Raw genomic sequence first — 55,880 nt, 5'->3', positions numbered from 1 at the left:
AAATGTCCTCGCTTCCTTGATGTCCGGCGTTGCGAAGCCCTCTGTGAACCAGTCGCAAACCGGTGCGAGAAGGTCGTGAGCCCTTTGCCGCTCGTTTCCCTGGGCCCAGAGTCGGGCAAGAGATGTGGCGGCTCGCAGCTCCCAAAGCTTGGCGCGTTGATGTTGGGCCACGGTAAGCGCGTGCAGGAAGGAAGCCTCGGCCTTCTCGTGGGCATTCAAGTCCAGGAGCAGTTCGCCCTTGCGGAGGTGCAACTCAGTTTCGTTCCACCGCTCGTTGGTCTCGGTGATCAATGCGAGCCCTTCCTCGATCCTGTCGAGTGCCGCGCGTGGGTTGCCAAGCCTGCTGAGGGCGCCGGCGAGCATGAGCAGCCAGCGTGGCACAAAAAGCTTCGCGTCGTGCCCACGCCATTCGACTATGCCGTCACGCATTTGAGCAAGACCGCTATCCGACTCACCCGCCTGGATCAGAACCCAACCCTTGAGAATGACCCCTGCTGTACGCCAAAGTGAGAAACCGTGCTCCGTACTGATTGAGATCAGTTCGTCGACTATGGCCTCATCCGCGCCAAAGTTGCTGTCACGCTTATAGGCGCCGAGATCTCTCGAATAAGTGCAAAACAGGGCCGATTGGAACAGGCCGAACGCCGCGGATGGACTATGCCGGTGGTGTCTTATAGCCTGCAACAACTCGACGTATTTCTCGAATGCTTGATCGGGATAACCGAGGTGCAGCAGCGCGTGGGCGATATAGCAAAGGTTTGCGATACGGGGATCATAGGCGAATCGATAGGCAAGCGCGGCGTGCTCGTTCGGATCGTACAGCGCCAACGACGCCTCCATATGCTTGCGTCCGGCATCAAAATCTCCCCGGTGCACCGACGTGATGCCGACGCACCGGTGTGCGATCATGATTGTGGCCCGATCGCAGTCGCATTCCGCCCTGCGCAGCATCGATGTCGTCGTTGCCAGTGCAGCATCGAGTTGACCACGCAGAAGATAGACGAGATACCGACCGTAATCGGCCACGCTGCGCAGAGTGATGTCGTCCACTCGCTCGCACAACTCCTCGGCTCGGGCGAACGCCGCTGCGGTGGCCGGCGACGACCAACCTTTGGCCGCCATAAAGGCGGTTCCCAACGCCACCTGCATATCCAGCTCCAGGCGGACGCGCTCCTGAGTGTCAGGTAGCGTGCGGACAAGTCTTAGCCCATTTTCCAGGTGTGCGATCGACTCCAAAATTGCAGAGCGCTGGATTGCCGATTGCGCGGCTTGCCACCAGTAGCTGACTGCCCGTTCGCTGAGGCCTGCCTCGGTGCAGTGATGGGCAATGATCTCCGGCAAAGCCTCGGAACCCGCTGCCACACGCTCTTCAAGAGCCGCGGCGATGCGCGCGTGCATCTGCTGCCGCCGAGTTTTAAGAAGGCTGGAATACGCCGCATCCTGCACGAGCGCATGCTTGAAGCTGTAGGTCGCTTCCGGCTGCGCACCGCGGCAATAGATCAGCTCGGACCTGCAGAGCTGGGCCAAAGCGTCCTGCAGTTTGTCTTCGTCGTGCGGCGCCACGGCGGCCAGCAGATCGTGCGAGAATTCGCGGCCGATTACAGCCCCGATCTGCGCCACCTCCTTGACCGGCGCCAGGTGATCGAGGCGTGCCATTAGCGAGTCGTGCAGCGTAGCCGGGATTGCCAGCGGCGGGAGAGTTCCGGTCAACTCGAAATGATTGCCGACCTCCCGCAAAAGGCCTGATTCCAGGACTGTCTTGGTCAGCTCCTCAACGAATAGCGGAACCCCGTCAGTTCGCGCCATGATCTGGTCCAGAACCTCGCGCGGTAGCGCCTTGCCGCCGGTAACGCGGAGAGCCACGGCTGCGCCGTGCCGTCGCGTGAGACGAGAAAGCGAGAGCTGGGTCACATGGGCATGGCTGGTCCAGGGTGGGCTGAATTCCGGCCGGAAGGTGATCAGAACCAGTGCCGGCAGACGCTGGACCCGCTCAATTACCAAGCCCAGCAGCTCTAGTGTCGAAGGATCGATCCAATGCACATCCTCGTATACGGCCAACACAGGCTTCTGCTTGGCGAGGCCGGCGAGCTGCTCGACCAAGATTTCCAGTGTGCGCTGCTTGATGCGCTGTGGCGGCAGATCGATTGGCGGGTAGCGTGTTTCAGTTGGGATCGCAAGCAGAACGGTCAGCACTTGCGCCGCCTCCCGGTCCTGCTCTCCGCCCCGAGCGAGCAGAGTTTCAAGTTTATCGAGCTTCATCTCTGCGCTGTCATCACGGTCGAAATGCGCCGCCCGCTCCAAAAGTCCGACCACCGGATAAAGCGCACTGTTGGTGTGGTACGGCGAGCAGTAATTGCTGAGCGGGATGTACGATTCGTTGGCCAACTGCTCGCGCAGGGCGCGCACAATGCGCGACTTGCCAATCCCCGGCTCCCCGGAGAGGAGGATCACCTGTCCTTCACCGTCCTCCGCCCGCGACCAGCGTTCCAGAAGCAGAGCCAGCTCCTGCTCGCGGCCAATGAGCTTCGTCAGCGCGCCGGTGTGGAATGCCTCGAAGCGGCTTTCGGCCCGGCCCTCGCCTCTGACGGAAAAGGCTTTCAAGGCCGTTTCGAAGCCCTTCAGAACCTGTGGTCCCAGATCCTCCAACTCGAACAAATCGCCCAGCAGATGTCGTGTGCTCTCGGCGACAATTACGCTGCCAGGTCGGGCCAAGTCCTGCAGTCGCGAGGCCAAGGTCGGCGTCTCGCCGACCACCGCCCGCTCGCGCGCTTCCTTGTCGCCGATAAGCTCACCGACCACCACGAGACCCGTCGCGATCCCCACCCGGCCCGCAAGCGGCTTGCCATCCGGCGCCCGCAGTTGCGCCACTGAACTGGCAACCGCCAAGCCTGCGCGCACCGCCCGCTCGGCATCATCTTCATGCGCCCGTGGCCAGCCGAAATATGCCAGCACACCATCGCCCATGAATTTCGCAATGTGTCCCTCGAAGCGAGTAATCTCGCCTGCGCAACAATTCTGGTGGCCTCGGATGATCTCACTCATCTCCTCGGGATCGACCCGAGCCGAAATCGCGGTGGAGCCGACCAGATCAGCGAACATCACGGTCAGCTGCCGCCGCTCGGCACCGGTTGGGGGTGCCGACGCAAGTTCAGCGACTTGAGTCAACGCTTTGACACCTTCAGCTGAGATTGCCGAGGAACTTTCCCGCAGCTCGGCGATAGCCTCTAGAAGCTTCCGGCGGTGCCCTACCGAACTGACGCCGATGTCCTTGAGATCCTCGGCCGTCAGCCGCAGGAGGACTTCGGCCTCGACGTTGTTCTCACGAAAGGCCGTGCCGTATTGCTGCAGCCCTAAGCTGCGCAGCCACTCCTCAATGTCCATGTCCCACTTCCGCGGTGGAGACGCCGGAGGGCTCCTTCGCCAACAGTCCGGCAGACTTCCACAAACGGGGGTCCCATGCAACGTCATGGAAGTTGTGGCCGGCGGGCTTCTGGCGGCTGGCGTGTTAGCGAGGTAGGCGATCAACCGTCCGGTCTTTTGAACCCTGCCGAATTTCAGATCGCTGGAACGAACGGCAGATCCCCACAGCTGTCCTTAAACCACGCCCGCGCCAAGGTCGCAAAGGGTCACGACGTTCCCTTGACCTGCCATCAGGGATGGCCCGCAAGGGGTCGGTTCTTGCCGTCCACCGGTACCAAGTGTCAGACTTTCACCACTAGATGGTGACAAGCATCTTGCCGGCATTGGCCAGCGGCGTCGTCACACCCGACAGCATCGTGCGGATATGGGCAACGCTTTGATAGCGACCGTTGACCGAAATACGCGGCAGCGCTTGCAGGAAGCCGGCGTGTTCGGCGCGCAGCACGCCGTGGCGCGTCGTCACCGCCGAGGCATAGCCGGCATCGCGGGCAAAGCCGACTTCGCGGTCGCTAACGGCGCTGGCATAGCCATAGGGATAGGCGAAATGGCGCGGCTCCTCGCCGAGTTCGGCCTGCAATATGCGCCTGACGTCGTCGACCTCGTGCCGCGCATCGGTTTCCGGAAGCCGCTTCAGATTGCGATGATTGACGGTGTGCGCGCCGATCGTCACCAGCGGATGCCCTGCCATGATGCGGATCTCGTCCCAGTTCATCAAAGTGCTCTGGCGCGCGTCCAATTCGATTCCGTTCGACCGCGCCAATTCGCGCAGCACCGCGCGCTGATCCTCCTCGCGGACCTCCAGCGTCAGATAGTCGTGCAGGTGCGCAAAGGCCTGGAGTTTCTTGCCCGGGGTCGAGCAGTCGATCGTCATCGGACCGTTCGGTGTTGCCAGACTCAACCGGTCCCGCGCGCTGACGATGTCCTCGGCCACCTCCCACCATAGATCGGCGGCGCCGTTTATCAGCCCCGGCGCGACATAGATGGTAACCGGCGCGCCGTGCTTTTCCAGTACCGGCAGGGCCTCGGTCATGTTGTCGCGGTAGGCGTCGTCGGCGGTGATCGCCGCGAACTGGCCGCCCTTGCCGCCGGCCTTGATGCGTTCGATCGCCTCGTCCAGCGTGACGAATGTATAGCCGTGCGCCTTCATGTCGACGATCACGGCGTCGAGGAACTCAGGCGCGATGTTGAGATGCCGGTTGACGCTATCAGGTTTTTCCGGCGTAGCGGTGACCCGATGCAGCATCAGGATGGCGCCGATGCCGCCGACAAACGGCTTGGCCAGCGGGGCAAGACCGGTATAGCGGACGACGTTGAGCGCCAATTTCCGGATTGCCTCGCCCCCGTCGATCATTCATTCACCTTTTGCGCCTAGGCTCATCCAAGCACGGATTGCGCCTACGCGCGCCCCAATCGCGGTGAATACGCCCTAAAGGATTGAGGTATGGTTGACGCCACCGCGTCATTTGACGGCAGTCGGCTCGAAGCAATGGAAGCGGCGCCGCGTGCGTTGCCTGCGGATCATGCTGGCCTGTCGGTCTCGGTCTCCGACGATGCGGCACTTGCGGCCTATGCCAAGTTCTGCCGTTCGGCGCTGTTCGCGCCGGCGCAAAGCCCGGCCTGGATCCTGAACTGGGCCAGATATGCCGAAGCGGACACCATTTTGGCGACGCTGAGCGCTGAAGGCCGCCCGGCTTTTTCGTTGGCGCTGGAAGTCACCAGCCGCGGTCCGTTCCGCGTCGCCCGTCTCATGGGCGGCCGCCATGCCAACGGCAATTTCGCCGCCGCCGACCCATCTTGGCTGACCAGGGCGGATGGCGCGGCAATCGGCTCGATGCTGGCGGCGATCGCCAGGGCGCGGCCGGACATCGACCTCGTCGCACTGGAACGGCTGCTGCCCGATCTCGACGGCATTGCCAATCCGCTTCTATCCCTCCCGAATTATCCAAGCCCCAACCTGTCGCTGGCCGTCGACTTGGCGGGAGGTTTTGATGCATTGCTCTCCCGCGCGAGCGGCAAGCGCAGGCGCAAGAGGCACCGCTCGCAGGCGCGAAAGTTCGAAGCCGTCGGCAGCCGCCGCCGCATCGAGGCCCAGACAGCGGACGAGGTGAACAGACTGCTCGATGCGTTTTTCGAGATGAAGGAGTTCCGCTTCCGTAAGATGGGCATCGCCAACGTCTTCGGTGAGCCGGAGGTTCGTGCTTTCTTCCGCGCGTTGTTCGTCGAAGCGCTTTCCGACGACAAGCCGTCCTTCGTGCTGCACGGGCTCGAAGTCGCCGGCAAGCTTCGCGCCGTCACCGGATCGAGCCGCTCGGGAAAACGCCTGATCTGCGAGTTCGGAGCGATCGCCGACGACGACGTCGCCCATGCCAGCCCCGGCGACTTCCTGTTTTTCGACAACATCGAGGAAGCCTGCGAGAGGGGATTCGATGTCTATGATTTCTCGGTCGGCGACGAACCCTACAAGCGGCTGTGGTGCGATATCGAGACCCAGCATTTCGATGTCCTGCTTCCGCTGACGATCAAGGGCCGCGCGCTGGTGTTTGTCCTGCGGCAAGGCGCGCGCCTGAAAACCTTCGTCAAGAACAGCCCGACGATCTGGAAGCTGACCAAGATGCTGCGCCGCAAGACGGCCGGTCAGGCAGCACCTGCGGCGGGCGAAGACGACGGCTGACCGCTGCCGAGACCTCCGGGACGTCTCAGGCGGCGGAGCGCCGTCCGGGTACCGGCGTTCCTGGCGTCTCATAGCCGACCGGCGTCACCAGCGTCAGGTCGGGATAGCCGCTCTCGATCAGTTCAACTGCGGCCTGCGCCACCTCGTCGTCCGGCTCCAGCAGCGACAGGAAGACCTCGGTGCCTTCGCCGACAAGGCGGCTGATGCCTTGCGCATCGGCGGGTCCGCATTCGACCACGACCAGATCGTAGGCGGTGGTCAGCGACTGCATGATGATCGGCAGCCGGTCGGCGGCGCGCATGGCGCGGACCGGATCGGCAGTGCCGACGGGAATGACGTGGCAGTCCGAATAGAGATCGGGGTGGATCACGTCGCTGAACTGCGCTTCGGAGGCGAGCAGATTGGTAATGCCCGGGAACAGCCCGCCGTCCAGCATCGGCCGTGAGGCGGCGCCCGAGGCGGTGAGATCGAGCAGGAGCACACGCAGGCCGGCGTCGGAGACGTCACGCGCCACCAGCACCGACGAGGCGGCCGCTTCGTCGCCTTCCGGCGACACGAATATGGCGCGCGCCGCCCCGGTTGTGATCAGTTTTTCCACCGCCTTGTCGATTTCGACCTCGCCAAGGGTGGGGCGCGCCGACTTGACGTCCTCGCCAGTTGCTGGGGCAGTTTCTGGCGCCGCGGCAGCCGCTTCCGGCTCTGCCTGCGCTTCCGGCGCCCGATGCTCGACGTCCTCGATATCGGCCGGTTCGTGATTGGGTTCGTGGGCAACCGGCATCGCGACCTGTTCGATCCGCTCGAAGCGGGCGCCGGCGGCAGGCCGCATGGCGCGACCCGAAAACAGCTCTTGCAGAAGCGTCACGATCGCCATGAGCAGCAACGAGCCGACGAAGGCCGCACCGGCGATCGGCAGGATCTTCGGGAAATAGGGCTCGGACGGCGCCACCGCGCGGGAAAAGACGCGGGCGTCGACCGGCAGATAGTTGCTGTCCTTGCGCGAGGACGCCTCACGGTAACGGGTCAGGTAGGATTCGAGCAGCTGCCGCTGGGCGGTCGCTTCGCGCTGCAGCGCATCCAGTTCGACCTGCTGGTCGCCGGCGCGCGCAGATGCGGCCTTCAGCGTGTTGACGTCGGCGACAAGCTGGTTTTCGCGGGCCTGAGCGGTCTGCGCCTGCGTCATCAGCCCTTTCATGATCTTTTCCGCCTCGTTGCGGATCTGGCGGTCGAGATCGGCAAGCTGCGACCTCAGCGCCCGGATGCGCGGATGATTGTCGAGCAAGGAGGTGGAAAGATCGGCGATGTTGGTCTTGAGCTCGACCTGTCGCTCGCGCAGCCGCTGGATGAGTTCGGAAGACAGCACCTCCGGTACCGCATCCAGCGAGCCGCCGTTCTGCAGCGCCCTGCGTACGCTGTCGGCAGTCGCTTCCGCCGAGGCGCGATTGGCGCGCACCCGCGACAGTTCGCTGGACAGTTCGGAAAGCTGCTGCGTGGCCAGCACCGAATTGTTGCCGCCCATCAAAAGATCGGACTGGGCGCGGTAGCTTGCTACCTTGGCCTCGGCATCCTTCACCCGCTTCGACAGGTCGGCGATCTCCGGCGCCAGCCAGTCGGTTGCGGCGGAATTCGATTCGATGTTGGCATTGCCCTGGACGGAGATGTAGGCGTCGGCGATGGCGTTCGGAATTTCTGCGGCGAGCCTGGGATTTTCCGAGGAGAATTCGATGACGATAACGCGAGATTTTTCAACGCGATAGACGTTGAGCTTCTCGCGCATCTTCGTCAGCACGCGTTCTTCCGGCGGAATCTCGTTGGGGTCGCTTTTCAGCCCGGCGATGACGAGCAGACGACTCGACACCGGCATGTCCGCCGTCTCGTCGAATTCGGGAAGCCGCGACAAATTGAGCTTCTGCGCCACCTGCTTGAGGATGTCGGTCGAGGAAATAACCTCGACCTGACTGGTCACGCCTTCCTCGTCGAGGATCGGCTTATCGTTGTCATTGGTGCCGTCGGGGCGCGTGTAAACCGACTCGCGTGTCTCGATCAAAAGCCGTGTTTCGGCCCGGTAATGCGGCGTGGCGAGCCAGGTGAGCGCGAACGCCAGGCCGGTTATGAAAAGCGCGACGACAAGAATGCGCAGCCAATTCCTCGCAAGGCTTGCGAAGAGCTGCCTGAGATCGACGTCGACATCTGCGGCCGCGGATTGTACGGACATGCATCCTGCTCCGGTATTTAGTCAGGACGCACCGTAAACAACTATGGTAACTCAGCCGTTAATATCGCGGTAAGCATCTGTTAGGTTTTACTCGCAAGCGGCAATAAAACCCATCAAAACCGGCCGTCTTTTGTTCGGTCGCCGTCGCTTCGGCCGCCCGCCTTTACCGGCCATTAACCCTAACGGGACGATAACGGACCTCGACCCCCAGAGTTTGCCGCAGTGTAACAGCGGCCAGTCGAAGGTACGTGTCCGGCCATGAAAAGCACTGCTCCCCTCTTCCGCGCGCTGCTCACCGTGTCGTTGCTTGCCGGCTGCTCCAGCTACCGGCCGGCGCCGGCCGCCTTTCATAAGATGCTCGATCAGCCCTATCGCCTCGGCGCCGGCGACCGGGTCCGCGTCACCGTGTTCGAGCAGGAAGGATTGACCAACGTCTACAGCGTCGACCAATCCGGTTACCTGTCCATCCCGCTCGTCGGCGCCGTACCGGCGCGCGGCCACACCGCACAGCAACTTGAAGGCGAGATCGCCGACAAATTACGCCAGGGTTATCTGCGCGATCCGGACGTTTCGGTCGAGATCGACCGCTACCGGCCGATCTTCATCATGGGTGAAGTCGGTGCCGCGGGCCAATACTCCTATGTTCCAGGCCTGACCGTGCAAAAGGCGATTGCCATCGCCGGCGGTTTCAGCCCGCGCGCCAACCAGGAAAGCGTCGACATCACCCGCGACATCAACGGAAAGGTCATGACCGGTCGCGTGGCCACCTCCGACCCACTCCTGCCCGGCGATACGGTCTACGTTCGCGAACGCCTGTTCTAGACGACGTGGCGGACACACTCAGGATCGTCCACTGCTTTCGCTCACCTGTCGGAGGGATTTTTCGGCACGTGCGCGACCTGACCGAGGCGCAGGTCGCCGCCGGGCATGCCGTCGGCATCGTCTGCGATTCGACGACGGGCGGCGATTTCGAGGAACATTTGTTCGAACAGATGAAGGGCACAATGGCGCTCGGCATCCATCGTACGCCGATGCAGCGGCATGTCGGGCCGGGCGACCTCGCCTCGGCTCGGCGCACCTTCGGGATCATCAAGGAATTGCGGCCGGACGTGCTCCACGGGCACGGCGCCAAGGGTGGCGCCTATGCCCGGCTGTTCGGCTCATTGTTGCGGGTATCAAGGTCTCGCGTAGCCCGCCTTTATTCGCCTCACGGCGGCTCTCTTCATTATGACGAGACCACCGCCACGGGGAAGCTGTTCTTCGCGCTCGAACGGTTCATGGCGCGCTTCACCGACTACCTTCTGTTTGTCTCCGATTATGAAAGGCAGACATATCGCAGGAAGGTCGGCGAACCGCCCATCCCGAACAATCTTGTCTACAACGGCCTGAGCGCCGCCGAGTTCGAGCCGGTGCGAACCGAGCTGAATGCGGCCGATGTCCTCTATATCGGCATGATGCGCGACCTCAAGGGACCGGACATCTTCATCGATGCGCTGGTCCTTGCGGGAGCGCAGCTTGGCCGTCCGGTGAAAGCGGTGATGGTCGGCGACGGCGACGACCTGCCACGCTACCATGCGCAAGTGAAGCGGCTCGGGCTCGAAGACCATATGCGTTTCCTGCCGCCGATGCCGGCGCGCAAAGCCTTCGCACTAGCCGAACTGGTTATCGTGCCCTCGCGTGCGGAAGCCATGCCTTACATCGTTCTGGAAACGCTCGCCGCCGGCAAATCGATGATCGCCACCGCCGTCGGCGGCATCCCGGAAATCTTCGGCGCCGGTTCCCCTGCCCTGATCCGGCCTGACCCGCGCGAACTCGGCGACAAGATGAGCGCGGCGCTGGCCGACCTCAAAGCCTACAGCAGCCTGATGCCCGACACCGCCGACCTCGAGACGCGATTCGGCGCCGACGTGATGGCCGCCGCGATCGAGACGGCCTATTTCGCCGCGCTCAAGCGTTAGCTCCAAAAGCTTCTCCAAAGCCACCTGTTGTTTCAAGGGTTTCTTAGCTCTCTTTTGCTATTCACCTGAAGGAAGCTTTGCGGATGCACCCATGAACGAGATCGATCCCGCACGCCGCTTTTCGATAGACGCGGTGCGCAAATTCGACGGCCCCGCCAGCGGCGATAACCTTGGCGGGATGAACGACGTCGCCCGTCAGGTCGCGTCGCAATACAGGCGCGATACCATGTCACCGATCATGGTCAGCGGCGTCCTGCGCATGGTCGAATTCGCGCTGCTGTTCCTGTCGGGCCTCTGCGTCTATTTCTACTATGTCGGCTTCTTCAGCCATCTCGCCTGGCAATACCCGCTGACGATCGCCGCCGCCTCGTTCCTCGCAGTGGTGCTGTTCGACGTCACCGACTGCTACCAGGTCGTCTCGTTGATGCGGCCGCTCGCCAATTTCGGCCGTCTCCTGCTGGTCTGGGCCGGCACCTTCGCGTTGATGGCGCTGACGGCATTCGCCATGAAGATGTCGGAAGACTATTCGCGCCTGTTTTTCGGCACCTGGTTCGTCGTCGGCTTCATGCTGATCTTCGGCCTCAGGCTGCTGATGTCGAAGCTGATCCGGCGCTGGGCGCGCGACGGGCGCATGGAGCGCCGCGCCGTCATCGTCGGCGGCGGCACGGCGGCGGAAGTCCTGATCCGCTCCGTCGAAAAGCAGCCCTACAACGACATCCGCATCTGCGGCATCTTTGACGACCGCGGCGACAAGCGCTCGCCGCCCATCGTCGCCGGCTATCCGAAGCTCGGCACCGTTTCCGAGCTCATCGAGTTCGCCCGCATCGCCCGTATCGACATGCTGATCGTGTCGCTGCCGCTGACCGCCGAATCGCGCGTCCTGCAGCTTTTAAAGAAGCTGTGGGTGCTGCCGGTCGATATCCGGCTCTCGGCGCATTCGAACGCGCTGCAGTTCCGGCCGCGCGCCTATTCCTACATCGGCTCGGTGCCGATGCTCGATATCTTCGACAAGCCGATCAACGACTGGGATTCGGTCGCCAAGCGCGCCTTCGACATCGTCTTCTCGATCATCGGCATCATCGTATTCTCGCCGGTCATGCTGGTGACCGCGATCGCCATCAAGTTCGACAGCAAGGGACCGGTGCTGTTCCACCAGAAGCGGCATGGCTTCAACAACGAGATCATCGAGGTCTACAAGTTCCGTTCGATGTACACGGACAAGGCGGACCCGACGGCCAAGCAGACGGTGACCAAGAACGACCCGCGCGTCACCCGAGTCGGCCGCTTCATCCGCAAGACTTCGATCGACGAGTTGCCGCAGTTCTTCAATTCGCTTTTCGGTTCGCTGTCGCTGGTGGGGCCACGCCCGCATGCCATTGCCGCCCAGTCGCACAACCTTCTGTACAATGAGGTGGTCGACGGCTATTTCGCGCGCCACAAGGTCAAGCCCGGCGTTACCGGCTGGGCGCAGATCAATGGCTGGCGCGGCGAGATGGACACCAACGAGAAGATCCGCATGCGGACGGAATACGACCTCTATTATATCGAAAACTGGTCGCTGCTGTTCGATCTGAGGATTCTGTTCCTGACGCCGATCCGGCTGCTCAATACGGAAAATGCCTATTGAGCGCAGTCACGCATGAACTGCCGCCGGCTGCAGTCAACGCCAAACTGATCGCGCTGATTGCGTCGGGCGCGGTTTTCCTCGGCGTCTTCCTGTCCGGCTTCGTCATCGCCGAGCCGGCGCCATACGACCTCTACATGGTCGGGCTTATGGCAGTGTGGGCCTTGTTCGGCCTGCGCATATCGCGCGCGGCGGCGCCGCTCCTGGTGCTGCTGGTGGTCATGAACATCGGCGGCATGATCTCGATGACCCAGATATCGGATATTGCCGGCACCCCGCTCTATCTCGCCGTGTCGCTGTTCCTTGCCTTCACCGCGGTGTTCTTTGCCTCGGTGACATCAGTCCAACCCAGTCTCTACCGGGTGATCTTCCTGGCCTATGTGATGTCGGCGGTGCTGACCTCGCTGCTTGGGATAGCGGGCTATTTCCATGCCTTCCCGGGGGCGGAGATCTTCACCAAATACGACCGTGCCACCGGCGCCTTCCAGGATCCGAACGTGTTCGGGCCGTTCCTGGTGCTGCCCGGCATCTACCTGCTCTATCTCCTGCTGACAGGCCCTATCTCACGCATGCCCTTGCTGGCGCTGCCGCTGCTGATCATCACGGCCGGCATTTTCTTCTCCTTCTCGCGCGGCGCCTGGGGCATGTTCGGCATTTCGGCGATCCTGCTTACCGGCGCTCTGTTCCTGCAGAGCAACAGCGGCATGTTCCGGCTGCGTGTCGTCGTCATGACCATGGCCGCCATTTCGCTGCTGGTCATCGCGATGCTCGTCATTCTGCAGTTGCCGGGCGTTTCGGAGATGTTTTCCAGCCGTGCCCAGCTGGAACAGAGCTACGATACCGCCCGCCTCGGCCGTTTCGCCCGCTACACGATCGGTTTCCAGATGGCGCTGGAGCATCCACTCGGCATCGGCCCGCTCGTCTTCGGCACGATTTTCGGCGAGGACACACACGACATCTGGCTAAAAATGCTGATGGACTATGGCTGGCTCGGCTTCGTCTCGTTCCTGACGCTGACCTGCTGGACGATATCAGCCGGCTTCCGCATTCTCCTGCGCGACAGGCCGTGGCAACCCTATCTTCTGTGCGCCTATGTCGCCTTCATTGGCAACATCGGGCTGGGCACCTTCATCGACATCGATCACTGGCGCCATGTCTATCTGCTGCTCGGATTGATCTGGGGCGCCATCGCGCTCGAATACCGCCACCAGCGGCAGTTGCGGCCGCTGGCGCTGCCTGCGCCGGCGGCTGGGGCATGATGGTTTTCAGGGGGCAAGTCTAAGTTTGGAAATGGTCGGAGTGGCCGGATTCGAACCGACGACCCCTTGACCCCCAGTCAAGTGCGCTACCGGGCTGCGCTACACTCCGGACCGGTCGCGATGTATCGTGATAACCCGGTTCGGGTCAACCGAATTCGGCGGCCGTCGCGCCAATGCCCAGCATGGTGGATTTGAAGTTCCTGCTCTGTTGGGGCGTCGTCAGCATTCAGGAACTTCAAATCCAGAATCACACTCGTTTGTCTGGCTGGATGGTCTTGTGGCGCTGCTATCAGACGGGTCGTCGATTTTCCACGGATTGCGTCAGCACGGCTGTATTGATCAGGGCGTTTTCCGGAAGCCGAAGCGCGGAAGCTATTCGCCGAAGCTTCGACGGGTCGGCATTCTTGCCGTTCTCGATGTCCGCGATTTCATCGATCGCCAGGCCGCACGTCAGAGACAGCTCTTCCATGCTGTACCCCCTGGTTTCTCGGATGGCCTTCAGGGCGCTGTGGTCGGGCGCAGCTTCAGTCGCCGACAGTTCGGAAAAAGCTTCGCTTGTTGCTATTTGGGGCATTTTGGCAACTCCGTGGATTTAAAGAGTTTGATCAAATCAAGATGTTGCCTGAGACGGCGCAGAGAATGCCCTCTCGATGGTGATTTGCCAAGCGCCAAAGATGCCGTCACGGCATCGTGATTCCGACGCCGGAGTGGATCATACGAACACGCCATCCGATCAAGTTGTTTTGAATGATCGGATGCCAAAAAGTTCGATGGCTCCGAGCCGTCCGCTCGTTAGCCGGCTGCCGCTGGCGTGCCAGGGTTCTTGACCAAAGGCGGTCTTCTTGTTGGTTTTTGCTGCCAACAGGTCCAACTAGATTCGGGAGCGACCAGCCACGTGCATCGACGGGTGGCGAAGCCTGAATCCTGAGCCACGAACCGCGCGATGCCCCGCCGCAAGAATTTTTTGAACCGACACGTGAACCTTTCCTCTCCGTGCCGCACCAAGACGGTATGGGACGCCATAAGGCGATCCCCAACCGAGAAGGACGCCCTTACGGCGATCCTCGATGCAGAGAAGGAAATGCTCAAATGACCAATATTTCGAACTTCAAGCGCCTTTCGCTCGCCGCCGCCATTGTTGTCTCGGCCTTCGGCTCGATCTCAGTTCCGAGTTCGGCCTTCGCCAACGGCACGCATCCGAGCGGCGGCGGCGCGGTTTGTAAGGGCGCGGGTCACTGCCTGGTGCTGCAGCTCGACTGCAAAGGCACATACACGGATGCCACCGACTCCAACGGCACCGTCTACGGTAAATGCAGCCAGACCGCGCAGGTCAGCCCGAAGAACAAGCTCAAGCTCGCACGCTGATCGACCTGTTATCGACGAAAATGGCGGCCGCGGAACGGCCGCCATTTTCTTGTCTCAACGTGCCGATCTCGATCTTGTTCGCGACGTTTTCTGCTGGCGGCTGAGGAACAGGCTTGCGACGAGCCCGACCACAACCAGCCCGACAGCAGCCGCTGTCGCCGGGTGATCGCGGGCTGTCTTTTCTATCACCCTGCTATGCCTCCTGATCGCAGGCAGAGCCTCACTGAAGCGCTCGGCAAGATCCGAATAGTAGTCCGAGGCGGTGTCGCGCCCGTCCTCGTAATAGGCGCTGCCGCGCCTGGACACGGCTTTCCTTAGCGCCGCCAGTTCCCTGGAGAGGGCTGCGACCTGCTTTTCAAGATCGATGTCGGAGAGGGTCGAAAATGATACCATGACATGCTTCCTTCCTTTGCGAAAAGGAACGCATGATTTCGGAAGCAGTTCCGGTTTCTGACGGCGATCGGTCGGCCCTTAAAGCGCGTCGCGTCTGAAGGGGTTCATGCGACCCGCTTTAAGTTCTTTTATCCATGTCGTTATCCCAAACCGATCCCAAACCGCTGCGCACCCTCGGGCCAGGCCTGAGGGCATTGCTTTTGGGCGACTTGGACTACAGCGCCGCGCGTCCAAAGGACGCTGTAGCACTTTAACCTTGCGCATGATCCTTTCCGAAAATCGATTCCGATTTTCGGGGTCATGCGCTAGCGCACCTGATCGAGCAGACGCTTGCATTCCAGAAGATCGAACAGCGCCTCCTGCAGCAAGGCGCGATTGTCGCGCGAGAGTTTCGACGTGCCCGGCTGCACCGGGCCTTCGTCGTCGGTCTTGCCGAGGCCGAAAAAGCGCCGGCTGGGTTTCACCTTGGGCTCGCCAACCAGCATCTCGTCATCGGCACCGCGCGGCTGGGCCGCCGGCGTCAGCGGCACCGCATCGGCCTGCCGACGTTGCGAGATCGCCTCGACGGCCGCCATGTCGCCACTGCCGATGGCGACCAGGAAATGGTTGCCGTTCTCGCGCAGCAGCTTCTGCACGCCTTTGATCGTATAGCCTTGGTCGTAGAGCATGTGGCGGATGCCCTTGATCAATTCGACATCCTGCGGCCGGTAGTAGCGGCGGCCGCCGCCGCGCTTCATCGGCTTGATCTGGTTGAAACGGGTTTCCCAGAAACGCAGCACATGCTGCGGCAGGTCGAGATCTTCTGCGACCTCACTGATGGTGCGGAAAGCATCGGGGCTCTTGTCCATGGCCGAAATCCTCACGCTGGAGCATGATCCCGAAATTGGGAAGCGGTTTTCGGGCAAGGTCATGCTCAACAAAGAGTCATTCCGATCGGCTTGTTCTGCCGAATCGGGCCTTATTTCAGCGGTTTATGAAACAATATTCAAGCCCGGCGTCAAAAGGGGCGGCCGTTTTCAACCGGGCTTTGAAGCGCAGCCGCTATTTGCTGCCCTTGGCCTTGCTGTTCTGGTGGGCGCGCAGAATGCGGTTCTTCAGCACATTCGACGATTTGAAGGTCATCACGCGGCGTGGCAGGATCGGCACTTCCTCGCCGGTTTTCGGATTGCGCCCGATGCGCTCGTTCTTGGAGCGGACATGGAACGTCGCGAACGACGACAATTTCACCGTCTCACCGCGAACGATCGCTTCGCAAATCTCGTCCAGAACCGCTTCGACGAGCTCGGCCGATTCAGTACGCGATAAGCCAACCTTGCGATAAACGGCTTCAGCAAGATCGGCGCGCGTAAGTGTCTTTCCCCCCATGCGAACCGTCCCCATCAGCTCAAAAACATAACTCTATACAAGCAAAGATAGAGCCTAAGTAATTGATCCGGCAAGGTCAAGGACCGAACCTGTCAGTTCGGCACTTACCAGCGAACCAAAACCGCGCCCCAGGTGAAGCCCCCGCCCATCGCCTCGATCAGCACCAGATCACCCTTCTTGATGCGGCCGTCGGCGACCGCCACCGACAGAGCCAGCGGCACGGAAGCAGCCGAGGTGTTGCCGTGCAAATCGACCGTAACCACCACCTTTTGCTCTGCTATCCCGAGCTTCTTGGCGGAAGCGTCGATAATCCGCTTATTGGCCTGATGCGGCACGAACCAGTCGAGATCCTCAGCGGTGATGCCGGCAGCTGAGAACGTCGCCTCGATGACGTCGGTGATCATGCCGACCGCGTGCTTGAACACTTCGCGGCCCTCCATCCTGAGATGGCCCACCGTGCCGGTGGTCGACGGTCCACCATCGACAAACAGCTTGTCCTTGTGGGCGCCGTCGGAGCGCAGGCTGGCCGCTAGCACGCCGTGGTCGGCAATGCTGCCCGCCCCCTCTCCTGCTTCCAGCACCATCGCGCCGGCGCCGTCGCCGAACAGGACGCAGGTCGAGCGGTCGCTCCAGTCGAGGATGCGCGAGAAGGTTTCCGAGCCGATCACCAGCACGCGTTTGGCCAGGCCGCCGCGGATATAGAGGTCGGCCGTCGTCACCGCGTAGACAAAGCCTGAGCACACCGCCTGCATGTCGAAGGCGAAGCCGTGATGCATGCCGAGCCGGTTCTGGATGTCGACGGCGGTCGCCGGAAAGGTGTTGTTGGGCGTCGAGGTCGCCAGCACGATCAGGTCGATATCGGCCGGCGTCAGGCCGGCATTGTCGAGGGCTGCGCGCGCCGCCGCCTCGCCGAGCGAAGCCGTCGTCTCGTCGTCGGCCGCGATATGGCGCTGGCGGATGCCGGTGCGCTGGGCGATCCATTCATCTGACGTCTCGATCATGCCTTCGAAATCGGCATTCTTCATGATGCGGCGGGGCAGCGCGGCGCCTGTGCCGCGCACGACTGATCTGATCAAGGCTCTTTCCTATTCCTCTGCGTCGGCAACGACGTCGGATTTCCGAGTTGTCTGGGCATGCGGATTGCGCGCATGGAACAGGTCGAGATCGGCTTCGATGCGATCGAGCAGATTGTTGCGCACCATGTCGTAGCCAAGCTCGATCGCCGCCGCGAAGCCGTCCGAATCGGCCCCGCCATGGCTTTTCACCACGATGCCGTTCAGACCCAGGAAAACGCCGCCATTGGAGCGGCCGACATCCATTTTTTCGCGCAGACGATCGAAGGCGCCTTTCGCGAATATATAGCCTATCCTGGCCATCAGCGTCCGGTCCATCGCGGCGCGCAGGTAACCGGCGATCTGTCGTACCGTGCCTTCCGCCGTCTTCAGCGCGATGTTGCCGGCAAATCCTTCGGTGACGACCACGTCGACCGTGCCCTTGCCGATGTCGTCGCCCTCGACGAAACCATGGTAGTTCATCGAGGCCATGTTGGCTTCGCGCAACATGCGGCCCGCTTCCTTGACCTCTTCCTGGCCCTTGATCTCCTCGACGCCGACATTGAGCAGGCCGACGCTCGGCCGTTCGATGCCGAAAACCGAGCGCGCCATGCCAGTGCCCAGAATGGCAAAATCAACCAGTTGATGCGCATCCGCGCCGATGGTGGCGCCGACGTCCAGCACCACGCTTTCGCCGCGCAATGTCGGCCAGAGCGCCGCGATCGCCGGACGGTCGATGGTCGCCATGGTGCGAAGGCAGAATCTCGACATCGCCATCAGCGCGCCGGTGTTGCCGGCCGAAATGCAGGCGTCGGCAGTACCTGCCTTGACCGCCTCGACCGCTTTCCACATCGACGACTTCCAGCGGCCATGGCGCAGCGCCTGGCTCGGCTTGTCGTCCATCCTGACTGCTATCTCGCAGTGAACGAACTCGCACACTTCCGCCAGCTTGGGGAGTTTTGCGAGTTCGGGGCGCACCGCCTCCTCGCGCCCATAGAGGACGAAGCGAATGTCGGGACGCCGGGTCGCGACCGTCATGAGCGCCGGGATGACCACGCTTGGTCCGTGATCGCCACCCATGGCATCGATGGAAATCCTGATCACGCGGTGTTCATCTCACAGTTTGCTTGAGCGAGCGCCTCGCGCTGGCAACGGTTTTGGGGCTCGCGAAGGTTCGGCGAAAATAGCGTTTTTGGGCTGCCGCACAACCGGCTTTCTCCGATTGGGGTCGGGTTTTCAGGATTTTCCCAGCAGGGAACGCAGCTTTTGCTGGAATTCGCTTTCCGCAGTCCCGGCATTGTCGGCAGCCTCCACTGAAACGCCTTGCTTGCGCGGATAGGGATTGATCGCCAACCCAAAGAACTGTTCGGCGAGCGCCCCGACATCAATCGAATTGCCGGAAAACGTTTCCGGGCTGTCCGGCCCTTCGGCATCGAGCATTATCTCGCCGCCGCCCTCGAAACCCTGCCGCCCGAGCTTGGACTGCTCCGGCAGGAACAGTCCGTCGACCGCCTCGTCGATATGCGCCTCGACCGGGTCGAGGGTGACGATGCAGGCCTGGGTGATATCGGCCTCGACGCGGCCGCTGACCTTTACGCCGTTGCGCTTCCATGGCGTCACCAGCAGTTCGGCACGGTAGTTCTCGACCGAGAGCAACTCGTGCTCGCCCGCCAGCGCGGCGCGCTGCGCGGCGTCGGCCTCCATCACCACGGGCAATCCCTTTTGCGGCAGCCGGGCGACATTGGCCACGAAGGACACAGGGCTCTGGTGATCGGGGCTCTGGGAATCGGCGTGTTTCATCTTTTCCTTAGATAGTCTTGGCCACGGGGAATACCACAGTGCCGGAAACAATCGATTCGGTCGGCTGTTCCGCGAGTCGCTTGGAGACATCGGCGACGTAGCCGGCCAGATGCGTTGCTTGCGGCCAGGTGCCAGCATCGGGCCTGACATTGCGGGCAAGGGCGGCGACGAGTGCATCATGGTCGTTTCGTTCGAGCGCATCGTCATAGGCGGCGGTGCGGCCATAGAACATCTTCGCCAGTTTCTTCATGCGCTTCGGCACGCCGACGTCGCCGATGCCCAGTTCCCGCAGCGAATGCTCGACATCCATGAAGAATTCGTCGATCAGCACCTGCGCGACCTCCCCGGCAACACCGCCCTCGCCGCGCAGCCGGTGCTGGAACAGGAACATGTGCAGCGACAGCATCTCGAAGCGGCCAAGCGGCGTGTCCGGTACATTCCAGTCGGAATAAAACACGGTTTGCCGCGCCGCTGCCACGATTTGTGCGTAAAGCGCCTCGGTGATAGCGCGGTTGGCGTGACGTTCGCGACCAAAAAGGCGCTGGAACATTGAGGGTGGTCTCCCGGGGACCGTTTGTTGAATTGGCCTTGTTGCATCGGCGAGCAAGCTGGTTTACCGGTTTTGCGGCCCAGCGCAAGTTGCGGCCAGCTAATGGAGTTGTAGTTGCGCGCGCTGAAATTCAAGTCGACTTTTCTGTCCAGGTCCGCTTTGTCCAGGTCCACCGGCGCGGTCTCGCTGCTGGTGGTTGCATCGGCGCTGTCCGCCTGCAACTCGTCGAAGATGATCGGTGATCTCAATCCGAGCGAGACGCTGACGCAGGGCTACGTCATCGACCAGCAGGCGATCGACCTGGTGCCGGTCGGCTCGAGCCGCGAACAGGTGCTTCTGGCGCTCGGCAGCCCGTCGACGAAGGCGACTTTCGACAACGAGGCCTTCTATTACATCTCACAGACGCGCAAGCGTTACGTCGCCTTCGACAAGCCGAGGCTGGTCGACCAGAAGGTGCTGGCCGTCTATTTCGGCGAGGACGGGCGCGTTACTCAGATCGCCAATTACGGCCTGAAGGACGGCAAGGTGTTCGACTTCATCTCAAGGACCACGCCGACCGGCGGCAAGGACCAGAACTTCCTCAGCCAGATCATCAACGGCGCCAGCAAGCTGGCGCCCGGCCTCCCCGGTGGCGGCGGCAGCTCCCTCGGCGGCACCTGATCCATCCCGACAGAATCGGCTTCTCATCCTTTCCTTTTGCTTCCCTGGAAGCAGCAACATCTCAGGCGACCGAAAACCCGCGGGAGCGATCCTGCGGGTTTTGTTTGAGACAGCAGCTATTGTCGCAGGCTGCGGGCCCAAGACGACTTGAACGCGTCGTTCGACCCGTCACGGGCGTCATTGCCCTATGCTGGACGTCCAAAATAGAAGAACCCGCGGGATCACTCCCGCGGGTTCGGTTCTGGATTTCGGGCCCGGAAGGGCCGAGCGGCCTCAGCCGTGCGCGAGCACGGCCAGCAGCAGCAGGGCGACGATGTTGGTGATCTTGATCGCCGGGTTGACTGCCGGACCGGCGGTGTCCTTGTAGGGATCGCCGACCGTGTCGCCGGTCACCGAAGCCTTGTGCGCCTCGGAGCCCTTGAGATGCTTGACGCCGTCCTTGTCGGTGAAGCCGTCCTCGAACGATTTTTTCGCGTTGTCCCAGGCGCCGCCGCCAGAGGTCATCGAGATGGCGACGAACAGGCCGTTGACGATGACGCCGAGCAGCGAAGCGCCAAGCGCTGCAAAGGCGGACGCCTTCGAGCCCGAGATCAGCAGCACGCCGAAATAGACGACCAGCGGCGCCAGCACCGGCAGCAGCGAGGGAATGATCATTTCCCGGATCGCCGCCTTGGTCAGAAGATCGACCGCTCGCGCATAGTTCGGCTTCGATGTGCCGGCCATGATGCCCGGATCCTCGCGGAACTGCTTGCGCACCTCCTCGACAATGGCCCCCGCCGCACGGCCGACAGCCGTCATGGCGATGCCGCCGAACAGATACGGGATCAGACCGCCGAAGATCAGACCAGCGACGACGTAAGGGTTTGAGAGGTCGAAAGAGACTTCGCCCATGCCCTGGAAGTAAGGATATTTGTCGCCATTGGCGGCAAAGAACTTCAGGTCGTTGGAGTAGGCCGCAAACAGCACCAGCGCGCCGAGACCGGCCGAACCGATGGCGTAACCCTTGGTCACCGCCTTGGTGGTGTTGCCGACGGCGTCGAGCGCATCGGTGGATTGGCGCACTTCCTTGGGCAAGCCGGCCATTTCGGCAATGCCGCCGGCATTGTCGGTGACCGGGCCGAAGGCGTCGAGCGCAACGATCATGCCGGCGAGGCCGAGCATCGTGGTGACTGCGATCGCCGTGCCGTACAGGCCGGCGAGCTGGTAGGTCGATATGATGCCACCGACGATGACGATCGCCGGAAGTGCCGTCGATTCCAGCGAGACCGCAAGACCCTGGATGACGTTTGTGCCGTGACCGGTGACCGAAGCCTGGGCGATCGAGTTCACCGGGCGCTTGTTGGTGCCGGTATAATATTCGGTGATCACCACGATGAGACCGGTCACCAGAAGGCCGACCAGGCCGCAGATGAACAGGTTCGTGCCGGTGATGGCCATGCCGGCGACCGTGCCGATCTCGCCCCAGCCGAGCGTTGCCGAGGTGGCGATGCCGAGGCCGACGATCGACAGCAGGCCGGTGACGATCAGGCCCTTATAGAGCGCGCCCATGATCGAGCCGTTGGAGCCGAGCTTGACGAAGAAAGTGCCGATGATGGAAGTCAGGATGCAGGCGCCGCAGATGGCCAGCGGATAGAGCATCGTGGCGCTGAGAACAGCGGTGCCGCCGAAGAAGATGGCGGCGAGGACCATGGTGGCGACCACGGTCACCGCATAGGTCTCGAACAGGTCGGCGGCCATGCCGGCGCAGTCGCCGACGTTGTCGCCGACATTGTCGGCGATGGTGGCCGGATTGCGCGGATCGTCTTCGGGAATGCCGGCTTCGACCTTACCGACGAGATCGCCGCCGACGTCGGCGCCCTTGGTGAAGATGCCGCCGCCGAGACGGGCGAAGATCGAGATCAGCGAGGCGCCGAAGCCGAGCGAAACCAGCGCGTCGATGACGATGCGGTCGTTGGGCTGAAGGCCCATGAATTGGGTGAGGATCAGGTAGTAGATCGAGACGCCGAGCAGGGCCAGGCCAGCGACCAGCATGCCGGTGATGGCGCCCGACTTAAAGGCGATCTCGAGGCCGGCTGCGAGGCTGTTGGATGCCGCCTGCGCGGTGCGCACATTGGCGCGCACCGAGACGTGCATGCCGATGAAGCCGGCAGCGCCCGACAGAACGGCACCGATCAGGAAGCCGATGGCGGCGGTGATCGAAAGCAGCCACCAGGCGAGCAGCAGGACCACGACGCCGACGATGGCGATGGTGGTGTATTGGCGCGCCAGATAGGCCTGCGCGCCTTCGCGGATGGCCGCGGAAATTTCCTGCATGCGTGCATTGCCCTGATCGGCCGCGAGGACCGAACGTGTCGCCCAGATGGCGTAAAGGACTGAAAGCAGACCGCAGGCGATGACGGCTGAAAGTATGGTCATTGCCGGATTTTCCTCGATTGATGACCCAAAAGAACCCCTCCCTGGGCCGTTGAGACAGGGGAGCGTATTCCGCGCGCGGAATCCGCTCCCTTCGCACCGGCTTATGCGAAACAGGGTTGCGAACGTCAAGATATTGTTCGGTTTTTGCCCGGCTTTCGCCCAAAAGCCTCTCGTTGGCGCGCTATCTTTCACTTCAGAACCCGGCCGGGTCATGGAAATCGCTGTTTGGAATCCATTTCCGCCAAGATGAGCCAACGCGACATCTGAGTTTTGGTGACTACGCTGCCTCCTGCCCCATGCGGCGCGCGGTGTAGCGCTCGATCGCCGAGAGCCCGTCATAGATCAGCACGGCAAGGGCGGCGACGATCAGGCCGCCCTGCAGGACGAAGGCGAGGTTGTTCGACAACAGACCGGCGATGATCACCTCGCCCAGAGTCCTGGCGGCCACGGTCGAGCCGATCGTCGCGGTGGCGAGGCTGATGACCACCGACAGCCGGATGCCGCCGAGAATGATCGGCGCGCTGAGCGGCAGCTCGACCTTGACCAGTCTTTGCGAGCCGGTCATGCCGGCGCCGCGCGCCGCCTCGACCACATTGGCCGGCAGCGTCGATCGTCGGCCTTTTCGAAGAAGAAGGCGGCATTGCCGGTGTATTCCGGATAGATGTCGATCTCGCCGGCGGTGATCGCCTTGCGCACCACAGGGGTGCCGCCGAGCTGGATGCGGTCGGTGGTCTGGATGTTGTTTGCGTTCAGCACCAGTTGGATGATGTTGCCGAGCACGCCGCCTTCGGTGTCGATCTTCGACGACACGACCACCTGAGCGCTCGCCGAGGCTGCGGTGATGCCAAGCGCCACTGCCGCGCCGACCAGAACCTTGACTGAAAACATTTCAACAAATCCCTTGCTGAGAACCGGATTACGGCTGCCGCATATGAGCATGGCTTCAATGCCCCGTCGGGGTACACGGTTTCATAAGAAGGGGGATGGGGGCAATAATTTTGTTCGGATGCGGGTGAATCCGCGGCTGTCTGATGTCAGATGGTCGGCCGCGCGGTCATCTTCAGCACGCCCAGTGCCACGAAGCACAGCAGCGTCACCGGGAAGATGATCCAGTTCAGCATCTCCCAGCCCCAGGCATTGTAGACCGTGCCCGACATCAGCGAGGCGAAAGCTACGGAGCCGAACAGGACGAAGTCGTGAAAACCCTGAACCTTACCCTTTTCGGATGGCCGGTAGCTGTCGGCGACCATGGCGGTGGCGCCGATGAAGCCGAAATTCCAGCCGAGGCCGAGCAGGATCAGCGCCGTCCAGAACTGCCACAGTGCCAGGCCCGACAGCGCCACCACGGCGCAGCCGATCAGCAGCACAAGTCCGGTTGCGACAATCCGTTCAGCGCCGAAGCGATAGATCAGCGAGCCGGTGAAGAAGCTCGGCGCGAACATCGCCATGACATGCCAGGAAATGCCGAGCGTGGCGTCGTCCGTCGAAAGGCCGCAGCCGACCATCGCGAGCGGTGCGCCGGTCATGACGAAGCTCATCAGCGCGTAGCTGCCGACGGCACAAAACAGCGCTGCCACGAAACGCGGCTTGGTGACGATCTCGGCGAGCGGCCGCGCGTCGCTGTCGGCGATTTCCGCATTGCCCGTCGCCTTCGTCGGGATGCGCAGCAACGACAGGATGGCGGCGCCGACCGCCGCCAGCACCAGGATGGACGCAAACGAGCCGGCAAACATCACCGGTGCAAACAATTCGCGCGTGAAGATGACGATCTGTGGCCCGAGTATGGCGGTGACGATGCCGCCGGCCAGGACGAAGGAGATGGCGCGCGCCTTGAATTCAGACGGCGCGTTGTCGGCGGCGGCGAAGCGGAATTGCTGGACGAAGGCACCGCCGATGCCGATCACCAGCAGGCCGAAGGCGAACAGCCAAAAGCTGGCTTGAAACAGCGCCAGCGTGGCGATCAGACCGCCGAGCGCAGTGACGATCGTGCCGGTCATAAAGCCGTCACGCTGGCCGAGCCGGCGGATGATGGCGGCGGCCGGCAAGGCGCCGAGCGCCACGCCGACGTTGAAGCCGGTGATCGGTGCGGTCGCCAGCGATTTGTCGGAGCCGAGGAGATAATGTCCGGCCAACCCACCCACGGAAATGGCGATGGGTGCGGCCGAACCGATGATCGCCTGCGAAGCGGCAAGGATGAGCGCCGTGCGGCGCGCTTCCCTGCCAGCCTCGGCGATAGCAACGGCCGTCATGAAGCGTCCTTGCCGCGCCCCTCGCCGCGCACCCGGCGCGACACGCGATCGAGCACCGCGTTGACCAGCTTCGGCTCGTCTTCTTCGTAAAACGCCTTGGCGATATCGACATATTCCGAAACGATGACAGCCACCGGCACGTCCTCTCGCTTCATCAGTTCGTAGACGCCGGCGCGCAATATGGCGCGCAGCGTCGAATCGAGCCTGGACAACGGCCAGTCCTCGGTTAGCGCCTGGCGAATGATCGGATCGATTGTCTTCTGGTTCTCGACGACGCCGGCAAGGATGGCGCGAAACCATTGTGCGTCGGCCTCGCGATAGAGCGCGCCATCGACTTCCTTGCCGAGCCTGAACGCCTCGTATTCGGCGGTGATCTCGAAGACGCCGCTGCCGGCCACATCCATCTGGTAGAGCGCCTGCACGGCGGCCAGACGGGCAGCACCGCGCTTGTTGGCGTGGCGCACCGCGGGCTGGCCGGGTGATGCGGGTTCGCTCACGATCGCTCTCCCAACTGTTGCTTGAGGGCAATCATAGTCAGCGCCGCACGCGCGGCAAAACCGCCCTTGTCGCCTTCCGAACGCCTGGCCCGTGTCCACGCCTGCTCGTCATTTTCGGTGGTCAGGATGCCGTTGCCGATGCAGACCGCTTCCTGCACGGAGAGATCCATCAGGGCACGGCTGGATTCATTGGCGACGATGTCGAAATGATAGGTATCACCGCGCACGACGGTACCGAGGGCGACAAAACCATCATAGCTCGGCCCGCCTTCGGCGGCGCCGTCGAGCGCGAAGGAAATCACCGCGGGAATTTCGAGCGAGCCCGGAACGGTGACGACATCGTATGTCGCGCCCGCTTCGTCGAGCGCGCTTGTCGCGCCTTCGAGCAGCGCGTCGGCAAGGTCGTCATGGAAGCGCGCCTCGATGACAAGAAGGTGGGCCTTCTTCTTCGGGCGAATGAACGCTTTGCCGTGTTGGGATGTGCCAGCCATAGATGTCTCCGGGATCGCCGGTGACTTAGGCCGAAGCGGCCGCGTTCGCAAGCTTTGTCACGGGGTCGGACTGCGTCAATTTTCCGAGGGCGGCTCAAAGCCCCTCTTTCGCCGCCTCCGCCAAGCGCGCCGCGTAGCGGGCCATGGTATCGATCTCCAGATTGACCCTGTCGCCGACCTGGCGTTCGCCCCAGGTGGTCACCGTCAGCGAGTGATGGATCAGCAGCACGTCGAAGCGGGTGCCTTCGACCTTGTTGACGGTGAGCGAGGTGCCGTCGAGCGCGACGGAGCCCTTGGGTGCGATGAATTTGGCCAGGTCGCGCGGCGCTTCCAGCGTGAAGCGCACGGCGTCGCCCTCCTCCTCGCGCGCCACGATCTCGGCCATGCCGTCGACATGTCCTGAAACGATGTGGCCACCGAGTTCGTCGCCGATCTTCAGCGCCCGCTCCAGATTGATCCTGGTGCCGGATTTCCAGCCCATCGCCGTCGTCAGCCTGAGTGCCTCTTCCCAGGCCTCGACCTCGAACCAGCGCGCATTGGCGCCGCTTTCCGGCAGCGCCGTCACCGTCAGACAGACGCCGCCGCACGAAATCGAAGCACCAATGGTGATCGTCTGCGGGTCATAGGCGGTGTCGACGCGCAAGCCGACGCCCTCTCTCAGCGGCTTCACGGCAGCGACGGTGCCGACATCGGTGACAATCCCGGTAAACATCAGACTCTGTCTTTCAGTTTGACCATGATCTTGGCCAAAAACCGGTTCCCACTTTTTGGGATCATGGTCTTATCCATTCCGTGTAGCTGTCTTCGCCGAAACGCATGTCGCGCAATTTGCGAAATCCTGCCGGGATATGGTCGGCGTCGATGGGCGATGCAATGCCGCCCTTGCCGATCGGCTCTTGCCCCTGGAACAGCACGATGCGGTCGACCAGTCCTTCGGCGAGGAAGGCCTTGGCCACCTTGGCGCCGCCTTCGACCAGCACACTGGCCATGCCGAGCGCCGCCAAATCCTCGAGCAGTTCCGGCAGCGCAATATCGCCTTCATACGTCTCGGTGCCGATGAAGCGCACGCCGGCGCGTTCGAGCGCGGCCCGCCGGTGCGGGTCGGCTTCGGCGCAGGCGGCGACATAGAGCGGAACCCGGTCGACGCCGGCGACCAGTTTCGACGTTTCCGGCAGCCTGATCTGGCGGTCGAGCACGATGCGCGCCGGCGAACGGTTTTCCAGCCCCGGCAACCGCACCGTCAGCGCCGGATCGTCCTCCAGCGCCGTGCCGATGCCGATCAATATGCCATCGGCTTCGGCCCGCATCAGATAGACTTCGCGCCGGGCGATGTCGCCGGTGATCGAAACCTGCCCCTCGCCTTCCATGCCGATCTTGCCATCTTTGGAAAGCGCAAGTTTCAGGATCACTTCCGGACGTTTTTTCAGAGATCGAATGAGATAACCGGCCATCTGCTCGGCGGCCTCGGCCGCCAGCACCCTTTGGACCACTTCGACACCGGCGGCACGCAGGATCGCATAGCCGTTGCCGGACACGCGTGGATCGGGGTCGCTCACAGCCCCAACCACCCGCGCGACGCCGGCATTGACCAGGGCACTGGCGCAAGGCGGCGTGCGGCCATGGTGGGCGCAGGGCTCCAGTGTGACATAGGCGGTGGCGCCGCGTGCGAGCTCGCCGGCCTCGGCCAGCGCCTCGGTCTCGGCATGCGGCCGGCCGCCGACAGCGGTGACGCCGGTACCGGCGATCATCGGCCCGGTGCCGTCGTCGCGCACGATCAGCGTGCCGACGGAAGGATTGGTCGAGGTCCGCCCGGCATTTTTCCGCGAAAGGCGGAGCGCCGCGGCCATGAAGCGGCGATCAAGAACCTCTTGTTCGGCCTGGCTGTGTCTTGCCATGCTCAGCCGGCGTCCTCTTCCTTGGGCTCGTCACCTTTGAGCTCACCCAGCACGTCGTGAAAATCCTTGGCCTCGCGGAAATTGCGATAGACCGAAGCGAAGCGGACATAAGCGACGTCGTCGAGCGATTTCAACGCCTCCATCACCAGGCGGCCGACCTCGCCCGAGGCGACTTCGGTCTCGCCCGAGCTTTCGAGCTGGCGCACGATGCCGGTCACCGCGCGGTCGATGCGCTCGGGATCGACATTGCGCTTGCGCACCGCGATCTCGACCGAGCGCAGCAGCTTGTCACGGTCGAACGGCACCTTGCGCCCGGATTTCTTCACCACCACGAGGTCGCGCAACTGCACACGTTCGAAGGTGGTGAAGCGGCCGCCGCAATCGGGGCAGACGCGCCGCCTGCGGATCGCCGCGCCATCTTCCGCGGGGCGCGAATCCTTCACCTGCGTATCTTCGGACTGGCAGTAGGGACAGCGCATGGACAGCCTTGTGTTCGCGATTCTCGTGGAGCGAAAGGCTTAGAGGTTTTTGCGGCGATGGCAAAGTATGGGAGATGGCCTCGCGCGCCTCAGAAATAGCGAGGTGCGAGAAAAATTGCCAGCATCATACCAGACGGCAACACCGGCCGATTACGGAGCGACGTCACTGGTCGGGAACCCACATGACACGCCGAGGCTGCGATAGGCCTTGGTGAAGCCGTCCATCGATACCGTCGCGACCGGCGTGTCGGCGAAGGTGACGTCGAGTGCGCTGGCGCGACGCATGGCACGCAGCAGCGCCAGGCTGATCTCGGGCTTGTTGTTCAACATCCATTTTCCGCCGGCACCGGCCATGGTATCGACGGTCGCCTTGACCTTGCCGTTGCTGTCGCCGAACACCGCCGGCATGTTCTTGCCAGTTGGCAAATCCTTGTTTTTCATGGCAATGAGAAGGGTCGGATAGTCGTTGGGCGGCAACGCATCACCGTTCGAAATGGCGAGCGTGAGAGTGCCGCTGGCACCGCTTGCGTCGAGAAAGGCGGTCGAGGCAACGCAGGTCTTGCGCAGATCCTCACCGGTATCGATCTCGTCCACAGTGGTGGACCACTTGCCGAAGGTTTCCGTCTTCGGTGCGGCTGGGGTAGGCGCGGACTGTGCCAAGGCGGCGGACAGCGGCAAGGTGGTCAGTGTCGCCAACGCGCCAAACGCGGCAAAGCCAGCGACACGGAAAATCTGCATCATCGTCAAGGCTCCTGTCCGGACTCCGTCCCCACTGAAACAGTGCTTCTCGTCCGGCCGATAAGGGACGACACTTTGCGTGAGCTCAACCGAGATAGGGATAGAGCGGAAAACGATCCGTCAGCGCGGCCACCTTCGCCTTCACCGCTGCTTCGACGGCTGCATTGCCTTCGTCGGAATTCGCGGCCTTGAGCCCGTCCAGCACTTCGGCGATCAGCTTGCCGATCTCGCGGAACTCGGCCTGGCCGAAGCCGCGCGTGGTGCCGGCCGGCGTGCCGAGGCGCACGCCCGAGGTGACGAACGGCTTTTCGGGATCGAAAGGGATGCCGTTCTTATTGCAGGTGATGTTGGCGCGGCCAAGCGCTGCCTCGGCGCGTTTGCCTGTGGCGTTCTTCGGGCGCAGGTCGACCAGCATCAGATGGTTGTCGGTGCCGCCGGAGACGATGTCGAGACCGGTTTCCTGCAGACTGGAAGCCAGCGCCTTGGCATTGGCGGCAACACTCTCGGCATAGACTTTGAAGCTCGGCTTCAGCGCTTCGCCGAAGGCCACCGCCTTGGCGGCGATGACATGCATCAGCGGCCCGCCCTGCAGGCCCGGAAACACCGCCGAGTTCATCTTCTTGGCGATGTCCTCGTCGTTGCACAGGATCATGCCGCCACGCGGGCCGCGCAGCGACTTGTGCGTGGTGGTGGTGACCACATGGGCATATGGCAGCGGCGACGGATGCACGCCGCCGGCGACCAGACCGGCAATATGCGCCATGTCGACCATTAGATAGGCGCCGATCGAGTCGGCGATCTCGCGAAAGCGCTTCCAGTCCCAGACGCGCGAGTAGGCGGTGCCGCCGGCCAGGATCAGCTTCGGCCTGGTCTCGTGCGCGGTCTTCTCGATCGCATCCATGTCGAGCAGATGATCGTCCCTGCGCACGCCGTAGGAAACGACCTTGAACCATTTGCCGCTCATGTTGACCGGCGAACCGTGCGTCAGGTGGCCACCGGAATTGAGGTCGAGCCCCATGAAGGTGTCGCCGGGCTGCAGCAGCGCCAGGAACACCGCCTGGTTCATCTGGCTGCCGGAATTCGGCTGGACGTTGGCGAAGTTGCAGCCGAAGAGTTTTTTGGCGCGCTCGATGGCCAGGTCCTCGGCCACGTCGACAAACTGGCAGCCGCCATAGTAGCGCTTGCCCGGATAGCCCTCGGCGTATTTGTTGGTCATGATCGAGCCCTGCGCTTCCAGCACGGCGCGGGAGACGATGTTTTCCGATGCGATAAGCTCGATCTCGTGGCGCTGGCGGCCGAGTTCGTTGCGGATCGCGCCGAAAATCTCCGGATCGGCATCGGCAAGCGTGGTTTCGAAGAAGGATTCGAATTTGTTCGACACTGCCGCTGCTGTTGCCATGCTTGAGATCCTTGTCGTCCGGGGGGTCTGCCGCGCCATTAACACAGTTGCTTTCGCCCCGCCACGTTTGCGGCGCGAAATTTGCTGGTCGGATTGCGGCAGCGAGGCCAAAGAGCCACCTATTTCCTCGCCTGCCGGCCGTTCAGCAAGGCCTCGGTGAGCGTGATCTCGATCAACAGCGCCTGCATCGTATGGTCGTTGATCTCACGGCTGCGAAACATGGCGCGCACGGCCGCTCGCTCGGCCTGGATGCCGGAGAGCCTCATTTCGAGCTCCAGCCGTCCGGCTTCACGGGCTTCAGTGCGTGCTTCGTCAGCCTCGTCGGAGGCGGCGATGCGGCGGCGGTAGCCGGCAACAATGCTGTCGGCCGCAGCGAGCCGGGCGCCGGGCACCTCGCCTTCGTCCCCGTCTTCCGCTCCGGCGATGCTCTCGATGCGGGCAATGGCGGCCTTGGCCGCGCCGAAACACCAGCAGAAAAGCTCGGGGTCGTCTCGACATGGATGCCGCGCATCCGCCAGGCTAGTGCGGCACCTATGGCAATCTGCAGCACCGGCAACGGCACCCGTACCAGCCGGACCAGCGCGCCGGAAACCGCGACGAAGACGAGCACGACCAGGATGAAGATGGCGACTTGCATGGCTCTGTACCGAACGGCGCTCTCCGGACCCGCGCGAAGCGCGCCCTCCAGCCGGATACAAAAGGCCGCCCTCACCGGCGGCCTTTCAGAAAAAAAATCAGTCGCTTAGAGCGCAGAGGTGATCTGCAGCTCGTTGGCTCCGTCGAGCCCATAGATGTCGTCGCGGAACTGCACGACGCCAGGCCCCGTCGACCAGGCCGAGATGTAGAGGAAATAGACCGGCACCGGATTGGTGACCTGCACCGGGATGTTCTCGCCGCTCTTGATCGCCGACTCAAAATACTGGCGGTTCCAGCCCGGCGTGTCGCGCAGGATCCAGGTGACGAGGTCGCGTACGTTCTGGACGCGCACGCAGCCCGAGGAATCGAAGCGCATCATCTTGCCGAACAGGCTTTGCTGCGGCGTGTCGTGCATGTAAACGCCGTCCGGGCTCGGGAAATTGATCTTGACCGAGGCCATCGCGTTGCCGGCGCCCGGATCCTGACGGAAGCGGTATTTCTCCGCGTCGTCGGTCGACCAGTCGACGGTCAGCGGATCGACCTCGCTGCCATCCGGTGCGAACAGGCGGATGTTGCTGTCCTTGAGGTAGTTGGGGTCCTTCCGCATCAGCGGAATGATATCCTTGCGCACGATCGATACCGGCGCGTTCCAGTAGGGATTGACGATGATCTCGTTGATCTTGGAATCGACGATCGGCGTCTGGCGGTCGATCTTGCCGACGACGGCGGTGTGGCGCAGCACGACGCGGTCGTTCTCGACCGCTTCGATCTGGGCGCCCGGGATGTCGACCAACACATAACGGTTGCCCAGCGTGCCGGCGCGTTCGTTCAGCCGCTGCAGATTGGTCTGCAACTGGCCAAGCCGGACCTGCGCCGAAACATTCATCGCCGCATAGGTATATTGGCCCAAGGTCCCGTCGGAAGGCAGGCCGTGGCGCGCCTGGAAGCGCTTGACCGCCGCATCGACATAGGAATCGAAGGCCTCTGAAAGGCCGGCGCTCTGCGCCAGGTCGCCCGAAATCATCAAGCGCCTGCGCAATGGCACCACGTCCGGATCGATGACGCCGAGCTGCAATTTCTTAGTGTCCGGAACCCGCTCCCAGCCACCCTGCGCGACAATATTCTGATACTGCGCTATCGCCTGCTCGGTGTACGCAACGGTCTGCAAGCTGACGATCGGCAGCGTCGAGGCCACCTTGCCGCCTTGGCTGGCGCGGGCGTCGAACTGGTCGTTCCAGTTGCCGCGGCCGGAGGATTTCAGGATATCCGCGATCACGTCCTGCGCGCTGGCGCCACCGGCAATCATCGTCGCGGCCAACGCGGAGGCTCCGGAAAGGAAGAAACGGCGACTGGTTCTCATGTACGCTCCAGACATTCCTGTAACAGTTTTTTCACCGGGCGATCCCGCCCGCACTCTAGGGTGGCGTCCTTAACAATTAGCCAACCATGGCCCCTATTGCTTATGTATGAGAACGCGCCGGGCGCGACGCGCGTTCGGGGAGACGTTTGGCTTCGCCGCAACATCACCTGCATTCTCGCTTTCACCGGGAATATGGCGGCAACGTGGCCCTGACCGCGATTTGGATCGGCTGGCGTGACGAAACGGAAAGACCGGTGCTTTTCGGCACCGGTCTTTTGGGTCGCTCCCCGACCGCGCTTCTGTCGCGGGGTTCCCATACATGCTGCGGATATGCCTTACATCCGATACGCAATCGTGTCGTTCCAGAACCGATCCAGCCGCTGCAGGGCGCGGTTCATCTGCTTGAATTCTTCCGTGTTGATACCGCCGACCTGCTCGATCGAGCCGACATGGCGCTCGTAGAGGCCGGCGACGACTTCCGCCACCTCACTGCCCTTCGGCGTCAGCGAGACCCGCACCGAACGACGGTCGATGCGCGAGCGCTGGTGGTTGATGAACCCGAGATCGACGAGCTTCTTCAGATTGTAGGAGACGTTCGATCCGAGATAGTAGCCGCGCGAGCGCAGTTCGCCGGCAGTCAGCTCCGAATTGCCGATGTTGAAGAGCAGCAGCGCCTGGATAGCGTTGATGTCGGAACGGCCGTTGCGGTCGAATTCGTCCTTGATCACGTCAAGCAGGCGGCGGTGCAGCCGCTCCACCAGCTGCAGCGATTCCATATACAGCGAACGGATCGCCTCGCGGCGGTCATCGGATACGTTGGCGGTCTTCGCCGCCGGACGGGAATTGATCATTGTCTTTGCCTCTCGTTTGTCGCCTGGTGATTTTTTGTTTTTCACCTTGATCGCGACACTATCGAATACTCATAAAATTCGACTTAAACGCTAGGGCTAACAAGAGCTTACCGGTAACAGGTTTCGAAAGAGGCTTAACGAAGGGTCACCCGAACAAGGATGATTAACCTAAAGATTTAGCCAATGATTCCGGGCGGAAGCCGACGCGAATTAGAGCCTCCTTTGCGCGTACAACAGGACGCGCGGCGCCATTCTTGTTGAGCATCGGTCCGATGCTCTATTGCCGGCTCTGGCGCTTTTGCATCCAGATCACCACGCGAAAGACGATGTAGAGCAGCGCTACCGCCGCATGCGAGGCGAGGATCAGCGGCTGGTGCCCGAAGAGCTCGGGAAAGCCGGCATACATGACGATCTCGGTTGCCGCGCAGATGAACCAGATCACCGGACCCCAGGAGGCCAGCATCCACAGACCGGCGGCGGCGAAGGGGAAGAAGACGGCGAGCGTCACCGCCGCCACCTGCCAATGCACCGGCATCAGGTCGAAGCGCCACAACGAGCCGGGATAGAAGCCGATCAGCCGGATCCAGTACAAAATCCCGAACAACAGGCAATAGCCCGATATGACGCGCTGGAACCAAGCGAAGATGACCTCGACCGTCGAGGGCTGGAGCACGACGCGTCTCGACGTGACGTCGCTCACAGTTCGAGTTCCCCATCGCCGAGCGGAGCGAAATAGGCATCGACGTCGGCAGCGCTGATCGCATCGATGCTTGCCGGCCGCCATTGCGGCGTCGAGCCCTTGTCGATGATGGCGGCGCGGATGCCTTCGTAGAAATCGTGGCCCGCAAGCATGCGGTTGAGGATGCGGAACTCCATCCGCATGCACTCGTCCATCGACAGCGTCAATCCGGCGCTGATCTCGCGCCAGGCGACATGCAGACTGGTCGGCGAGCGGGTGCGGATCGTCGCCAGCGTCTTTGCCGCGAACGCATCGGCGGCTGCGGCGCGCTCCAGGCTGCCGATGACGTCACCCAGCGACGGTTGCGCGAAATGGCGGGCGATCGCTTCCAGCGTCGAACTGTCCGTCTCGCGCCGGGCCGGGGTGGAAAAGCCGCGCAACGCCGATTCCGGGTCGCCGGTCGCGACCAGCCGGTCGAGAAAACCGGCTTGGTCCTGCGCCTTGATCGTATGCGTCGCCAGGCCCGACCACAAAGCGTCGCCATAGCGGATGCGGTTTCCGGTCAGGGCCAGATACATGCCGAAGCTGCCGCCAAGGTTCGGCAGCAGATGACTGGCGCCGACATCCGGGAAAAAGCCGATGCCGACTTCCGGCATGGCGAACTGGGCGTTCTCGGTCAGCACCCGCTGCGAGCCGTGGAACGAGATGCCGACGCCGCCGCCCATGACGATGCCGTCGATCAGGGCGACATAGGGTTTCTCAAACCGCGCGATGCGGGCGTTCAGCCGGTATTCGTCGGCGAAGAAATCGACCGGCGGCTTTCCGGCCCGGCCGGCCTCGTAGATGTGGAGGATGTCGCCGCCGGCCGAAAACGCCCGGCCCTCGGCCTTGACGACGACAACATCGACGCCGTCGTCCCGCTCCCAGGCGCGCAGCGACTTGTCGAGCGCCTTGACCATGCGATGGGTGACAGCATTGAGCGCCTGCGGCCGCGCCAGCGTGACGATGCCGGCCCTGCCCAATCGTTCGAAGCGGATCTCGTTGCCGCCGCCAAAATCCATCGCCTAAGAATCCCTCCCCCGTGCCGCCGGGACTGAAGTGCTAAAGCGTGGCGCATGGCTGCGTCAATGCCAAGGGCAATCCTGCCGCCTTGGCCAACGCCAGCGGCCGATGCTAGAATCAACCCTTTTCATGAGGACTTCAAACCGGACGTCGAGCCATGCTTGGATTTTCGCGTCTTGCCCTATTGGCGATCGGCCTGATGGTATGCGCGACCGCTCGTCCCGCGTTGGCCGGGGACGACCTCTATCGCGCCAAACACCATCGTCACTGGACAGGGCGAAGAAAACCGCCAGATCGGCTTCAAGGCTTGCCTGGATGCGGTTCTGGTCAGGGTCTCCGGCGATCAGCGGCTGCCGAAAAAGCCTGAAATGGCTGGATTGCCGACAAGGCCGGCAGCTTCGTTGCCGAATTCCGCTATCGCGACAGGATGGAAGGCATTCCGATCCACGACGAACAAGGGACGCATGACCGGCCGCGCGATCTTCCCTGCCTCTACAAACCCGCCGAAATCGACCCAGTCCTCGCATCGCTCGGCAGCCGGCCGTGGCTTGCCGAGCGGCCGCGGTTGGCGATCTTTCTCGCAACGGAGCGAGGCGCAAGGCATTTCATGCTGATCGCCGTCGATGAGCGCGGCGCACCGATGCGCGAATCGTTCGTGAATGCTGCCGACCCGCTGGCGATGCAGATCGCATTTCCCAAGGCCTCGCTGCTCTCCAAATTCGGCCTCGACGACAAGGCGCTGCACGAGATGGATATGACGGCCCTGGACAAGGCCGCCAAACTGGCTGGCGCCGACCAGGCGCTTGCCGGCAGCATCGTCTGGAGCGACAAGGAATTGGGCTGGAACGCCGACTGGCGGCTTGCCACGGGCGGCAGGACCTATAGCTGGCAGGTGCGCGGCGTCAGTTTCGACGAGGCATTCCGCGTCGCCATGCGGGGAGCGGCGCAAATCCTGTCCGGCAACGGCCAGCCGGAATAGGTATACCGATATCCAGGTGACGACGGCCTGGCACAATCGTGTCGCATTGGTCAGCGGCGGAGGCTCGTGGTAAAAGCCGGCCGATCCGGAGTTTTGGCGATGAACAAATTCACCCCAGCAAAGCCTGCCGGCGCGCGCAGCGTCGACGAGATCACCGGCAGCCGCCGCTTGCGCCGCATGCGCAAGGCCGACTGGTCGCGCCGCCTCGTCCAGGAGAACCGGCTGAGCGTCGACGACCTGATCTGGCCGATCTTCGTCGTCGATGGGAAAAATATCCGCGAGCCGATCGCCGCCATGCCCGGCGTCTTCCGCCTGTCGCTCGACCTCGCCGTCAAGGAAGCCGAACGCGCGGCAAAACTCGGCATTCCGGCGATCGCCACCTTCCCCAATGTCGAGCTCGGCCTGCGCGACCAGACCGGTTCGCATATCCTCGATCCAGAAAACGTCATCAATCGCGCCACGCGTGCCATCAAGCACGCGGTGCCCGAGATCGGCATCATCACCGATGCGGCGCTCGATCCCTTCACCTCGCACGGCCACGATGGCATCTTGCGCGACGGCATCATCGTCAACGACCAGACGGTGGAGCAGGTCACGGCGGCTGCCGTCATCCAGGCGGCGGCCGGCGCCGATATCATCGCCCCGTCCGACATGATGGATGGCCGCATCGGCGCCATCCGCGATGCGCTCGACGCCAATGGTTTTCAGGATGTGGCGATCATGTCCTATGCGACGAAATTTGCTTCCGCCTTCTATGGACCTTATCGCGAGGCGGTCGGCACCGCCGGCCTGCTCAAGGGCGACAAGAAGACCTATTATCTCGACCACGCAAATTCCGACGAGGCGGTGCGCGAGGCCGAGCAGGACCTCGCCGAGGGCGCCGACATGCTGATGGTCAAGCCCGGCCTGCCCTATCTCGACGTCATCCGCAGGCTGAAGGACGAATTCCGGATGCCGACCTTCGCCTATCAGGTGTCGGGCGAATATTCGATGATCAAGGCGGCCGCCGCCAATGGCTGGATCGACGGCGACAAGGCGATGCTGGAATCGCTGCTAGCCTTCAAGCGCGCCGGCTGCGACGGCATTCTCACCTATTTCGCGCCCGAAGTGGCGGCGATGCTGAAGGGGTAGGTACTCGCAATCATTTTGGGATTTTGATGCATCCGCTAGAATGAACCCATGAGCAGGGATGAGGTCATCGAACGGTTGCAGAGGAACGCAGATGCCATCAAAGGCATGGGCGCGACTTCGCTTTATCTGTTCGGGTCGGCGGCGCGGGACGATGCACAGCCGGACAGCGATCTTGATCTGTTCATCGACTATGATCCGGCGCGGCGCTTCTCTCTGATCGATCTGGTCAGCATCAAGCAATTTCTGGAAGAGAAGATGTCAACGGAAATCGACATCACCACACGGGACAGTCTTCATCCTATGTTGAAGGCCGAGATCGAACAATCGGCCGTGCGCGTATTTTTGATGGCAGTCCGCCGAATTGAGCCGATCCTAGCCGAGATCATAGCGGCTTTGGATGGCATCAGCGCTGCACCGCCGGCAAGACTCTGGATGACTTTCGGGATGACTGGCTGCTCCATCATGGCGTGGAGCGCGGCATCGAGATTATTTCCGAAGCCGCCCGGCACATCCCGGACGATTTGATCGCTCTTGCTCCAGAAATTCCCTGGAAACAGATTCGGGAATAGGCAACATTTTGCGTCACGAATATGCAAGTAACTGCCGTTGCAGTCACTCGTCTTGGCTGTGATCCTGATGCGGCTGGCCCAAACGAGCCGCCCATCGCTCGGCGCGATCCAAAATACCGATTGCAAAATGCAATCAGTTTAGTTAAAACAAAACTGCTTGCATTTCACAATTGATTTAGAGGAGGCAGTCATGTCCAAGCTGAGTGTCAACGCTTTCACCCTGTCAATTGACGGTTATGGCGCCGGTCCCGACCAGGACCTGAAAGAGCCGCTGGGCGTCGGCGGGGAAGCCTTGCACAACTGGATGTTCGGCACCCGAACCTTCCGCAACATGTCTGGCGAAGATCGCGGCACCACGGACACGGACGACGGCTTCGTGGCGCGCAGCTTCGATAATATCGGCGCGTGGATAATGGGACGGAATATGTTCGGACCGATCCGCGGACCCTGGAAGGACGAGAGCTGGAAAGGCTGGTGGGGAGACAATCCGCCCTACCATGTTCCGGTCTTCGTGCTCACCCACCATCCTCGGAAGCCCATTGTCATGGAGGGCGGCACGACCTTCTATTTCGTGACCGACGGCATTCACTCGGCGCTGGAACAGGCGAAAGCAGCGGCTGATGGCAAGGATGTACGGCTGGGTGGTGGCGTCGCCACGATCCGGCAATATCTGAGGGAAAAGCTCATCGACGACATGCATCTGGCGATATCGCCGATGCTGCTCGGCTCAGGCGAGCACCTTTTTGCCGGCCTCGACATGCTCAAGCTCGGCTACCGGTGCAGCGAGCAGGTCGCGACGCCGAATGCCACGCACGTCATCATCAAGCGCGCGTAGTTCTCACTGCGGGCGCAGCCCTCTGCGCCGCGAAGGAATGCCGCCCGTCCGGGCCTTTAGCAGTCCCAGATGATCAATACTTCTCCGGCACATACAGCTCGCGCGGCAGCACCTGGCGCTCGTATTCGGGATTGAAGACGCGGTCGGGTAGCGTGATCTCTTCGTGCGGCACCTCCTCATAAGGCATTTGCTTGAGGAGATGATCGATGCAGTTCAGCCGCGCCCGCTTCTTGTCGTTGCCCTCGACGATGAACCAGGGGGCTTCGGGGATGTTGGTGCGGGCGAACGTCTCTTCCTTGGCCTTGGTATAATGCTCCCAGCGCACGCGCGACTGCAGGTCCATCGGCGACAGCTTCCACTGCTTCATCGGATCATGGATGCGCATCTGGAAGCGCATCTGCTGTTCCTCGTCGGTGATGGAGAACCAGTATTTGACCAGCGTTATGCCGGAGCGGACCAGCATGCGCTCGAACTCCGGCACGTCGCGGAAGAACTCCTCGACCTGATCCGGTTCGGCAAATCCCATCACCCTTTCGACGCCGGAGCGGTTGTACCAGGAGCGGTCGAACAGGACGATCTCGCCGCCTGCCGGCAGATGCGGGACGTAGCGCTGGAAGTACCATTGCGACTTCTCGCGCTCAGTCGGCGCCGGCAAGGCAACGACACGGCAGATGCGCGGATTGAGCCGCTGGGTGATACGCTTGATAACGCCACCCTTGCCGGCCGAGTCGCGGCCCTCGAAAACCACCACCAGCTTCATCTTGTGATATGCCACCCAGGACTGCAGCTTGATCAACTCGGATTGGAGCGTGATCAGGTCACGAAAATATTGCTGGCGATCCATCGAGGGCGGATGCGCTTGTGATTTGCCCCCGGTCCCCCCTACACCATTGTGCCAGCCATCTTGCAAGCCACGGAACCGTGTTCAGCCAGCCTGCCGGCTGTCTATGGAGCCGATCGCCCTTTGCGGTGTTGTGTTTGTAGCCCAATGCTCCTAGGCAGAGCTAAGAACCTTTGGGATTGTGAAAGGAAGAGATATGGCGCGAGCACCGAATTACGGCCAAGAACGCAAGGAACGCGACCGGCAGAAAGCTGCCAAGAAGGCGGAAAAGCAGGCAGCCAAGGTCGCAGCCAAGGAACGTACGAAGCCCGAAGACGAGACCACGTCCGAGACCGAAACGGAAACGGCAGAGTAAAACGCGTCCGGCCCGCGAGGCGGATAGGATTTGGCCTAGGAATCCCGCTGCGTTTTCAGGCCGGAGCCTTGTCGCTGACGAACACGTTCACTTCGCGCGCGGCGGCAATGAAGGCACGCCTTGCGGTCATCGCCGGTTTGTCACCGGCCAGCGCATCATGGCAGGCCTGCAGCGCTTCGCGGTGCTTTGGACTGCGCTTGCCGGGCCAGCTGTTGAGGAGGTAATCGGAAGCCTCGCGGGCCGTACGCAAGAGCTGAGTGGTTCCCTCCGCGCCCGACTTGACGGTCACGGGTGTTTCAAATCGGTTGTTTTCCATCGCCGCTCTTACGCCATCGGCGCTCGCGAAGCGAGGGCGAAAGTGGTTGCCCTCAGCAATCACGCCGCGACGACGGCAAATCCCCTGGCACGCAGACCGCGCCGGTCATTGTGTAATGACGTCACCAGCCGGTCGCGGCTGCCAACGATATGGGCCGAAAGCCGGTGTGCCGCCGCGTCGGCATCGCCGGCCCGCACCGCTGCCAGAATGGCACGGTGTTCGGCCCAGGCACGGCCGAGTGCCGCCTCGTCGCGCACCTCCAGCCAACGCGCCCGCGACAGGCGCGTCATGGCATCGCGGACCGCCCTGACCAGGAACTCGTTGCCGGACAGGCGTGCCAGCTCGATGTGAAAATCCATGCCGACGCGATGCCATTCCTCGCGCAGGGTGCCGGCGTCGCAGGAGTCCAGCATCGCCTCGATGACGTCGACGGCGCTCCTGTCCTCCAAGGCACAGGTCAGCTTGACTGCCGCGACCTCGACCGCCTCGCGGCAGACGGCGATCTGCTCGAGCTCGGCGAGGTTGATTGGCGATACCGTCCAGCCGCGCCCGTCGCGGCAGACCAGACCTTCCGTGTCGAGCCGCAGCAATGCTGCCCTGACCGGTGTGCGCGATGCCCCGAAGCGGCTTTCGATCCAGCGTTCCGTCAGCCGCTCGCCGGGGCCGATCTCGAGGCCGAGGATCATCTCCCGAAGCTGCTTTTCGACATTCTGCATCTGCGACATGGCGGTTCCGTCCTGGCCATTTGTTTCGGCGATCGGTCGCTGGCCAGCGTTTGCCGATTACGTTTGAAAGTGGCCGCATTGACAGCGGCCGGGCTTGCGTCCATGACGGATACCATCTTGGTATCCCAAGACGGTATCCACAGCAAGCCGCCGACAGACTTGCCCGACAGGACATGACATGCCGCAAGACACCACCCCTGCCACGCAAGGCACCCACAACATCCACTGGCGCCGCAATCTCGCCGTGTGCTTTGCCGGCTCGTTCAGCACGCTTGTCGCCATGACCCTGCTGTTGCCCTTCCTGCCGCTTTATGTCGAACAGCTGGGTGCCGAGGGGCACGCGGCGATCGTGCAGTGGTCCGGCATCGCCTATGGCGCGACGTTCTTCGCCGCCGCGCTGGTGGCGCCGCTGTGGGGGCGGCTGGGCGACCGCTACGGCCGCAAGCTGATGCTGGTGCGCGCCAGTTTCGGCATGGCGGTCTGCATGTCGCTGACCGGCATGGTGGAGACTGTCTGGCAATTGGTGCTGCTGCGCCTGCTGATCGGTTTCGCCGGCGGCTATTCCTCGGGTTCGACCATTCTGGTCGCCATGCAGACGCCGAAGGACCGGTCGGGCTGGGCGCTCGGCGTGCTGGCGGCCGGCATCACCGCCGGCGCGCTCGTCGGCCCCCTGCTCGGCGGCGCGCTGCCGCCCTTGATCGGCATCCGCGCCACCTTCCTGCTCGCCGGCAGCGTCATTTTCCTGGCGTTCCTGGCAACGACTTTTCTCATCAAGGAAAACCCTCGCCCGGCAGCCGACAAATCAGCACCGACTGAGAAGCCGAAAGGTGGCTGGTCGCAAATCTCCGACAAACGCCCCGTCATCGCCATGCTGGCGACCGGCACGCTGTTGAGCTTCGCCACCATGTCGATCGAGCCGATCATCACGGTCTACGTGCAGCAGCTCATCGAGAATCAAAGCCTGCTAACACTGACCTCCGGCGTCGTCATGTCGGCGGCAGCACTTGGCGCCATCCTGTCGGCCTCGCGGCTCGGCAAGCTCGCCGACCGCGTCGGGCACTGGAACGTCATCATTGGGGCGCTTGCCGTCTCGGCGCTGCTGCTGATCCCGCAGGCCTTCGTCACGCAGGGCTGGCAGCTCGTCGGTCTGCGTTTCCTGATGGGGCTGGCGCTTGGCGGCCTCTTGCCCTGCATCACCAGCGTCATCCGCCATAATGTTCCGGACGGCGTCGGCGGCAATGTGCTGGGCTTGTCGATCTCGGCGCAATATGTCGGACAGGTCGCCGGGCCGCTGCTCGGTGGCTTCGTCGGCGGTCATTTCGGCATGCGGGCGGTATTTCTCGGCACGTCCGTGCTGATGGCGGGCGGAGCGGCGTATAACTGGCTGGTCCAGTCACGCCGCGCACGCGACATGCTGGTGCAGGCGGGCAAATCCTGACACCGTTTGCGGGCTATCACTGCTTCACGGGGACCAGAGACATGAGCACGGCCGAGCACCCAGCAAGCGGCAGCGGCCGCATCCTCGTTTTCGTCTGCGGCCTGTGCGGCGCGGCCGGCGTGGCGCTCTCCGCCGCGGCGGCACATCTGGGCGGCGCTTTCGTCGGCACGGCAGCGTCGTTCCTGCTCATGCATGCGCCGGTCTTTCTTGCCGTCGGCCTCGTCGGCGCAAACCGGATCCTGCAAACCGCAAGCCTTATTCTTCTTGTCGGGCTTGTATTGTTCTGCGGCGATCTGCTTGCCCGGGACTTCCTCGGCTCGCGGCTTTTCCCGATGTCGGCACCGATCGGCGGCACCTTGCTCATCGCCGGCTGGCTGGCGGTTGCAGCCTCGGCGCTGGTGCGCCCGCGCTCCTGAGACGGCATTCCCGTATCCAGCGGGAGAGCTCGGTTGGGTAGCCCTCACGACCTCAAAGTGCGGCGCTTGCAGGCAATCGGCCGGGTCCGCCAAACGACGGTCAGTCAGACGATGGCCAATCTTGCCGGCGTTCTGGCCGGATCGGCAGGTCGCGATTGCGTGCCGCCGGCTTGGCAGGCGGCGCCGCTCCGGCCGATCGGTGGCGGGCGAGATGCCCCAGTAGTTGCGATAGAGGTCTTCGAACAGATGATTGATCGGATGCATGGCTTGGTTCCTCTTCAAACTTGAATCGATCCAATCGACAGGCATGAAAAAGCACTGCCGGTCAGCTCCGCTTACGGTCCACGAGAAAACGCAGGTCGCGGATCCACGGACCGGCGCTGCCGCGACGTGTCCGGGTCACCGCGTTGGAAGTAATGCTCCAGTCGTTGCGATAGATGTCTTCAAACAGATAATTGACGGGGTGCATGGCTCTCTCCTTCCTGAATCGATCCAATCCACAGTTGGCGGCAGACTTGGATCGGTTCAAAAATACACCCAACCGCACCAATGTCAAGCAAAATTTGAATCGATCCAACAAAGATGCTAGATAGCAATCCGGAGGCAGAAAAATGGCGTCATCCACCGAAGGCAATACACGACCCGTCCGGCTGGCCGACATCGCCAAAGCCGCCGGAGTCTCGCACGGCACTGCTTCCAACGTGTTCAGCCGTCCCGAGATCGTACGCGAAGAAGTCCGCGAGCGGGTCAAGGCAGCGGCCGAGGCGATGGGCTATGCGGGCCCCGACCCGAAGGGTCGGCTGCTGCGCGCCGGCAAGGTCAACGCGATCGGCGTCGCCACGACCGAGCCGCTGTCCTATTTCTTCGAAGATCCCTTTGCCCGCGCGATGATGGCCGGAATTTCCGAGGCATGTGACGCCACCGGCGCCGGCATCGCGCTGGTATCGGCTGGTAATCAGGAGAAGCTTGCCTGGAATATCCAGAGCGCGCTGGTCGACGGCTTCATCCTGTTCTGCATTGAGGGCGGCTCACGCCTTGTCGAACTGACGCGCGAACGCAAACTCCCCTTTGTCGCGCTTGAGCTCGGCTTCGACGACGACACTGTTTCGGCAATCGGCGTCGACAATGTCGCCGGCGCCCGCTTGGCGGCGCATCATCTTGCCGAGCTTGGCCATCGGCGCTTCGCCGTTCTGTCGCTGCCTTTCGCCGACGACAGGACCGGTCCTGTCTCGCCGGAGCAGGTTCGGACGGCCGTTTACCCCGGCACGCGCGATCGCCTCGTCGGCTATTTCGAGGCGCTTTCCCGGTTCGGCGTCGATACCGCCGGGATTCCGGTATACGAGACCGAAAACGACGAAGCCAGCACTAGGGCTGGCCTCGAGGCGATCTTCGCAGGCGGCGAGCCGCCGACCGCAATCCTGGCGATGTCGGACCGGATGGCCATGATCGCGATCGAATGGCTGACCGCGCGGGGTCTGGCCGTTCCCGGCGACGTCTCGGTCATCGGCTTCGACGGCGTGCCTGAGGCGGCGCTTTGCGATCCTCCGCTCACCACGATCGCCCAGCCGATCGCCGAGATCGGCCGCCGGGCGGCGCGAACGATCCTCGATTTCGACGGCATGGTGCGGCGCGAGAGGCTCGGCGTCGAGCTTGTCGTCAGGGCATCTTCCGGGCCGCCACCCAAAACAGCCTGAGCCCGAACGTCTACGGGTTGGTGGTCGCCATGGCTCCCACCCCAAAGGACGTATGAACAGGCGGCGCCTCGCTGCGGACCGGCCTGCTCTTGCCCGACCGCCCAATACCCGACAGCCATTCGAGATAATAGGCGAGCGCGAACTGCATGGCTATGCCGGCGGCGATCAGCAAGCTGTCAGAGGCAAATCCGCCCGGGTTGATCAGCTTCATCACCTGCGCCCCCATGGCCATCACCGTGCCGGCGATGAAAACCGGCAGCGATCGTTTGCCCAATATGGCGAGCGGATGATCGCGGCTGGTGCGGAACAGGTTCGAGACAGAAGGAAACGCCACGATCAGGTAGCTCACTGCCAGGATGTGCAGCAGCCTTGGCAGCGACAGGAACGTCTTGTCGAAGCCGGTCAGCACCACGGGCAGGTTCAGCCACGACACGTGCCCCCATCGCGGGCTGTGCACCCAGACCAACGCCGCCGCGACATAGATCGCCGAGGCGCCGACCAGCCAGCGATTGACCGGAATGGTGCCGCCGCGCCTGATATGCAGCATGCTCGCCAGGCCGATGTTGAAGAGGAACTGCCACGACAGCGGATTGAGGAACCAGAAGCCCGGCTCGGGATAATTCGGCGGGGCGATCTGGTAGATACCCGCAACCAGCCACAGAACTCCGGATACGGCGAGCGCCGACAGGGGCCTGTGGCTGATGAACAGCAGGAAGGTTGGCGCCATCAGCAGCAGCACCGCATAGACCGGCAGGATGTTATTGTAGCCGAGCTGATGGCCAAGCGTGGCGATGCCGATCAGCGCTTGCGGCGGGTTCCTGATCAATGGCTCGATGTTGATCAGCGTCAGCATGTCCGGCCGCTTCGCGAACATCGCCGCCGCACAGAAGATGGCCACCACCACCATCGTCGTGACGATGTGGGCGACATAGAGCACACCGGCGCCACAATTTCAGTGTCGCCATGAGCCGGTATCCGGGTTGGAATTTCGAACCGTAGGCGAGCGCGACGGACATGCCGGAGATCAGCACGAAGGCCTCCGCGGCATCCGAAAACCCGAAATTCTTATAGGTCAGGGTTTCGAAAACCGTGCCCGGGACATGGTCGACAAATATGATCAGCAGAGCGAGAGCGCGGAACACATCAATACGCGTATCGCGTTCCGGGATACGCGTATCCGGGATACGCATACCGCGATCCGGGATACGCGTGACGCGATCCGGGATACGCGTGACGCGATCCGGTGAATTTGGCATGGTCATCGATAAAAAGGCCTCAAAGCTGGTTGTTCATGCCGGCAATCGATGCGACCGCCGGACGCACCGCTTCGATTCCTCCCTCAGGAGCATATCGGCGAACAAACGGACTGAAATGCGCCCGGTTCAATCAACTTTGAAGGAGCTCGAAAATATTCCGTTTTGAAGCCGGCAAACGAACAAAAACGACGCGGAATCAAAAGGATGAAACTATGGCCGAAAAACCTCCGGAAGACGGCTTTTTGCGGCGCGACCTGCCGTTTTTCTATCGCCTCTACAGACCAGCAGAACCAACCGGCGAATGCCTTTTTCTGCTGCATGGATCCGGTGTCGAGGAGACGACTCTGGTGGCGCTGGGGCAGAAAATCGCGCCGCACGCGGTGCTGGTGGCGGTGCGTGGCCGTATCGCCCAGGAGGATGGTTTCCGCTGGTTCAGACGGATCTCACCCATACGCTTCGAACAGGGTAGCATCCGCAAAGAGGCGGACGCTTTCGCGGCCTTCATCACCGAGGTCGCGAAACGCCAGGACCTCGTCCTCTCCCGGGCAATTTTTCTCGGCTATTCGAACGGCGCCAACCTGGTTTCAAGCGTGATGCTGCTGCATCCGCAGCTCATCGCCCGAGCGGCGTTGCTGCGACCCATGCCCGTGCTGGACGAGGTACCGCCGGCGGACCTCCGCAAGGCACGGGTGGCAATCATATCCGGCGCCGCCGACCTGACCTACGGGCCCTTCGCACTCGCGCTGGTCGGACTGCTCTGCCGGCATGGTGCCGAGGTCGAGGCCCACACGATCGCCTCCGGCCATGAAATCGGCGATCGGGATGCTGAAATCGTCAGGCAATGGCTGGCCGGCCCGGCAATCACGATTGCGCAGGCAAATTGATGAGCCGAGATCTTACCCTCGCCCCATCCGGTTCCAGGCATCCAGCCCGGCGATCTTGTAGGCTTCGGCCAGCGTCGGATAGTTGAAGGTGTTGTTGACGAAGAAATCGACGGTGCCACCGAGATTGATCACCGCCTGGCCGATATGGATCAGTTCGGTCGCGCCCTCGCCGACGATATGCGCGCCGAGCAACCGGCGCGTTTTGATCGAAAACAAAAGCTTCAGGAAGCCCGTGTTGACGCCCATGATATGGCCGCGCGAGGTTTCGCGGAAGCGCGCCACGCCGACCTCATACGCGCCGCCGCTCTCGCGCACCTGCTCCTCGGACTGGCCGACGGTCGAGATTTCCGGCACCGCGTAGATGCCGTAGGGAAAGGTTTCCGGCGGCGGCGGCAAGGGCACGCCGAAGGCGTGGCAGGCGGCCACCCTGCCCTGCTCCATCGAGGTGGAGGCGAGGCTCGGAAAGCCGATGACGTCGCCGGCGGCATAGATGTTCGGCGCGCTGGTCCGGAAGGTCTGCGGATCGACCTTGATGCGGCCCCGGGAATCGGCCTCGATGCCGACCACGTCCAGGCCGAGCGCGCCGACATTGCCGTTGCGCCCCGCGGCATAGAGCACCATCTCCGAGCGTATGGTGCGGCCGTCGGCAAGCGTCACCTCGGCGTAGTCGGGTTTCGAGGCGATCTCCTTGATCGCACTGCCAAGCCGGATCGTCATGCCGCGGTCACGCATCTGATGCATGAAATCGTCGACGATCTCGCGGTCGACGAAATCGAGAGTGGTGTTGCGCCGCTCGACCAGCGTCACCGGCACGTCAAGCGCCGAAAAGATCGTCGCGTACTCAACGCCGATGACGCCGGCGCCGATCACCGTTAATGTCCGCGGCAAGCGCTCGAGCTCCAGCATCTCGTCGCTGTCGAAGATACGGATCTTGTCGAAAGGCACATCGCGCGGCCGGTGCGGGCGGGTACCGACCGCGATCAGCGCGTGCGCAAAACCGACTTCGCTATAGTCGCCGGTGTCCGTCGTCAGGCTCGCTCTGTTGGGCCCGAGAAACTTGACTGCGGCGCGCGCTCTTGACCGTGTTGCGCATGAACTGGTGCTGCAGCACCTCGACCTCGTGATCGAGCGTCTTGTGCAGGCGTTCGATCAGATCGCCGACCGAAATGTCCTGCTTGACCCGGTAGCCGCGCCCGTAGAAGCCGCGCTCGCGCCAGCCGGAGAGATTGAGCACGGTTTCCCGCAGCGTCTTCGACGGGATGGTGCCGGTATGCACGGAAACACCGCCAAGGCGCCGGCCCCTGTCGAACACCAGCACAGATTTGCCGAGCTTGGCCGACTGCACCGCGGCGCGGCGCCCGGAAGGGCCGCTGCCGATGACCAGCATGTCGTAATCCATGTCGCCTCGTCCCTCGCCTGCACTTTGGTGCGCTGCAGCAAGCTAACGCCATCGGCGCTGCAAATTCAACCGATTCGGGCTATGCCCGGTGCCGGTTCCCACCGCATGCCGCGGAAACGCCCGACCTTGATTCCGTCGCAAGACTTCACCATTTCAAAACCAGGCGGCCCCGCACCCTAGCCCGGGCCTGATTGCGAGGAAATGATATGAACGCGCGCGTTCTCGACGGCGAAATCATCACCTCCAGGCTCGATGATATCAGGGCCTATGACGGCGTGCGCACGCGGCGTGTCCTCGCCTTCATCGTCGACTATTGCATCGTCGCGCTGCTCACCATTCCGTTAGCTATCCTGGTATTCTTCCTCGGGATTTTGACGCTCGGCCTCGGCTGGATGCTGTTTTCCGTCCTCGTGCCGGCCGTCGCCATCCTCTACATCTGGAACACGCTCGGCAGCGCCGACCAGGCCACGACAGGCATGAAGATGATGGGGATCCGGCTCGACCGTCTGGACGGCACCCGCATCGACGGGCTGACGGCGGTGGTGCATTCGGTGCTGTTCTGGGCCGGCAACGTCATCCTGACGCCGCTGGTCCTTCTGGTGTCGCTGTTTGCCGACCGCAAGCGCACGCTGCACGACCTGCTGCTGGGCACGGTGGTCAGCCGCAGTGACCGCTAAGATCAGCTTTTCACCAGTCCCACCAGCTTTTATGTGCAAAGTGAAGGCTTCCGATCACCCACGCCTTCACAATCCTGTTGAATTTTTCGCCGTGCGCGCCAAAGGTATGATGATTCGCAGGAGTGTTTCCAAGGTTCGATGACGCACCATCCTACCCAGTCGCCGCAGTTCTTCCTGACCGCGCCGTCGCCGTGCCCGTACCTTGAGGGCCAGTTCGAGCGCAAGGTGTTCACGCATCTGGTCGGCGACAAGGCATCGGAGATGAACGACCTGTTGACTCAAGGCGGCTTCCGGCGATCGCAGAACATCGCCTACCGGCCGGCCTGCGAGACCTGCCGCGCCTGCGTTTCGGTACGCATCCTGGCCCAGGAATTCACCGCCAGCCGCAATATGAAGCGGGTGATACAGCACAATTCGGATCTCATCGGCGCGATGCACGACGCGCAACCATCCACCGAGCAGTATTCGCTGTTCCGCAGCTATCTCGATGCCCGCCATCGCCGCGGCGGCATGTCCGACATGACGGTGCTCGACTACGCCATGATGGTCGAGGACACCCATGTCGATACCAAGGTCATCGAATACCGGCGCCGCGGCCCCGACAGCTTCATCACCGGCAAGGGCCAGGGCGAACTGATCGCAGTCGCCCTCACCGACAAGATGGCCGACGGCCTGTCGATGGTCTATTCCTACTTCAATCCGGACTTCGAGGACCGCTCACTCGGCACCTTCATGATCCTCGACCACATCGCCCGCGCCAGGGCGATGGGCTTGCCCCATGTCTATCTCGGCTACTGGGTCAACGGCTCGCGCAAGATGAACTATAAGATGCGCTTCATGCCGCAGGAGCATCTCGGCCCTAAAGGCTGGGAACGCTACGACCACGAAGCGGTTTCGCGCTGATCCGTCCTTTCGCCAATCATCGTTAAAACTGTTTCAAGGAGGGTGCCGCTGGTTTTCGGCCGCTCGGCTGGAACGCAGACGCTGGCCAATTTTGCGCCTGCCTCCACATCATTGCGAGAATTGCCATGTCGTCCCACAACGATCACCAGAAAGGTCTTCTCATCACCGCCATCGGCGGGATGACGCTGACCATCGACATTCCGCTGATCCGGCTCGCCGACGGCGGCGCGTGGACGATCCTCCTGCTGCGCACCGGCACCACCCTTGTCGCGGCGCTGATCATCTGGGCTGTGTGGCGCTCGCTGAGCAGGAACGCGCCGCAGCTCATCCCCGGCTGGTCGGGGCTCGTCGTCGCCATATGCTACGGGCTGACCTCGGTCACCTTCATCACCAGCATCTACTACACCACGACCGCCAATCTGGTCTTCATCCTGGCCTTCAACACCGTGTTCGCGGCACTGCTGTCCTGGCTGTTCCTGAAGGAGCGGCCGCGACTGGTCACGGTGGTCGCGATGCTGGTCATGATTGTCGGCGTCGCGATCATCGTCGGCGATTCGATCGGCACCGGGCACCTTTTCGGCGATCTCATGGCGCTGTGCTCGGCTTTCTTCATCGCACTGGCCATCACCATCTCGCGCGCCAGCGGCAAAGACATGGGGTTCACATCGCTGATCGGCGTGATCCTGCCCCTGGCCGTCGCGGTGTTCATGGTCTCAGGCGAAGGGTTTCAGGTGAACGCGCCGTGGTGGATCATCTTCAACGGCGCCGTCATCATGCCGATCTCGTTCTTCTGCCTCGCCAACGGGCCGAAATATATTTCGGGACCGGAAGTGGCGATGTTCTATCTGCTCGAAACCGTGCTGGCGCCGGTCTGGATGTGGATGATCTTTGCCGAGACCCCATCGCGCAACAGCCTGATCGGCGGTGCGATCCTGATCGTCACGCTGGTCGCCCATTCGCTATGGCAGCTGCATGAGGGGCGCAAGCGCCGCGCAACCCTTGCGGTCAGTCATCCAGCCTGAGACTTTTTCTCGGCAACGATTTCGATTTGCGGCGGCGCCCCGTCGAGTTCGACCGGTGCTGCGGGGGCAAGTTCGTCGGCCAATTCCACCTCGCGCAGCCATTCGCGCCAGATCGCGACCAGCAATGCCATCAGCACCGGGCCGATGAACAGGCCGAGAAAGCCCATCGTCTTGACGCCGCCGATCAGGCCGAAAAAGGTCGGCAGGAACGGTAGCTTTATCGGGCCGCCGACCAGTTTCGGGCGTAATGTCTTGTCGACGATGAACAGTTCGACGGACCCCCAGATGAACAGCGCCAACCCGGCCATCGGCGAGCCGCTGGCGGCGAGATAGATCGAAACAAGCGTGAAGGACAGCGGTGCGCCGCCAGGGATCAGCGCCATGACGCCGGTCAGGGCGCCGAGCGTCACCGGCGACGGCACGCCGGCCAGCCAGTAGGCCACGCCCAGCACCACCCCCTCGCCGATGGCGATAATGGTCATGCCGGTTACCGTCGAGGAAATCGTCGCCGGCACGACGCGTGAAATCCGCTCCCACCTGGTCGGCAGGATGCGTTCGCCGAGACGGTCGATCTGCCCGGCGAAATGCTCGCCGTCGCGATAGGCAAAGAACAGCGCGATCATCATGAACAGCAGCGCCAGCAGAAGGCCGAAAGCGCTGCCGCCGGCGGCCAGCACGCCGCGATAGATGCTGCCGATGTTGGCGCCGCTGATCAGCTGGATCAGTTCGCCAATGCCGCCGGGATGGCCGAGATTGCGCGTCCACTGCTCGTTCAGCCAGTCGCCGACCACGGGCAGCGTGGCGATCCAGTGCGGCGTCACCGCGCCTTCGCGGTTGGTCTCGATCGCCCAGCCGACCCATTCGCGGACTTCGTTGCTGGCGTAGGCGCCGGCGAGCGCAATCGGCACCACCAGGAAGGTGAGAATGAACAGGATCGCCAATGTCGCGGCGATCGTGCGGTTGCCGCCGACAGCAGCGAGCAGCCGCCGATAGAGCGGCCAGCTGGCAAAGGCGATGACGAGAGCGGCAAGCACCGGGACCAGGAAACCGTGAAAGAAATAGACCCCGGCGGCAACGATCAGCACCAGGAGCCAGCGCGCCGCCGACAGCGGCGGAATGACGGCGGATCTGACCGGCGTCGACAGGCCGAACAAGCGCTGCTGCCCTTCCGGTTTCTTAATCCTCGCTTCTTTCAAATGCCCATTTCTCCCAAAGGGGTATGTCGCCGCCTTATGTAGCGGTGCTTATGTACCATGATAGTGCAGCAATCGTGACGACATTCCAAATGCTGATAATCTCCCCCCTCGAGGGGGAGATGGCCGGCAGGCCAGAGGGGGTCGCTGCGCGTAAAGCTCCAGCCTCCTCTGTCGCAATAAGAGGTCGCGTCGCCTGAACGTGCCGACCCCCTCTGTCGCCTCCGGCGACATCTCCCCCTCAGGGGGGAGATTGGCAGCTACCCAAACTTCCCCGTCCTCGGGAATCCCTTCGGCACCATGCGTCCGGCCGAGGCTCGAGCACCAATCCACTCTATCAGCTCTTCGCGTGATTTGATGAAGGTGCGGTCGGCCGAATCCTGCCAGGAGAGACCGCCTGCGAGCGTGAAGGTCTTGAGGTCGAGGACGCCGCCATCCTTGTATTTCTGCAGGCGAACGCCCTTGCCGCGACCCATCTCAGGAATCTCGGCGAGCGGGAAGACCAGCATCTTGCGGTTCTCGCCGACGATGGCGAGATGGTCGCCGGCGACCGGCACACAGCGCTGCGCCTCGTCCGGCGCCTTGACGTTCATCACCTGCTTGCCCTTGCGGGTGTTGGCGACGACCTCTTCTTCCGGCACGATGAAGCCATTGCCGTCGTGAGACACCAGCAGCAGCTTGCGCTTGGGATCATGGACAAAGGCGGTGACGATGTCCTGGTCGTTGTCCATGTCGACGATGATGCGGATGGGTTCGCCATGGCCGCGCCCGCCCGGCAGCCGGTCGGCGCCGATCGTGTAGAACTTGCCGCCGGTGGTGAAGACCAGCACCTTGTCGGTGGTCTGGGCGTGGAAGGCGAGCTTGAGGCTGTCGCCCTCCTTGAAGGTCAGCAACGAATGGTCGGTCAGGTGACCTTTCATCGCCCTGAGCCACCCCTTTTCCGAAACGACCACGGTGACCGGCTCGCGCTCGATCATCGCATGGGCGATGTCGGTCAGATCATGTTCGGGCGCGTCGGCGAACTGGGTCCGGCGCTTGCCGAGCACGGTCTCCGGTCCGAATTTCTCGCGGATGCTGGAGACTTCCCATTTGATCGTCGACCACTGCCTGGCATTGGACGCGAGCAGCGCCTCGATCTGCTTTTTCTCGATAGTGAGGCCGTCGAATTCCTTGCGGATCTCGAATTCCTCGAGCTTGCGCAGGGCCCTGAGCCGCATGTTGAGGATGGCTTCGGCCTGGTTGTCGGTGAGCGACCAGCGCGCCATCATCACTTGCTTGGGCTCGTCCTCCTCGCGGATGATCCTGATCACCTCGTCGATGTTGAGATAGGCGATCAGATAGCCGGCGAGGATCTCCAGCCGCCTTTCGATCTCGCCTAGGCGATGCCTGGAGCGGCGGATCAGCACCTCGCGGCGGTGCTCCAGCCATTCCTTGAGCACGCCTTTCAGCGACAGCACGTTGGGTATCTTGCCGCGCGACAGGACGTTCATGTTGAGCGGAAAGCGGCTTTCGAGCTCGGTCAGCTTGAACAGCGATTCCATCAGGATTCCGGGATCGACCGAACGGCTCTTCGGCACCAGCACGACGCGCACGTCTTCGGCACTCTCGTCGCGGATATCTTCGAGCAGCGGCAATTTGCGCGCCATCAGAAGCTCGGCGATCTTTTCGATCAGCCGCGCCTTCTGGACGCCGTAGGGGATTTCGGTGACGACGATGCTCCAGGTGCCCCTGCCCTGGTCCTCCTGGCTCCATTTCGCCCGGACGCGGAAACCACCGCGACCGGTTTCATAGGCTTCGAGGATCGAGGCCCGGCTATCGACGATGATGCCGCCGGTCGGGAAATCCGGACCTTGGACGAAGTCCATCAACGTCGTCACCGGCGCATCCGGATGCTCGATCAGATGCAGCGCAGCGTCGCAGAGCTCGGCGGCATTGTGTGGCGGGATCGAGGTCGCCATGCCGACGGCAATACCGGACGAGCCGTTGGCGAGCAGATTCGGGAAGGCGCCGGGCAGCACGACCGGCTCCTCGTCCTCCTCATTGTAGGTCGGCCGGTAGTCGACCGCATCCTCGGTGATGCCGGACAGCAGCTCGGTCGCCACATCGGTCATGCGCGCTTCGGTGTAGCGCATAGCGGCGGCGTTATCGCCGTCGATATTGCCGAAATTGCCCTGCCCGTCGACCAGGGGATAGCGCATCGAAAAATCCTGCGCCAGCCGCACCAGCGCGTCGTAGATCGACTGGTCGCCATGCGGATGGAACTTGCCCATCACCTCGCCGACGATGCGGGCGCATTTGGCGAAGCCCTGGTCGGGGTTGAGCCTGAGCAGCCGCATAGCATGCATGATACGGCGATGGACCGGCTTCAGCCCGTCACGCACATCCGGCAGCGCCCGGTGCATGATGGTCGACAGCGCATAGGCGAGATAGCGCTCTTCCAGCGCTTTCTTCAGATCGACCGGCTCGATGTTGTCGCCACCGCCATCGCCAGGCGGTAAAAGCCTTTTTCCCATGGGCTGGGACTAGCCGAGCGGGTGATTCGCGGCAAGAGGCGCTTGAACGCGCCGCCCTTCCGCAACACGAACTGAACGCACTGCTGCGCCGACCAACATCAATCGGTTACATCCCGGCTCTATGGCAATGGATCGGATTTGCCTTTCGCCATGGTTTTCGACCATTGTGCGGGAGAACGCCTTTTTCCCGTCCAGTTCGTCACGGAAGAGTGACGGCGCAAAGAATTGAAAAGACATTCAGTATACTCTCAGGGGACTCGCGATGACGATCAGACGCTCGACACTCAACAAACTTGCTTTTTCGACGTTTTTGCTGACGCTACCGCTGAACGCGGCCTTCGCGCAGGATGCGGCGGTCGCCGACCGGCTGAAGGCGGCTCTCGCCGCCCAGGGCGTCGACATCTCCTGGACCGGGGTGACGGGCGATGCCTCCAGCATGGTGCTACAAGGCGTGGCGTTCAAACCGGCGGCCGAAAAGGAAGCGTTCAAGATCGGCGACGTCAAACTCGAAGGCGTGACCGAAGCCAATGGTGGCTATGAAATCGAAACCGTCTCGACTGCGGCGTTCCAGCACAGCGAGGACGGCGTCACGGTCGACCTCAGCCCCTTCATCATCCACGACATGACGGTTCCGGCCGACGGCGCCACAGGCCCGCTGGGTTCAATGATGATGTATAAATCGGCCGAACTCGACAACATGACGGTCAAGGTTGCCGACAGGACCGCCTTTTCGATGGACGAGCTCGCCATCGAAATCACCCCACCGGCCGACGGCAAAGCGATGGAATTTTCCGGGACCACGGAAAAGTTCAATGCCGACCTCACGCTGGTCGAGGACCCGAAGTCCAAGGACGTGATCAACGCGCTCGGTTACCAGAACATCACCGGAAACCTTGCAATGGAGGGCACCTGGCAGCCTGCCGACGGCAAGATGGAGCTGTCGAAATACGACATCTCCGTCGACAATGCCGGAACGCTCGGCATGACCTTCGGTCTCGGCGGCTACACGCTGGACGTCATCAAGTCGCTGCAGGAGATGCAGAAGAAGATGGCGGCCCAGCCCGAAGGCGCTGACAACTCGGCGCAAGGCATGGCCATGCTCGGCGTCTTGCAGCAGCTTTCGTTCAACAGCGCCTCAATCCGCTTCGACGACGATTCGCTGACCAACAAGGTGCTGGACTATGTCGGCAAGCAGCAAGGCATGTCCGGCAAGGACATCGCCAACCAGGCCAAGGCGATCGTGCCTTTCGGCATGGCGCAGCTCAACAACCCCGAATTGACGGCGCAGGTGTCGGCGGCGGTCGGCAAATTTCTCGACGATCCGCAGAGCCTCGAAATCTTGGCCGAGCCGCCGGCGGCGGTGCCGTTCGCGCTGATCATGGCGGGCGCCATGTCCAACCCGGTGGACCTGACGAAGACGCTTGGCGTGACAGTCAAGGCGAACGAGGACTGAGTGAGTTCACTTGATCGTTCCAAACCCCGGCTGCCTCTGCAGTCGGGTTTTTTCTTCTAGCTCCTCGAACAGTGATTTTGGACAGATCGCAGCGAACGTCGATAGTTCCTGTCAGTGGCAGGTCGCAGACCTTCGAGATTAGCCGAAACACCCCTCCACTTCGTCATCCGAGGGCGGAGCAAGGAGCGAAGCGACGCGGCG

General features: G+C 62.5%; 51 protein-coding genes, 1 tRNA gene and 7 pseudogenes (1 of these 59 running past the window's edge). 23 read left to right on the top strand and 36 right to left on the bottom strand.

The window, feature by feature from the left end; translation table 11 throughout:
- Both NKH36_RS24240 and NKH36_RS24235 read right to left on the bottom strand, forming a co-directional pair.
- Window positions 1-3,381, bottom strand: the 5' portion of a protein-coding gene (locus NKH36_RS24240) for an AAA family ATPase (protein WP_352964877.1). The gene continues 21 nt to the left of window position 1, outside the view; 3,381 of the gene's 3,402 nt are visible here — the first part of the coding sequence; it begins with the start codon at window positions 3,379-3,381; the stop codon falls past the left edge of the window.
- 334 nt (window positions 3,382-3,715) lie between these two features.
- A complete protein-coding gene (locus tag NKH36_RS24235; protein ID WP_352960923.1) occupies window positions 3,716-4,771 on the bottom strand; it encodes a polysaccharide deacetylase family protein in 1,056 nt (351 codons plus the stop codon).
- Between the two features lie 90 nt (window positions 4,772-4,861).
- Between NKH36_RS24235 and NKH36_RS24230 the strand changes: the two genes are divergently transcribed.
- Window positions 4,862-6,091, top strand: coding sequence for a GNAT family N-acetyltransferase (locus NKH36_RS24230; protein WP_352960921.1), 1,230 nt, complete (start codon window positions 4,862-4,864; stop codon window positions 6,089-6,091).
- 25 nt (window positions 6,092-6,116) lie between these two features.
- On the opposite strand, the gene NKH36_RS24225 is transcribed toward NKH36_RS24230, so the two are convergent.
- Window positions 6,117-8,303, bottom strand: a complete 2,187-nt coding sequence (locus NKH36_RS24225) for a GumC family protein (protein WP_352960920.1) — start codon at window positions 8,301-8,303, stop codon at window positions 6,117-6,119.
- A 258-nt stretch (window positions 8,304-8,561) separates the two neighbouring features.
- Between NKH36_RS24225 and NKH36_RS24220 the strand changes: the two genes are divergently transcribed.
- From NKH36_RS24220 to NKH36_RS24205, 4 genes are all read left to right on the top strand, one after another.
- Window positions 8,562-9,125 carry a polysaccharide biosynthesis/export family protein gene (locus tag NKH36_RS24220; protein ID WP_352960918.1) on the top strand — a complete coding sequence of 188 codons (564 nt, stop codon included), beginning with the start codon at window positions 8,562-8,564 and terminating at the stop codon, window positions 9,123-9,125.
- A gap of 5 nt (window positions 9,126-9,130) precedes the next feature.
- Entirely contained in the window at window positions 9,131-10,261 is a 1,131-nt protein-coding gene (locus tag NKH36_RS24215; RefSeq protein WP_352960917.1) for a glycosyltransferase family 4 protein, read from the top strand.
- Between the two features lie 91 nt (window positions 10,262-10,352).
- Window positions 10,353-11,888 (top strand): undecaprenyl-phosphate glucose phosphotransferase, encoded by a 1,536-nt coding sequence (locus NKH36_RS24210; RefSeq protein WP_352960916.1) that lies wholly within the window; start codon window positions 10,353-10,355, stop codon window positions 11,886-11,888.
- The gene (locus NKH36_RS24205; RefSeq protein WP_352960914.1) at window positions 11,885-13,144 is read left to right on the top strand and encodes an O-antigen ligase family protein; all 1,260 of its coding nucleotides are present in this window, start codon (window positions 11,885-11,887) and stop codon (window positions 13,142-13,144) included. The genes NKH36_RS24210 and NKH36_RS24205 overlap by 4 nt, the downstream gene beginning before the upstream one ends.
- A 32-nt stretch (window positions 13,145-13,176) precedes the next feature.
- Here NKH36_RS24205 and NKH36_RS24200 read toward each other — a convergent pair.
- A tRNA-Pro gene (locus NKH36_RS24200) sits at window positions 13,177-13,253 on the bottom strand.
- 18 nt (window positions 13,254-13,271) lie between these two features.
- Between NKH36_RS24200 and NKH36_RS34900 the strand changes: the two genes are divergently transcribed.
- Together NKH36_RS34900 and NKH36_RS24190 are read left to right on the top strand one after the other, a co-directional pair.
- A complete protein-coding gene (locus NKH36_RS34900) occupies window positions 13,272-13,838 on the top strand; it encodes a hypothetical protein (protein WP_502912105.1) in 567 nt (188 codons plus the stop codon).
- Between the two features lie 395 nt (window positions 13,839-14,233).
- Window positions 14,234-14,509, top strand: coding sequence for a hypothetical protein (locus NKH36_RS24190; protein ID WP_077371854.1), 276 nt, complete (start codon window positions 14,234-14,236; stop codon window positions 14,507-14,509).
- A gap of 54 nt (window positions 14,510-14,563) precedes the next feature.
- Here NKH36_RS24190 and NKH36_RS24185 read toward each other — a convergent pair whose 3' ends face one another.
- From NKH36_RS24185 to NKH36_RS24155, 7 genes are all read right to left on the bottom strand, one after another.
- The gene (locus NKH36_RS24185) at window positions 14,564-14,902 is read right to left on the bottom strand and encodes a hypothetical protein (RefSeq protein WP_065008066.1); all 339 of its coding nucleotides are present in this window, start codon (window positions 14,900-14,902) and stop codon (window positions 14,564-14,566) included.
- 305 nt (window positions 14,903-15,207) lie between these two features.
- A complete protein-coding gene (locus NKH36_RS24180; protein WP_065008065.1) occupies window positions 15,208-15,750 on the bottom strand; it encodes a MerR family transcriptional regulator in 543 nt (180 codons plus the stop codon).
- Window positions 15,751-15,943: 193 nt separating this feature from the next.
- Window positions 15,944-16,267 (bottom strand): integration host factor subunit alpha, encoded by a 324-nt coding sequence (locus NKH36_RS24175; protein ID WP_095485783.1) that lies wholly within the window; start codon window positions 16,265-16,267, stop codon window positions 15,944-15,946.
- 104 nt (window positions 16,268-16,371) lie between these two features.
- Entirely contained in the window at window positions 16,372-17,343 is a 972-nt protein-coding gene (locus NKH36_RS24170; protein WP_352960908.1) for a beta-ketoacyl-ACP synthase III, read from the bottom strand.
- Window positions 17,344-17,352: 9 nt separating this feature from the next.
- Window positions 17,353-18,423 (bottom strand): phosphate acyltransferase PlsX, encoded by a 1,071-nt coding sequence (plsX, locus tag NKH36_RS24165; RefSeq protein ID WP_352960906.1) that lies wholly within the window; start codon window positions 18,421-18,423, stop codon window positions 17,353-17,355.
- Window positions 18,424-18,555: 132 nt separating this feature from the next.
- Complete coding sequence (locus NKH36_RS24160; protein WP_352960904.1) at window positions 18,556-19,119, bottom strand: YceD family protein; 564 nt, start codon at window positions 19,117-19,119, stop codon at window positions 18,556-18,558.
- Window positions 19,120-19,126: 7 nt separating this feature from the next.
- On the bottom strand, window positions 19,127-19,669 hold the full coding sequence (locus NKH36_RS24155) for a ubiquinol-cytochrome C chaperone family protein (RefSeq protein ID WP_352960902.1): 543 nt from the start codon (window positions 19,667-19,669) through the stop codon (window positions 19,127-19,129).
- 114 nt (window positions 19,670-19,783) lie between these two features.
- Between NKH36_RS24155 and NKH36_RS24150 the strand changes: the two genes are divergently transcribed.
- Window positions 19,784-20,329 carry an outer membrane protein assembly factor BamE gene (locus NKH36_RS24150; protein WP_352960900.1) on the top strand — a complete coding sequence of 182 codons (546 nt, stop codon included), beginning with the start codon at window positions 19,784-19,786 and terminating at the stop codon, window positions 20,327-20,329.
- 273 nt (window positions 20,330-20,602) lie between these two features.
- Here the strand turns inward: NKH36_RS24150 and NKH36_RS24145 are convergent, their stop codons facing one another.
- The 17 genes and pseudogenes from NKH36_RS24145 to NKH36_RS24065 all read right to left on the bottom strand — a co-directional run bounded on the left by NKH36_RS24145 (window position 20,603) and on the right by NKH36_RS24065 (window position 35,079).
- Entirely contained in the window at window positions 20,603-22,744 is a 2,142-nt protein-coding gene (locus NKH36_RS24145) for a sodium-translocating pyrophosphatase (protein WP_352964868.1), read from the bottom strand.
- Between the two features lie 277 nt (window positions 22,745-23,021).
- Window positions 23,022-23,354 (bottom strand): annotated as a pseudogene (locus NKH36_RS24140) (ABC transporter permease); the annotation flags it as partial.
- Window positions 23,333-23,632: pseudogene (locus tag NKH36_RS24135) on the bottom strand (glycine betaine ABC transporter substrate-binding protein); the annotation flags it as partial. The pseudogenes NKH36_RS24135 and NKH36_RS24140, both read right to left, overlap by 22 nt.
- A 146-nt stretch (window positions 23,633-23,778) precedes the next feature.
- A complete protein-coding gene (locus NKH36_RS24130; RefSeq protein ID WP_352964866.1) occupies window positions 23,779-24,993 on the bottom strand; it encodes an MFS transporter in 1,215 nt (404 codons plus the stop codon).
- Window positions 24,990-25,490 carry a transcription antitermination factor NusB gene (nusB, locus tag NKH36_RS24125; protein ID WP_023798402.1) on the bottom strand — a complete coding sequence of 167 codons (501 nt, stop codon included), beginning with the start codon at window positions 25,488-25,490 and terminating at the stop codon, window positions 24,990-24,992. The genes NKH36_RS24130 and nusB overlap by 4 nt, the downstream gene beginning before the upstream one ends.
- A complete protein-coding gene (gene ribH, locus NKH36_RS24120; protein ID WP_123147542.1) occupies window positions 25,487-25,981 on the bottom strand; it encodes a 6,7-dimethyl-8-ribityllumazine synthase in 495 nt (164 codons plus the stop codon). Before ribH ends, nusB begins: the two co-directional genes overlap by 4 nt.
- Before the next feature lie 94 nt (window positions 25,982-26,075).
- Window positions 26,076-26,693, bottom strand: coding sequence for a riboflavin synthase (locus tag NKH36_RS24115; RefSeq protein WP_352964864.1), 618 nt, complete (start codon window positions 26,691-26,693; stop codon window positions 26,076-26,078).
- Window positions 26,694-26,754: 61 nt separating this feature from the next.
- Window positions 26,755-27,876, bottom strand: coding sequence for a bifunctional diaminohydroxyphosphoribosylaminopyrimidine deaminase/5-amino-6-(5-phosphoribosylamino)uracil reductase RibD (gene ribD / locus NKH36_RS24110; protein ID WP_352964861.1), 1,122 nt, complete (start codon window positions 27,874-27,876; stop codon window positions 26,755-26,757).
- A 2-nt stretch (window positions 27,877-27,878) separates the two neighbouring features.
- Entirely contained in the window at window positions 27,879-28,355 is a 477-nt protein-coding gene (gene nrdR / locus NKH36_RS24105; RefSeq protein ID WP_352964859.1) for a transcriptional regulator NrdR, read from the bottom strand.
- Window positions 28,356-28,505: 150 nt separating this feature from the next.
- The gene (locus NKH36_RS24100; protein ID WP_352964856.1) at window positions 28,506-29,096 is read right to left on the bottom strand and encodes an invasion associated locus B family protein; all 591 of its coding nucleotides are present in this window, start codon (window positions 29,094-29,096) and stop codon (window positions 28,506-28,508) included.
- A gap of 82 nt (window positions 29,097-29,178) precedes the next feature.
- Window positions 29,179-30,492, bottom strand: coding sequence for a serine hydroxymethyltransferase (glyA, locus tag NKH36_RS24095; RefSeq protein ID WP_352964853.1), 1,314 nt, complete (start codon window positions 30,490-30,492; stop codon window positions 29,179-29,181).
- Window positions 30,493-30,611: 119 nt separating this feature from the next.
- A complete protein-coding gene (locus NKH36_RS24090; protein ID WP_352964852.1) occupies window positions 30,612-30,758 on the bottom strand; it encodes a hypothetical protein in 147 nt (48 codons plus the stop codon).
- Window positions 30,755-31,129 carry a hypothetical protein gene (locus NKH36_RS24085; RefSeq protein ID WP_352964851.1) on the bottom strand — a complete coding sequence of 125 codons (375 nt, stop codon included), beginning with the start codon at window positions 31,127-31,129 and terminating at the stop codon, window positions 30,755-30,757. Before NKH36_RS24085 ends, NKH36_RS24090 begins: the two co-directional genes overlap by 4 nt.
- A 105-nt stretch (window positions 31,130-31,234) precedes the next feature.
- Window positions 31,235-32,488 carry a L,D-transpeptidase family protein gene (locus tag NKH36_RS24080; RefSeq protein WP_352964848.1) on the bottom strand — a complete coding sequence of 418 codons (1,254 nt, stop codon included), beginning with the start codon at window positions 32,486-32,488 and terminating at the stop codon, window positions 31,235-31,237.
- A gap of 335 nt (window positions 32,489-32,823) precedes the next feature.
- Entirely contained in the window at window positions 32,824-33,339 is a 516-nt protein-coding gene (ldtR, locus tag NKH36_RS24075) for a transcriptional regulator LdtR (RefSeq protein WP_027154640.1), read from the bottom strand.
- Between the two features lie 277 nt (window positions 33,340-33,616).
- Window positions 33,617-34,039 carry a DUF6163 family protein gene (locus NKH36_RS24070; RefSeq protein WP_352964846.1) on the bottom strand — a complete coding sequence of 141 codons (423 nt, stop codon included), beginning with the start codon at window positions 34,037-34,039 and terminating at the stop codon, window positions 33,617-33,619.
- Window positions 34,036-35,079 carry a 3-hydroxyisobutyryl-CoA hydrolase gene (locus tag NKH36_RS24065; RefSeq protein ID WP_352964843.1) on the bottom strand — a complete coding sequence of 348 codons (1,044 nt, stop codon included), beginning with the start codon at window positions 35,077-35,079 and terminating at the stop codon, window positions 34,036-34,038. The genes NKH36_RS24070 and NKH36_RS24065 overlap by 4 nt, the downstream gene beginning before the upstream one ends.
- Window positions 35,080-35,325: 246 nt before the next feature.
- Between NKH36_RS24065 and NKH36_RS34895 the strand changes: the two are divergent.
- From NKH36_RS34895 to NKH36_RS24040, 6 genes and pseudogenes are all read left to right on the top strand, one after another.
- Window positions 35,326-35,415, top strand: a pseudogene (locus NKH36_RS34895) (hypothetical protein); the annotation flags it as partial.
- Window positions 35,416-35,507: 92 nt separating this feature from the next.
- On the top strand, window positions 35,508-36,059 hold the full coding sequence (locus NKH36_RS24060; RefSeq protein WP_502912104.1) for a hypothetical protein: 552 nt from the start codon (window positions 35,508-35,510) through the stop codon (window positions 36,057-36,059).
- Between the two features lie 99 nt (window positions 36,060-36,158).
- Window positions 36,159-37,190, top strand: coding sequence for a porphobilinogen synthase (hemB, locus tag NKH36_RS24055; protein WP_352964841.1), 1,032 nt, complete (start codon window positions 36,159-36,161; stop codon window positions 37,188-37,190).
- A gap of 48 nt (window positions 37,191-37,238) precedes the next feature.
- Window positions 37,239-37,532: pseudogene (locus NKH36_RS24050) on the top strand (nucleotidyltransferase family protein); the annotation flags it as partial.
- Between the two features lie 125 nt (window positions 37,533-37,657).
- Window positions 37,658-37,759 (top strand): ribonuclease HepT family protein, encoded by a 102-nt coding sequence (locus NKH36_RS24045; RefSeq protein ID WP_352964838.1) that lies wholly within the window; start codon window positions 37,658-37,660, stop codon window positions 37,757-37,759.
- A 190-nt stretch (window positions 37,760-37,949) separates the two neighbouring features.
- Window positions 37,950-38,594: a dihydrofolate reductase family protein gene (locus NKH36_RS24040; protein WP_352964835.1), complete on the top strand. Its 645-nt coding sequence runs from the start codon at window positions 37,950-37,952 to the stop codon at window positions 38,592-38,594.
- A 73-nt stretch (window positions 38,595-38,667) separates the two neighbouring features.
- Here NKH36_RS24040 and ppk2 read toward each other — a convergent pair.
- Window positions 38,668-39,453: pseudogene (ppk2, locus tag NKH36_RS24035) on the bottom strand (polyphosphate kinase 2); the annotation flags it as partial.
- A gap of 178 nt (window positions 39,454-39,631) precedes the next feature.
- On the opposite strand from ppk2, the gene NKH36_RS24030 reads away from it, so the two are divergent.
- Window positions 39,632-39,790 (top strand): hypothetical protein, encoded by a 159-nt coding sequence (locus NKH36_RS24030; protein ID WP_292515107.1) that lies wholly within the window; start codon window positions 39,632-39,634, stop codon window positions 39,788-39,790.
- Between the two features lie 55 nt (window positions 39,791-39,845).
- Here the strand turns inward: NKH36_RS24030 and NKH36_RS24025 are convergent, their stop codons facing one another.
- On the bottom strand, window positions 39,846-40,106 hold the full coding sequence (locus tag NKH36_RS24025; protein ID WP_352952792.1) for a DUF982 domain-containing protein: 261 nt from the start codon (window positions 40,104-40,106) through the stop codon (window positions 39,846-39,848).
- Between the two features lie 59 nt (window positions 40,107-40,165).
- A complete protein-coding gene (locus NKH36_RS24020; RefSeq protein WP_352964832.1) occupies window positions 40,166-40,831 on the bottom strand; it encodes a GntR family transcriptional regulator in 666 nt (221 codons plus the stop codon).
- Window positions 40,832-41,009: 178 nt separating this feature from the next.
- Here NKH36_RS24020 and NKH36_RS24015 point away from each other — a divergent pair, with 178 nt between their 5' ends.
- Window positions 41,010-42,269, top strand: a complete 1,260-nt coding sequence (locus NKH36_RS24015; protein ID WP_352964829.1) for a multidrug efflux MFS transporter — start codon at window positions 41,010-41,012, stop codon at window positions 42,267-42,269.
- A 41-nt stretch (window positions 42,270-42,310) separates the two neighbouring features.
- Complete coding sequence (locus tag NKH36_RS24010) at window positions 42,311-42,685, top strand: DUF423 domain-containing protein (RefSeq protein WP_352964827.1); 375 nt, start codon at window positions 42,311-42,313, stop codon at window positions 42,683-42,685.
- Between the two features lie 325 nt (window positions 42,686-43,010).
- Here NKH36_RS24010 and NKH36_RS24005 read toward each other — a convergent pair whose 3' ends face one another.
- Window positions 43,011-43,154 (bottom strand): hypothetical protein, encoded by a 144-nt coding sequence (locus NKH36_RS24005; RefSeq protein WP_352964824.1) that lies wholly within the window; start codon window positions 43,152-43,154, stop codon window positions 43,011-43,013.
- Between the two features lie 142 nt (window positions 43,155-43,296).
- Between NKH36_RS24005 and NKH36_RS24000 the strand changes: the two genes are divergently transcribed.
- Window positions 43,297-44,379 carry a LacI family DNA-binding transcriptional regulator gene (locus NKH36_RS24000; RefSeq protein WP_352964822.1) on the top strand — a complete coding sequence of 361 codons (1,083 nt, stop codon included), beginning with the start codon at window positions 43,297-43,299 and terminating at the stop codon, window positions 44,377-44,379.
- Window positions 44,380-44,389: 10 nt separating this feature from the next.
- Here the strand turns inward: NKH36_RS24000 and NKH36_RS23995 are convergent.
- Window positions 44,390-45,641: pseudogene (locus NKH36_RS23995) on the bottom strand (OpgC family protein).
- Between the two features lie 206 nt (window positions 45,642-45,847).
- On the opposite strand from NKH36_RS23995, the gene NKH36_RS23990 reads away from it, so the two are divergent.
- Complete coding sequence (locus tag NKH36_RS23990; RefSeq protein WP_352964819.1) at window positions 45,848-46,519, top strand: alpha/beta hydrolase; 672 nt, start codon at window positions 45,848-45,850, stop codon at window positions 46,517-46,519.
- 12 nt (window positions 46,520-46,531) lie between these two features.
- Here the strand turns inward: NKH36_RS23990 and sthA are convergent.
- Window positions 46,532-47,918 (bottom strand): annotated as a pseudogene (gene sthA, locus NKH36_RS23985) (Si-specific NAD(P)(+) transhydrogenase).
- 206 nt (window positions 47,919-48,124) lie between these two features.
- Here sthA and NKH36_RS23980 point away from each other — a divergent pair.
- The 3 genes from NKH36_RS23980 (at window position 48,125) to NKH36_RS23970 (ending at window position 50,520) form a co-directional block, all read left to right on the top strand.
- On the top strand, window positions 48,125-48,595 hold the full coding sequence (locus NKH36_RS23980; protein ID WP_352964817.1) for an RDD family protein: 471 nt from the start codon (window positions 48,125-48,127) through the stop codon (window positions 48,593-48,595).
- A gap of 138 nt (window positions 48,596-48,733) precedes the next feature.
- Window positions 48,734-49,498: an arginyltransferase gene (locus NKH36_RS23975; RefSeq protein ID WP_127314425.1), complete on the top strand. Its 765-nt coding sequence runs from the start codon at window positions 48,734-48,736 to the stop codon at window positions 49,496-49,498.
- A gap of 125 nt (window positions 49,499-49,623) precedes the next feature.
- Window positions 49,624-50,520: a DMT family transporter gene (locus NKH36_RS23970; RefSeq protein WP_352964814.1), complete on the top strand. Its 897-nt coding sequence runs from the start codon at window positions 49,624-49,626 to the stop codon at window positions 50,518-50,520.
- On the opposite strand, the gene NKH36_RS23965 is transcribed toward NKH36_RS23970, so the two are convergent.
- Together NKH36_RS23965 and parC are read right to left on the bottom strand one after the other, a co-directional pair.
- The gene (locus NKH36_RS23965; protein ID WP_352964811.1) at window positions 50,508-51,716 is read right to left on the bottom strand and encodes an AI-2E family transporter; all 1,209 of its coding nucleotides are present in this window, start codon (window positions 51,714-51,716) and stop codon (window positions 50,508-50,510) included. The genes NKH36_RS23970 and NKH36_RS23965 overlap by 13 nt on opposite strands.
- 257 nt (window positions 51,717-51,973) lie before the next feature.
- The gene (parC, locus tag NKH36_RS23960) at window positions 51,974-54,226 is read right to left on the bottom strand and encodes a DNA topoisomerase IV subunit A (protein ID WP_352964808.1); all 2,253 of its coding nucleotides are present in this window, start codon (window positions 54,224-54,226) and stop codon (window positions 51,974-51,976) included.
- A 262-nt stretch (window positions 54,227-54,488) separates the two neighbouring features.
- Here parC and NKH36_RS23955 point away from each other — a divergent pair, with 262 nt between their 5' ends.
- Window positions 54,489-55,679, top strand: a complete 1,191-nt coding sequence (locus NKH36_RS23955; RefSeq protein ID WP_352964805.1) for an aq_1923 C-terminal domain — start codon at window positions 54,489-54,491, stop codon at window positions 55,677-55,679.
- The last annotated feature ends 201 nt before the right edge of the window (window positions 55,680-55,880 follow it).

The organism is Mesorhizobium sp. M1312 (assembly GCF_040318115.1).
Classification (GTDB): Bacteria; Pseudomonadota; Alphaproteobacteria; order Rhizobiales; family Rhizobiaceae; genus Mesorhizobium.
Note: the sequence above shows the minus strand (reverse complement) of the source record. Positions and strands in the feature narration are given on the sequence as shown.

What these genes read in the sequence shown, in the direction of transcription:
- NKH36_RS23980 (WP_352964817.1), top strand. Translation starts at nt 48,125, where the DNA reads ATGAACGCGCGCGTTCTCGACGGCGAAATCATCACCTCCAGGCTCGAT.
- NKH36_RS24010 (WP_352964827.1), top strand. Translation starts at nt 42,311, where the DNA reads ATGAGCACGGCCGAGCACCCAGCAAGCGGCAGCGGCCGCATCCTCGTT.
- NKH36_RS24065 (WP_352964843.1), bottom strand. Translation starts at nt 35,079, where the DNA reads ATGGATTTTGGCGGCGGCAACGAGATCCGCTTCGAACGATTGGGCAGG.
- NKH36_RS24155 (WP_352960902.1), bottom strand. Translation starts at nt 19,669, where the DNA reads ATGTTCCAGCGCCTTTTTGGTCGCGAACGTCACGCCAACCGCGCTATC.
- parC (WP_352964808.1), bottom strand. Translation starts at nt 54,226, where the DNA reads ATGGGAAAAAGGCTTTTACCGCCTGGCGATGGCGGTGGCGACAACATC.
- NKH36_RS24080 (WP_352964848.1), bottom strand. Translation starts at nt 32,488, where the DNA reads ATGAGAACCAGTCGCCGTTTCTTCCTTTCCGGAGCCTCCGCGTTGGCC.
- glyA (WP_352964853.1), bottom strand. Translation starts at nt 30,492, where the DNA reads ATGGCAACAGCAGCGGCAGTGTCGAACAAATTCGAATCCTTCTTCGAA.
- NKH36_RS23955 (WP_352964805.1), top strand. Translation starts at nt 54,489, where the DNA reads ATGACGATCAGACGCTCGACACTCAACAAACTTGCTTTTTCGACGTTT.
- NKH36_RS24225 (WP_352960920.1), bottom strand. Translation starts at nt 8,303, where the DNA reads ATGTCCGTACAATCCGCGGCCGCAGATGTCGACGTCGATCTCAGGCAG.
- NKH36_RS24030 (WP_292515107.1), top strand. Translation starts at nt 39,632, where the DNA reads ATGGCGCGAGCACCGAATTACGGCCAAGAACGCAAGGAACGCGACCGG.
- NKH36_RS24005 (WP_352964824.1), bottom strand. Translation starts at nt 43,154, where the DNA reads ATGCACCCCGTCAATTATCTGTTTGAAGACATCTATCGCAACGACTGG.
- NKH36_RS24190 (WP_077371854.1), top strand. Translation starts at nt 14,234, where the DNA reads ATGACCAATATTTCGAACTTCAAGCGCCTTTCGCTCGCCGCCGCCATT.
- NKH36_RS24230 (WP_352960921.1), top strand. Translation starts at nt 4,862, where the DNA reads ATGGTTGACGCCACCGCGTCATTTGACGGCAGTCGGCTCGAAGCAATG.
- NKH36_RS24175 (WP_095485783.1), bottom strand. Translation starts at nt 16,267, where the DNA reads ATGGGGGGAAAGACACTTACGCGCGCCGATCTTGCTGAAGCCGTTTAT.
- NKH36_RS24015 (WP_352964829.1), top strand. Translation starts at nt 41,010, where the DNA reads ATGCCGCAAGACACCACCCCTGCCACGCAAGGCACCCACAACATCCAC.
- NKH36_RS24000 (WP_352964822.1), top strand. Translation starts at nt 43,297, where the DNA reads ATGGCGTCATCCACCGAAGGCAATACACGACCCGTCCGGCTGGCCGAC.
- NKH36_RS23970 (WP_352964814.1), top strand. Translation starts at nt 49,624, where the DNA reads ATGTCGTCCCACAACGATCACCAGAAAGGTCTTCTCATCACCGCCATC.
- NKH36_RS24145 (WP_352964868.1), bottom strand. Translation starts at nt 22,744, where the DNA reads ATGACCATACTTTCAGCCGTCATCGCCTGCGGTCTGCTTTCAGTCCTT.
- NKH36_RS24085 (WP_352964851.1), bottom strand. Translation starts at nt 31,129, where the DNA reads ATGCAAGTCGCCATCTTCATCCTGGTCGTGCTCGTCTTCGTCGCGGTT.
- NKH36_RS24180 (WP_065008065.1), bottom strand. Translation starts at nt 15,750, where the DNA reads ATGGACAAGAGCCCCGATGCTTTCCGCACCATCAGTGAGGTCGCAGAA.
- NKH36_RS24210 (WP_352960916.1), top strand. Translation starts at nt 10,353, where the DNA reads ATGAACGAGATCGATCCCGCACGCCGCTTTTCGATAGACGCGGTGCGC.
- NKH36_RS24060 (WP_502912104.1), top strand. Translation starts at nt 35,508, where the DNA reads ATGGAAGGCATTCCGATCCACGACGAACAAGGGACGCATGACCGGCCG.
- NKH36_RS24130 (WP_352964866.1), bottom strand. Translation starts at nt 24,993, where the DNA reads ATGACGGCCGTTGCTATCGCCGAGGCTGGCAGGGAAGCGCGCCGCACG.
- ribD (WP_352964861.1), bottom strand. Translation starts at nt 27,876, where the DNA reads ATGGCAAGACACAGCCAGGCCGAACAAGAGGTTCTTGATCGCCGCTTC.
- hemB (WP_352964841.1), top strand. Translation starts at nt 36,159, where the DNA reads ATGAACAAATTCACCCCAGCAAAGCCTGCCGGCGCGCGCAGCGTCGAC.
- NKH36_RS24090 (WP_352964852.1), bottom strand. Translation starts at nt 30,758, where the DNA reads ATGAGGCTCTCCGGCATCCAGGCCGAGCGAGCGGCCGTGCGCGCCATG.
- NKH36_RS23990 (WP_352964819.1), top strand. Translation starts at nt 45,848, where the DNA reads ATGGCCGAAAAACCTCCGGAAGACGGCTTTTTGCGGCGCGACCTGCCG.
- NKH36_RS24100 (WP_352964856.1), bottom strand. Translation starts at nt 29,096, where the DNA reads ATGATGCAGATTTTCCGTGTCGCTGGCTTTGCCGCGTTTGGCGCGTTG.
- NKH36_RS24235 (WP_352960923.1), bottom strand. Translation starts at nt 4,771, where the DNA reads ATGATCGACGGGGGCGAGGCAATCCGGAAATTGGCGCTCAACGTCGTC.
- NKH36_RS24040 (WP_352964835.1), top strand. Translation starts at nt 37,950, where the DNA reads ATGTCCAAGCTGAGTGTCAACGCTTTCACCCTGTCAATTGACGGTTAT.
- nrdR (WP_352964859.1), bottom strand. Translation starts at nt 28,355, where the DNA reads ATGCGCTGTCCCTACTGCCAGTCCGAAGATACGCAGGTGAAGGATTCG.
- NKH36_RS24185 (WP_065008066.1), bottom strand. Translation starts at nt 14,902, where the DNA reads ATGGTATCATTTTCGACCCTCTCCGACATCGATCTTGAAAAGCAGGTC.
- ribH (WP_123147542.1), bottom strand. Translation starts at nt 25,981, where the DNA reads ATGGCTGGCACATCCCAACACGGCAAAGCGTTCATTCGCCCGAAGAAG.
- ldtR (WP_027154640.1), bottom strand. Translation starts at nt 33,339, where the DNA reads ATGATCAATTCCCGTCCGGCGGCGAAGACCGCCAACGTATCCGATGAC.
- NKH36_RS24220 (WP_352960918.1), top strand. Translation starts at nt 8,562, where the DNA reads ATGAAAAGCACTGCTCCCCTCTTCCGCGCGCTGCTCACCGTGTCGTTG.
- NKH36_RS24020 (WP_352964832.1), bottom strand. Translation starts at nt 40,831, where the DNA reads ATGTCGCAGATGCAGAATGTCGAAAAGCAGCTTCGGGAGATGATCCTC.
- NKH36_RS24115 (WP_352964864.1), bottom strand. Translation starts at nt 26,693, where the DNA reads ATGTTTACCGGGATTGTCACCGATGTCGGCACCGTCGCTGCCGTGAAG.
- NKH36_RS23975 (WP_127314425.1), top strand. Translation starts at nt 48,734, where the DNA reads ATGACGCACCATCCTACCCAGTCGCCGCAGTTCTTCCTGACCGCGCCG.
- NKH36_RS24160 (WP_352960904.1), bottom strand. Translation starts at nt 19,119, where the DNA reads ATGAAACACGCCGATTCCCAGAGCCCCGATCACCAGAGCCCTGTGTCC.
- NKH36_RS24025 (WP_352952792.1), bottom strand. Translation starts at nt 40,106, where the DNA reads ATGGAAAACAACCGATTTGAAACACCCGTGACCGTCAAGTCGGGCGCG.